Here is a 57671-nt window from a genome sequence, read left to right as displayed (position 1 = left end):
ATGCCCGTGCTGATATTCGGAAAAGCAATGGATTTGAGTTTGAACTTTTCAGCAAGGCGCAGACTATTGTAGTAACAACTCTGCAGCAGTGCTTCTTCCTGAAAACCTCCTCCACGCCACACAGGTCCTACGGTATGAATTACAAATTTTGCCAACAGGTTGTAACCACTGGTAATTTTGGCTTCGCCAGTGGCACAACCATCCAGGTTTTTGCATTCTTCGAGTAAACCAATGCCAGCTTTGCGATGTATGGCGCCATCGACACCACCACCTCCTAAAAGCGTGGAATTGGCTGCATTGACTATGGCATCGACTTGTAGTGAAGTGATATCTCCTTTTAATAGTTGTAACTGATACATATTTATTAATTTACCGCAACTCAGCTCCCAATTCCACTCTCATTTTATCGGCCATTTTCTGCATTATGCGCTCGATTTCGGTATCGGTAAGTGTTTTCTGCTCATCTTGCAGATAGAAACTAACACCGTATGACTTTTTGCCTTGCGGAATATTTTTTCCCTGGTAAAAGTCGAACAGGTTAATTCTTTTGAGGAGTTTCTTTTCGGTTTGCAGGGCAAGGTCTTTAATCTGTGAGAAACTTGTTTGCTCATCAATGAGGAGGGCCAAATCTCGCCGCACCTCAGGGAACCGGGGCATCTCTTTAAAATGAACGGGCTTACCGGACAGTTTCAGTAAGATATCCCACCGGAGCTCAGCAAAATGTACTTCCTGGTCAATATCGAGCTGGCGGGCAAGCAAGGGCGAAACAGTACCCACTTCAAGCAATGTTTTGTTATTCACTGTATACTGCAAACCACCCTGGAACAGATCTTCTTTTTCTTCGAGCGGGCTAACCTTGCAGGCAGTGGTCTGGCCAATCATTTTTTCTATTATCTTTTCGCAATAGGCTTTCAGGCTGTAGAAACTTGCTTTCTGATCTGGGGCAAACCACGAAGGCTCTGCCTTGTTTCCGGTCAGAAAAATAGCCAATCTCTGCTCTTCTGAATATTTTTTGAGGGCATTGGAATCCTCTGTTTTGCCTGAGAGGGAATAGCAACGTCCAAATTCGAAAAAGCGCAAATTGCCGTTTTGCCTGTTGATGTTGTAGTTGATAGCTTCAAGGCCGTTAAACAACAAAGTCTGGCGCATCGCATCGAGGTCTGAACTCAAGGGATTTAGAATTTTTACACCAAGCCCGGCCGGATAGGTTTTCTGGTTGGCATAGTAAGCACTTCGCGTGAGGGAATTCGACATAATCTCGTTGAAACCATTGGCGGCCATAAAATCAGAAATCCTATTGACCATTAATTCATTATCCGGCTTTACCGAAGGCGATAAACTGGCTGAAATTTTATCGGGGAACTCCACATTGTTGTAGCCATAAATGCGCAAAATTTCTTCAATTACATCGGCCTCGCGGGTTACATCTACACGATAGGGTGGCAGGGATAAGTCAAGTGCATCGTCTTTCTCGGCCAACACCTGAATGTCGAGACTTTCCAGTATCTTTTTAATCAGCCCATGGTCGAGCTTCTTACCAATAAGCCGGTCGATATGGCTGTAATGCACCCTCAGTTGAATGGGCTTAATGGGAGTTGGATATATATCGGTAATTTCTGAAGCTATGATGCCACCGGCAATTTCTGCAATCAGAAGGGCTGCCCGTCGAAGCGCTTCGGTGGTAATTTCAGGGTCTACTCCCCTCTCGAAACGAAAAGACGAATCGGTATTCAGTAGGTGTCGGCGGGCAGTTTTTCGAACGGATATCGGATCGAAGTTGGCACTTTCGAGAAAAATATTTCGAGTTGCCTCGTTCACTCCGGAATGCAAACCACCAAAAACTCCTGCCATGCAAGCGGGTTTTTCGGCATCACAAATCATCAGGTCGCTGGCAGAAAGTTTTCGTTCGGTGCCATCGAGGGTAACAAAAAGTTCTCCTTCGCGGGCTTTTCGCACAACAATGGTTTTACCAGCCAGCGAATCCGCATCGAAGGCATGCAGGGGCTGGCCCATTTCATGCAGCACATAGTTGGTAATATCGACAATGTTGTTGATGGGGTTGATACCGATAGCCTTCAGGCGATGCTGCATCCACGAAGGAGATGGGGCAATTTTCACCTGCCGGATAGTAATACCAGCATACCGACGGCAAGCTTGAGTATCTTCTACTCGAACTATTATCTGACCCTTGTTATCGCCCGGCTTAAACCCATTTGTCTCCGGTTTTTTCAATACCACCGGCTTAGTCAGCGACAAGCTGGCTGCCAGGTCACGGGCTACTCCCATATGCGAAGCGGCATCGATGCGGTTGGGTGTAAGACCTATTTCAAAAACTGTATCGCTCTTGATATTGAAAAATTCAGCTGCAGGAGTACCTGGTTTAGCGGAGCTTTCAAGAACCATAATACCTTCGTGTCCTTTTCCAAGTCCTAATTCATCTTCGGCGCAAATCATTCCTTCCGATTCCTCACCCCTGATTTTACTCTTGCTAATGGTAAAACTCTTATCGCCCATAAAAATCTCAGTACCCACAGTGGCCACTATCACTTTTTGTCCGGCAGCCACATTGGGAGCCCCACACACTACGTCGAGCAAAGTGCCCTGGCCCACATTTACTTTGGTAAGACTAAGTTTATCAGCATTCGGATGCTTGCTGCATTGCATCACTTCGCCTACCACAAAACCTTTTAACCCGCCTTTTACTTCTTCATATTCTTCAAGGCCTTCCACTTCAAGACCAATGCTGGTAAGGAGTTTCGAAAGTTCTTCAGGATCCAGGTCAGTGTGCAGGTAATCTTTTAACCAATTATAGGAAATCTTCATATCGCCAATTTCTAAGGAGTATTTTAATCAGGAAGCAACAAAAATAATGTTTTTTACTTTCCTGCTGCACTTTCAGGCACGAAAGAAAAGCAGCCTGACCAGAGAAGGATTAAAAGAATGCCTGATAGGTAACAGCCAGTAGGATTACTTTACCAGTTCAGTATAAATATTGAGCAAATCCTAAGCAATGAGCTCGGAAGTACTCTGGAATCAAAGCGAAAAAAATTATCTTTGCAAGAAAAAAGATGGTTGCGGGAAGCAGAAGATTAATTCTGGTCACAAACGACGATGATATTACCGCCAGGGGCATTGCCGCGCTGGTAGAAGCATTAATGGATTTAGGAGATATCATTGTAGTAGCACCCGAAGAACCCCAGTCGGGAATGTCTCATGCCATCACTGTCAAGCATCCGCTTCGCATACGCACCATTAAAAAATCAGAAGAATATAGTATGTATGCCGTAAACGGCACTCCGGTAGACTGCGTAAAGCTTGCCATAAACCAGATTCTCACCCGTAAGCCTGACCTGTTGGTTTCGGGCATCAACCATGGAAGTAACTCATCGACCAGTATCTTGTATTCGGGTACCATGGGTGCAGCCCTGGAAGGCAGCATCAACCATATACCCTCGATAGGGTTTTCGCATGCCAATTACAGCCGCGATTCTGACCTCGAAGCCGCCAGGCAATATGCAAGGCAAATTACCGAAATGGTGCTGGAGAACGGACTTCCCCGAAGTGTTTGTTTAAATGTGAACATTCCGGAAGGAGGTTACGATGACATATTGGGCATAAAAATCTGCCGTCAAACCATGGGGTATTGGAAAGAAGAATTCGACAGGCGTTTGGACCCGGTTGGAAAAGAGTATTTCTGGCTCACAGGCGAATACCATAACCACGAACCTGAAGCCACCGATACCGATGAGTGGGCTCTGAAAAACAGGTATGTTTCCATTGTGCCTGTGCATAGCGACCTGACCAGTTACGAAACAATTAAACTCATGAATCAATGGGATTTTTAGACCGATTGCGCCGTTACGATTATTTCTGGCTGGGCATTGCACTTGGCCTCTTAATTCCCCTCTTACTTTATCCAATTTTACGACCGCTCGACCCCAAAAACCTTGGATTTATAGCTGTTGACCAAAAGCAGATTGTTTTAAAAATGCTTCCCATGCTGTTAAGCAGATGTATTTTCCCCAATGCCCTGATATTTTTCCTTTTTATTTGGAACGACATGAATTTACTGGCCAAAGGGGTGCTTTATTCCACCTTGTTTTTAACCGGGGCCCTTATACTAATTCAATTTATATTTTAATGACTTTTAAGGCTCCTACTCGACAAAATGAGGAAATTATCCTGCTTGAAGCGCATGAGGGTCTGGAACTTTCAATAATTCCTACAAATACATACGGATGAAATATTACATTATAGCCGGTGAAGCATCGGGCGACCTGCATGCCAGTAATCTGATAAAGAGTATCAGTCAATTCGACAACGAGGCCGAGTTCCGTGGCTTTGGTGGCGATAAAATGATGGAATCAGGTGCAGACATCGTAGTGCATTACAGCAAAATGGCTTACATGGGTGCCATTGAGGTATTGATGAACCTCAGACATATAAAAAATAACTTTTCCCTTTGTTACAGCGACCTTTTAAGCTGGAAGCCCGATGCAGTGATTTTGGTTGATTATGCAGGATTTAACCTTCGGGTGGCCCGTTTTGCCAAAGAGCATGGAATTACCACTCTTTTTTACATCTCACCCAAGGTATGGGCCTGGAAAAAATCGCGTATTAAAAAGATTAAAGCCTGGGTGGATCAATTGTACCTCATTCTGCCCTTCGAAACCGAATATTTTGCTAAAAGAGGTTATAAGCAGACTTTTTACGTAGGGAATCCCCTAAGCGATTCCATTGGTAATTTCAGAGCCGAAAATATGGTAAACGAATCGGAATTCAGAGACCGGTATAACTTAAACGATAAGCCCATCGTGGCAATTCTTGCCGGGAGCCGTAAGCAGGAAGTAAAACTATGCCTGCCCGATATGTTGGCTGCAGCCGATTGCTTTCCGGATTATAAATTTATTGTGGCAGGGGCACCCTCACTCAGCGAGGACTTTTATGCACCGTTTCTAAAAGACCATCAGGCCACCCTGGTCATGAACCAAACCTACCAGTTACTCTCTATTGCCGAAGCCGCTGTGGTAACCTCCGGAACAGCGACCCTCGAAACAGCCCTTTTCAAAGTGCCACAAGTAGTTGTTTATCGCTTCAACCATTTGTCGTATGCCATTTTTAGTCCCTTTGTAAAGCTTCAGGTAAAATATTTTTCGCTGGTGAACCTGATCATGGACAAACCTATTGTAAAGGAATTTCTTCAATACAACTTAAGAAAAAAAATCAAATCAGAACTTGCACAAATTCTTTACGATGAGGACTACCGCGAACAAATGCTCAAAGAATACAACAGCCTTGCCGAACAGGTTGGCGGACCAGGCACCTCGGAGCGAACAGCAAGGCATATGGTTCACTTTTTAAAGGGTGGCAAATGAGAATTGTTGTTTCAGTATTGCTGTGTTGCTGGCAAAGTTACCTGATTGCCCAAACCATTCAAGTCAGCCTTTTTAACAGTAAAAATGTAACTACCTATACCCTATCGGTACGTCAGGGAAACTACCTGCTCAGTTGCGAAGACGAAAAACTGGCTGAATACAAACGCAACAGCATATTTTTTATCAACCTTGTGGGCGATAAAATTGAGCTGCGCGACCAATATGCACAAATAGGGCTTTTTAAAAAAATACGATTGAGCAGCCAGGATGCCGATGGTGTAATGCTTTTACGCGGAGTAAACCCTGCCACCGAGGCTCGCGAATACAATGATGATTTGATTTTTGAAATTTCCGGAAACAAGTTAAAAGTGGTAAACCACATCAACCTCGAAAAGTATATAGCGGCAGTAATTGAAGCAGAAAGCGGTATCAATGCCGGCCTGGAATATTACAAAGCCCAGGGAGTTTTGGTGCGCACATACACCATTAAAAACATTAATAAACATGCCGAAGAGGGATTTAACCTCTGCGACGAAGTCCATTGCCAGGCCTACCACGGTAGAAGCGCCAGAAACCCAGATATTTACCGCGCTACAAGCCTTACCGAAGGGCAGGTTTTGATCGACCGGGATTCGGTGCTGGCCATGACACCCTTTCATTCGAGTTGTGGGGGACAAACCAGTGCTGCTGGTATCTATTGGCAAAGCGACCTGCCCTACCTTCAAAGTGTACAAGACCCCTTTTGCCAGAATCACCGAAATGCCAGTTGGCAAAAGCAAGTTTCGAAGAGTGAATGGCATAGTTTTCTGCAATCGAAAGGAATTACAAACCCGGCAGAATATGGTAACTATACCTTTACCAATCGACAGAAATACTTTAATCGCAATCCTGATATTACCATGCGGCAAATAAGAGATCAATTTAAGCTTCGCTCTACCTATTTTTCTTTACAAACTGCCGGAGAAACCGTCACTTTTAATGGAAGGGGATTTGGCCATGGCATTGGTATGTGCCAGATCGGAGCCATGGAAATGGCACAGGTAGGTTATACCTATCTTGATATCATTCATTTTTATTTTCGTCAGGTAAGCATCAGCAATTACCGCGAAATGGAATTGAACCGTTACTGAACAAACATATCTGGTAATAATAATCTGCTATCTTCCGGAATTAATATTCCCCGGATGTCAATTATTGCCATCTTCAAGCCCTTTACTGGTGAAATTGTGAAGCATATTGCACTGTTTAACTCTTAGTAAATAGCATACTGATACTACTTAGAAGAGGTAAATACATTGATATGCATCTGGGAAAAGCATAATTAAGGTTGTGAGAAGCCTTTATTTTGAAAATCTTAGAATAAACCTTCCTTGTATATTTTTGTTTAGTCTCACGTAAAGTCTGTTGGTCGGAAAAAATACTAATAAACAAAAACATGAACGCTTACATGCTTATTTTGCTTGTATCCCTGGGAAGTATACCTGCAAGTGCCATCATTCTCAAGCTTATTTTTGGTAAATCCATTATGTTTACGATCAGTTTTTACTCGGTATTGTTTACCATATTTGGTACAACCCTCTATTTTATGCTTGGCTTAATGGGTACAAAACACCTTCTTTGGGGCACGCCACTGACCTTTTTGATTGGAACACTCACGTATATCTTTTTAAACAGAACCATTAAGAAACCGTTGGCAAAGTTTATTTCGCAAATCCAGCAGCTATCGGATGGTAAACTTTCTCTAAACAGTGACAGGAAGAAATACCAATATGAGCTGGGTGTATTGAATCAATCCATAATACAGCTCGCAGCGGCCCTCAACCAGGTAGTTTCGAGTATTAAAGACAACAGTGATGAATTACTTTCTTCAGGTCAGCAGCTTCAGTATTCATCAGAAACCCTTTCGCAAGGAGCCAGCGAACAGGCGGCCTCTGTCGAAGAAACCAGTTCAACCATGGAGCAGTTTGCTTCCAATATCGAAAACAACAGCGAGAATGCGAAAAAAGCCGATAAAATAAGCCAGCAGATATCGCTGAAAATAGAACAGGTAAGCAAAGCATCGAACGAAAGTTACCAATCGATTCGGGAGATATCCCAAAAAATTGGAATAATCAACGACATAGCCTTTCAAACCAACATACTAGCTTTAAACGCAGCAGTAGAAGCAGCACGTGCCGGCGAGTATGGTAAAGGTTTTGCAGTAGTGGCCGCTGAAGTGCGCAAACTTGCCGAACGCAGCAAGACAGCTGCTGACGAAATTGTTTCACTTGCTTCATCGAGTGTAAAACTTACCGAAGAGTCGGGGAAATTACTTAATGAACTGGTACCCGAAATTAACCAATCGGGTTCGTTAGTGCAGGAAATTGCCGCCTCGAGCCTGGAACAAAGCAATGGCGTAAACCAGGTGAACCTCTCTATCCAGCAACTCAACAGCGTTACCCAACAAAACGCACATGCAGCCGAAAAACTTTCAGGCAATGCGCAATCACTTGCTAATCTGGCCAACGAGCTCAACGATATCATAGCCTTTTTCGAATTGTCTAAAAGCAAAGATGTCAATACCATGCCAACAAGCAGCCTGCTGAAAACTTCCATTGGTGCCCATCCATCTTATTAATTCAAATAAAAAACGAAGAGTCCATTCGAAATGCCTTTTCCAGATTCAATCGAAAACTCTAAAGAAGTTCGATACATTCTTGTATCAGGATATACGGCTATTACTTTCATGCTAAGCTTTACTTTGGTAATTCAAAACACTAACTTTGAGTAACCAAACTCCCATAGCATGAACAAAACCGGTCTGGTAATCCTATTGAGTCTGTTGGCCATCAGGGTATGTACAGCTCAGGACAACCTCGAACTCTACTCTGCCCGGGCCTTGTGGCACGAGATCAATAAAACCGAATACCGCAGTATCAAAGAGAAACAATTAAATGGCATTGCGCTGGGTCAGAAAGAAGGCTTGTGGCTGAACCAGTACGAAGAATACCTGAAGAACTATTTCCAGAATCTATCGGCAGAAGAAAAACAGCTGTATTTCGAACAAAAAGCAAATTGGTACGCCGAGGCCGGCCTGCCAGAACAATTAGCCTTTTCGCCCGAAACAAAAACTTACCGCGACCCAAACCTGCTTATTAAACACATGGTGTATTCAGGAATATATGGAGGAATTTATGGCGGCTTGCTGGTAGGAATACTGGATGTGGAAAACGAAAGTTGGAGAAGCGGTCTGCCCCTTTTACTGGCCGGCGGTAGCATACTGGTTCCTTTGGTAGCTCCAGGGTATAAAGACATCAACAACCAATCGCTGTGGTTGAAATCGCATGGCAAATCGGTAGGTCTTGGTCATGGCTTCCTTTTGGGAGCTGCGCTCTTTGGCAACGATGCCTTTGGCAGTGGAGAAAACCCTGCACCCAACGCAGCGACTTTAGAAAAGATTACAAAAAGCCTTGGACTGCTTGCCAGCGTGAGCTTAGGCCAGATTGGCTTTACTCTGGGTAAAAACAAAGGCTGGACAGAAGGACAGGTATCGTTGTATCAGTACTTTGGCTACATCGCTCCTTTAACTACTGCAGCCATTGTTTTTTCAACCGGAGCCGAAAATGCCCGCACCTATGGCATTACCATGCTGGCTTCGGCTCCCCTGGGCTATTATACCGCCGATAAATTGGGGCAAAAAATCGATTACACGCGGGGCGACATTGTTTCGGTAACCAATGCCACTTCTTTGGGTTTTTTATACGGTGCAAGCATATTGTTGTTGTTGGAACCCGAGAGCAATGCAGCCATTTTAATACCAACAACAACCAGTATACTTGGTTCGGGCATGGCCCTTCTCAACCACCGCAATTACCACATTACCCGCCAGCAGGGACGCAGGCTTATCTGGGCCTCGGCAGGAAGCTTCCTGGTTGGATTGGGCACGGTGGTCATTATTGAGCCAGAAGAAGAAAGTATGAATGTGCTGATACCAACTGTTTTTGCCACCATTGGCTATTCGGTATTGAACCGGTATTACAAAAACCATCCGGGTACCGACCTGGGCCACAAATACCCGTTTTTCGAAAACAGCCGGTTTGCCCTTCACCCCGAAAGCTTGTTGTGGACCCGGCAAAACCAAAACTTAAACTATCTTCCTCCCCTGGTTAGTTTTTCGACGGTTTTTTAAAAGTTCTAAGCGGTCTGATATAATATCGGGGGTTAAAGAAAAAGGCCAGATTGATAAAGTGGCACTCCTTTGAACTATTTAATAGTATAATTGGCCAAACAAAAAGGTTTATTTTGGTTAGGGATCGATTATTGACAAAGCGAAACATAGTGCTATGTGAAATTCACAAGCGTTGTGAATTGCTTTACTCCGCTCCCACTCAGCCACCCACCTGCCGGTTGTGAGCTCCCTAGGGTCGGTTCATTTTGATATTTAACGGTCGATGGTACAGCACGCGCAAGGTCAAGCCCTTGGGGGTTTGCGTTGTGAATTGCTTTCATTTTGATATTTAACGATCTTTGACACAGCATACCCTTAGAATTGTATATTATAAGGGGGGTTGTGAATTGCTTTCATTTTGATATTTAACGATCTTTGACACAGCCAAATCTATTGTTTGCACGTGCATTAATAGTTGTGAATTGCTTTCATTTTGATATTTAACGATCTTTGACACAGCGATATTAATGGGTTTCTTTTACGCTCTTCCGTTGTGAATTGCTTTCATTTTGATATTTAACGATCTTTGACACAGCACTCACACTTTCTTTTAATGTATGTTGTTCGTTGTGAATTGCTTTCATTTTGATATTTAACGATCTTTGACACAGCCGGATCGTTTCTGTTATTGATAGCATTTTCGTTGTGAATTGCTTTCATTTTGATATTTAACGATCTTTGACACAGCAATTATGAATAAGGTAACAGCATGGCTGCAGTTGTGAATTGCTTTCATTTTGATATTTAACGATCTTTGACACAGCAATTATGAATAAGGTAACAGCATGGCTGCAGTTGTGAATTGCTTTCATTTTGATATTTAACGATCTTTGACACAGCAACCTTTTAGAAAACCGAAACTTACCAGACGTTGTGAATTGCTTTCATTTTGATATTTAACGATCTTTGACACAGCGCATATACCGAGCGACATTTTTTTCATGTGGTTGTGAATTGCTTTCATTTTGATATTTAACGATCTTTGACACAGCAATCCAAATATCGCTCATTCCGGCCTTGGTGTTGTGAATTGCTTTCATTTTGATATTTAACGATCTTTGACACAGCTATTTTATAGTAATTATGAAAGTCGTCAAGGTTGTGAATTGCTTTCATTTTGATATTTAACGATCTTTGACACAGCCCAGGGTAGCTTTAGCATTACAACAATACAGTTGTGAATTGCTTTCATTTTGATATTTAACGATCTTTGACACAGCTTGATGATATTTCAAATGCATTCATAACGTGTTGTGAATTGCTTTCATTTTGATATTTAACGATCTTTGACACAGCTGCCATTGAAAAATACTGTTTGTGGATTGTGTTGTGAATTGCTTTCATTTTGATATTTAACGATCTTTGACACAGCTTGTTTTGGCTTGGTGGCAAGGAATTAGCTGTTGTGAATTGCTTTCATTTTGATATTTAACGATCTTTGACACAGCTGTATAACCACCCATGGCCTCGCGGCCATCGTTGTGAATTGCTTTCATTTTGATATTTAACGATCTTTGACACAGCTCTGCAATTGTTTTATTGTTCGAGTTCATTGTTGTGAATTGCTTTCATTTTGATATTTAACGATCTTTGACACAGCGTCTATCAGGTTTTAAATAATAAAAAGCCGGTTGTGAATTGCTTTCATTTTGATATTTAACGATCTTTGACACAGCAGAGCACTTGAAGACGCTCACAATCTATTAGTTGTGAATTGCTTTCATTTTGATATTTAACGATCTTTGACACAGCTGAAATTGCAGCTAAAGAGATTGGCTATTGGTTGTGAATTGCTTTCATTTTGATATTTAACGATCTTTGACACAGCATCAACGAATTTGTCCATCAAGACATTATAGTTGTGAATTGCTTTCATTTTGATATTTAACGATCTTTGACACAGCCAAAGAGAGCATCCAGACCGATTGATTTCAGTTGTGAATTGCTTTCATTTTGATATTTAACGATCTTTGACACAGCCGTCGAGAAAAAAATCAGAACATCCATCGAGTTGTGAATTGCTTTCATTTTGATATTTAACGATCTTTGACACAGCGTAATTGACGGCAGGCATATAAGCACACCGGTTGTGAATTGCTTTCATTTTGATATTTAACGATCTTTGACACAGCAGACCCCTATTTAACAAGCAAGCTGTGAGAGATTTAAGGCTGAATTTACAATTGAAAAAAGCTGTGTTATCAAAACCGCCTCCTGCCATACAGGGGCGGTTTTTGTTTTATAAGGTGTAGAGTAAGTAATAAAATTGAGGCATACAATCAGTTCACAAAAAAATTAAAAAAGCTCGAGCTGCTGGGGGGTATCGGGGCGCTTAGCCAATGATGGCCCGCGAAACATTTCCATCATGCCAAATTGCCGGTCGGTAAGGGTAAACACAATAATTTCGCCATGGGGAGGTAAAAAAAGCTTCACCCTTTTCATGTGCACTTCGGCGTTTTCGCTGCTGTTGCAATGGCGTATGTAAATGCTGAACTGCAGCATAGTAAACCCATCTTTAAGCAAGCGCTTCCGAAACAAGGAGGCTTCGCGCCGGTCCTTTTTTGTATCAGTTGGCAAATCGAAAAACACAAATACCCACATAACTCTATATTGGTTTAAACGGGATAAAGATTTTTGGTCCATCGAAATTTATTTTTGACCTTGAGCTACGAGGGTTTCAAAACCCTCGTAGCTCAAGGTGAAACCCTCTTGGGTCAAGACAACTCAGGGTAAACAATTTTTCTCACAACCCCCTCGAAACATTGCATTAACGAGGCGGTGGTTCGCTGCGCCCCCACCATCAGCGGACTGTTCTGCCCGTCGATAAAAATATCGACGGCCGGAAGTGTCAGCAATTTCCTTTTCAGGGCAGGTGTAAGCTCTTCGATGTTTTCTTCTTCTGCCAGTACCTCCAGCACCAGCCTGTCGGCAAAGGGCCGGTAGGGCTCCATCACGTCGTCGGCCAGGCAATAAGGGTTGTACTTATTTTTGTGGTGTATGCCTGCAAAACCCACCATGCCACTGCCCACCAGCGAGCGGGCAATCACAGCCCGTAAAATAGCATAGCTATAATTAAGCAGGTTATTGGGGGGATCGCCAAAACGGTGCCGGCGGAATTTTTCGATGTGCACAAAAAGCTTGTCCCAATAAAAGGCAGCCGCGCGGGCTTCGTAGTTGTCGGGGTCGCCACTTTTCACCTGCGCGGCCCAATACTGCATATTTTCGGTTTCTATGCCAACAACCCCGAGCAGGGCAGCCTGGTTTTGTATTTTGGCCGTTACGGTTTGCTGCCAAAGGTTTTTGCGCAAGGGTTCGCTGGCCTCGAGCTGCTTTTTTACCTTTTCGGTAAAGGCATGGTGGTCGGTCATGGGCAGCATAAGCCCTTCGGGCATGTGTTGGGCGTTGGTGCTTAAAATAGCAGCGCTGCATTCGATAAGTGCCATGAGCAGGGCATGGCTCAGGGTAATCTGTGGATGGTCGAGCACCAGCATGCCAATATCTTCAATGGGTATGGTTTTCTTCTCGCCCCCATCGGCGGGTTCAAACATTAGCTGGTTATCTTTTTTCGAGAGGTAACAAGGATTACTGAAACAAAGTGTACGTTTTATCATAGCAGCTAATTTTTAGACCCCTGTGAGGAGTTAATCGAAGTAAAGCCCGGTATTAAACTCATATTTTTGTTGATGGCAAAAAATAAAATTTTCTCTGCCCTCGAAAAGTTCCAATACCTTTTCTCTCTTTACCAGTGTTTGGCCTGTGCCAACAAGAGCATTGAAAGAAGAATATTTCCAATTTTTAAAGTTTTTTTCGACCTGATGGTGCGAGGGGTTGAGGTGGATGTAAACAATGGCGGTGCGCAAATGCTCCTCGTCGGTTATCAATACCCGCTTAAACCGGTTTTTAAAGAGGCTACCCGAGCGATGGTTTTGCTTGTTGTAAGCCTGGGCGTAGCAGTTAAACAGGTGCGAAAATTTTTTCGAGAAGTTTGCAACACTTACGAGGGTTTCAGAACCCTCGTAAGTGTTGCTGGGTAGGGTTTCAGAACCTTTGCCTGCAAGACCTGCGAGGGTTTCAAAACCCTCGTAGGTCTTATTCGGGATCTGGGTTTCTCTACCCTCGCGGTTGATATCCGGAGCCTCAAATCCTCCACAGGTCTTGTCGCCACCAAGCGGCTTGATAAGAAAATGAAAATGGGTGGGCATCAGGCACCAGGCCAGCGTTTCGGCAAAAGGCGACACGTATTTCCGGTATTTTTCCATGAAATACCTGTAGTTCTCGTGGTTTTTAAACAAAAACTCGCCGCCTACCGATTTGTTAAAAACATGGTAGTAACGGCCGGGAACGATGGGTTCTTGTTTGGTTGCCATTTCAATTCAAACTTTTCTGAACTAATACTCGCCAACGGATACAATTTGGCCAATATGGTTGACTCGAACTTTAACGATTTTATCCAAACCTTTAGAGCTTCGGAAATCTGACCAAGTAATCCCTTTTAAAGTTGATGAGAAATCTGCAACTGTTGTTTCCAAATGGTGTCTGAAGACATAGTTTTTGACAGAGAATTTCTGTACCCTAAACAAATTTGGGCTAATCAAATTATAATTTTCGGGGTTAAGCAAGTCAATCTCATTGGGGTTAAAGCCTGTTTGCTGGTTGGGGAAAACAAAATACTCGTTTTGTTTCATTGTAAACAAAAACTGCCAGCCTCTATCTTTATTATACTCTTTGTTAATTGCTGGTAAACCCTGTGTAGCCCTGGTAGTAGCCTCGAAAAACGAAATTACATTTTCCTGCAGAATGCCATTCTCATCGCGGTAAACAGCTACATGATGGTTGTTGCCTGTGTTAACAAAATCTACCGGTTGTTTTCTGCCCTTTTCATCAAGCACCAGGTTACCGTCTTTGTCTTTTTTATCGTGCAATGCCTGGGCGTTACTCACTCCTGTTATGGTTACACGTTTTATCGCAATGCCTTTTTCTTTATTGAGCCATATCGGATTTTCGTCGAGGTTTGTAAAAGCCTTTTTACTGTCGCCGTTAAACTCCTTCAACCTGGCTACTAAAACTGCCTTTACCTTTGAATCGATCACTTTATCGATTTTTAAATCGGGCGATATTTCTTTTCTAATGGTATAAACTATTTCAGTGCCGACAGTTTTAACCTTTTCAGGAACCTTCTGTGTCTGGAGTTTATCAATCCATAGTGGTTTTTTATCGAGGCTGTTTTTCCCTGTAAACGCTTTCTTTGGATCATTGTCAAACTCGCGAAGTCTTGCCAGTAAAGCTTCACGATAGCATTTTTTGGCAACTTTGGAAATTTGTTCTTCATTGAAGGCAGCGCCAACTTTTAGCTCCTGGGTACTGTATTGGTTTATACTTCCATAAACAGTTTCGAGATGAAGCTGGCCCCTGGGCGTAAGCTGAGTCTTTTTATTTACCCCGTTTTGCCCCTTTGTAATGTTAATATTGTTTGTAACAACTTTGTTTTTCGCTTTAATCGAGATTAAAGTATTCTCCAAATGCTTTTTAGCTTCAGCCCTGAATTCGTGCAATGGAATTGGAGGTTTAAATTTTATTTTCCCGTTTTCATCACGATAGAGTTCTTTTTGCTCGATCCCATATATGCTACCCGCCTTATCGCTTCGGGCATTAAGGTTATTCAGATATTGAATATGGCTTAATTTTGTAAAAGCAATGGTGAGGGCATCCATAGCATGGTGGCGGTGATCATTTCGCTTTGTCCAGTCCTTTATTCGCCGGATTTTATGTCCCTCCCGGTTTTCGATTATTTCTGCTAAACCAAGTTTATTGTATTTATCCCAATTCAATTCCTGCATTACATCTATCAGCTGCCAATCTTCCCTTAAGCGGTCTGTTATCGAACCTGTTGTGGATATAACATTTCTAACGAGTTCTTCAAGAATTGATTTTGCCATTTTTGCAATGTATTGGGTATCGCGTAAATCTCTTGCGATAAATCCTTCTGGGATATCTGCGCCTTTCATTTTAAGTTTGTTGCATTTGGCCTTAGATATTTTTTGTGCAGAAAACAATTCTTCTATTGTCTCTAAATAAATATCAACACCTACCTGGCCATACTTAGCTTGAACATAATCGTAGGCCGTTTCATTTCCTTTTTCGATGTTAATACTTCTAGCTTCAAGCGTTTTATTCGAAAATGAATCATCGAATAAGCGCGATTGTGGTATGATATGTTCTATATCAAATTCTTTGCTGAACAATTTCTCTCGGGGAATGTATGTATTTGAATAGAGGGTTTTAAATCCACGAGGTTCTAATTCGATGTAAAGTTTATACCTGATTATATCGTTTCTGCTAATATGGGTAAACCCAAATTCGCGAGTAAGTAATTGTTTTATTTCTTCGTGCTCGGCAGTTGTTTTGTTTATTGCTTTGGTTAAATCTTCGCGTTCTTTTGAGCTTTTTTTAAGCTCCCGTGCCAACTCAATTCTTATTTCGTCGGGTTTCCCAAAATTCTCCACCACCGAGTTTACCACATTGACCATCTGATTAAGAATTTTTTCCACAACAGGATTACGCAAACTGTTTTTTGGTAAAATTTCAAGTTTGTTGCTTAGTTCTTTTTTTTCTATTTCCTCTTTTGTCAACGAACTTTTCGAATGCCGGTAACCTGCATAATTACAGGCAAGGCTGTATTCATTGCCCTCTTTCAGATAAGGCAGTATCTTACGCATTGCCTTCGTACATAAACTACCGTAATCGTCCTGAAAAGAAATATTCGCCATAATTATAGCTGCTTCCTTATTAAAACCGGTAAGTTCCTGTACTTTACTAATTAGATTTTCATTACCCATTTTCGAGTTATCTCCTTCGAAAGAATACAATAAATGCCATAATTTATAAATAGGCTGTTGCTCAAAAGCCTTCCCTTCAAGGTCTGAATTGAAAGTTAAAAAATTGGTTTTATACCCAAGTCCTTCAAAAACACCACTTACCAGCTCAATAGTTTCTGAAGTTTCCATTGATGAAAAATCATATTCACCATGTCCTGTGTTTTCAATAATTATTTGATATGCCTTAAAAAAGGAAAATTGAGTTTTGTTTCCTTCAATAACCGGATAATTAAAATCTAATTCTTTATTGTTCTTGAATAGTATTTTTAGAGCCGCATCTTTTGTAAGTTTCTCTTTAATGGATAATTCAGCAAATAATATTTCTTTCTCCTCCTGATTTAACCTCCTTTTTTCGCCCCCTCTTTTTTGTTTTACTTCTATATTGTTTAAAATCTGCCAGATTTTAAATTCCTGAAAAAGAGGCGACGATTTCGGGCAAACCCTTAACCCGATAGTTTTAGTTTTTCGCTTTCCTTCTGTTTCAATCAGTATTTGTTTGTTTTCCAATTCACAAAAACTAATTAAGCTTTTCTGACTTTTTAATCGTCTTTGAAAGAAAATAACCACATCACGAATCTCTGATTTTAACTCATCGGTTAGTTCTTTATGGAACTTTGCCTGAGTTTCCCAAACTATGTTGAACTCATCAAGATAATCCTGCCGGTAGAAAACTTTGTTCTTCAAACTAAAATTGGGGTCATTACCAAGTTGGCTCATCAGATACTGACCCACCGTTTGTTTACGAAAGAATAATTCCTTACTTCGGTCGCTAATTGCCCCTAAATAACCACTGGAATTTGTAATAGTGCCGTTTAGATCGCAAATTACTAAAGCAAGTTCTTCTGCTGATAGTTGTTCACTTAACGCATCGACACGCCAGATATAACTTTGCAATCTTTTATCAACACCTTTGTTTTCAGCTGTATAAATACCATACTTTCCAAGGAAAATTTTTGAAGTATTAAGTTTTCCTTTTCCTGATATTTGTGATTTGAATTCGTCTGTCAGAATGTTTGGAAAATATTGCTTCTGAAAATTCCATATTCGGTCAAACTCATTTTGCAAATCGGATCGGTAAAAGTCAGGTATATATTTTTTCCCTTCTTTTAATAATTCGAACACAAACTGTCCGGGAGTCTGATCTTGATCGTATAATTTTTTCGCAATCTCCATCCCATCGATAAGCTCGCCTTCATCCTGGGTTTTTGCCTTTCTACTGCTTTTATATCCTCGTTTTTTATTTATCATCAGCAAAACCTTGGCAAATTCTTCAAGAGATATTCTTTCAGTTGTTGCCAGAGCGCGCAATTTATATGTTTCAAAAGTAGTTTTGTTTCCTGTTTCTGAAAGTGTGGTGCTGTCTGATAGTACCTTATTATCGATTAGTATTTTAATGAGATTTTCCCGTCGTAGTTTAAAGCGTTGCAAATTTCTTCTTGCACTTCTTTTTAGTGTTCTATCGGCATTTGTAGTAATGCTCTTTCCTTTTTCAAAATTGGTTAATTCATCCACGGTTAAAGGATTTACCCTTACGCCTAGTTTTAAAATTGAAGATTTTTCAGCTTCAGATTCCGCTTCATTTACTAAAGCCCACCCAATGCTATTTGTCCCCAAATCAAGTCCAAGAATTTTTTTCATAATGCTTGTTTATAACGGTTTATTTTGTATTTTTCCAATTCAAAATGAAGCAATTCACAATAAGGATTATTCCGTTGTGAAAACATTTGGTAAGCCTCTCAGCCATAAATCGGGAGGCATTTTTTTTGTTCTATTTTATCCGAACAAACCATGTAACCCGGCATTTAATCTGAATCAGGTGTCGCTTTTTCTGCTTCCTTTAAAGCCCTAACAAAATAGTTTATTAATTGCATTTTTCAAAACGGCTTCAGATGGGCAATTTTCTGTTTGGGCACAAAAAAAAACCGCTCCCCTTTCGGAGAGCGGCTTTCTTATTGAAACAAAACTTAAGAGCTTATTCGAGTACGATAAATTTGTTGGTGCTTACACTGTTGTTGGCCGTTACGCGCACAAAGTAGGTTCCTTTGGGGAGCATAAATTGTTCGAGACCAAAGCTGTGGGTACCATTGTCGAGCATTCCCTGATGCACATTGCCTACGTTGCGGCCAAGGGCATCGTACAAGGCTACGTTTACCTGACTGGCTTCGGTAAGGTTAAGTTCAACCACCGAGTTGCTGGATAAAGGGTTGGGGAATACTGATACGGCAAAGTTGGCCGGTGCCACATTCATTTCCTCTTCTGCTTCGGCCGATTTGAGCGGAGCAGTGTATGCTACATAGTCTGTCGACAATACATACACGGCATAACCACGTGCCGGGGCTTCGACCCAAACGCGGCTGTCGCTGTAAACGGTAGTTGTCGCACCTGTGTGTGCATTTTTCAGCACTTTGTTGGTCCAATTGGCCATACCCGATACGGTGGTGGTTACCCATACACCCATGGTAGAGCTGCTGTTGTTAATCACCACAATGGCTCCCTGCTTGGTTGCATTACCTCCACGACGGGCTACATACACATTTGAAGTAGCCGATGAGGGATAAGGGTTTCCGGTCTCCGTTAGTACCGATAAACCACCACCCAGATAGGTCTTGCGTACAAAAAGCAACTTGTTGATGTCGTCTTTAAGGGTAGTAGGTATGGTTACCTTTACATTCGGGTCGTGATTATCGATTAGTGTTACACCATAATAATGAGGATAGAAGATACAAGGGCGGCCTTCGTGAGTCAAAATATAGGCATAGCCCATTTTCCAGTCTTTGGTAACCCATTTGTCGTGTTCTTTTCCAGTATCGTGGTTGTCGAGCCAGGTTACCACCTGGGTACCGTTAAGGCCATTGCCTGAGTTATTGCGCACCATGCCGGCGTGGTTGAGCCAGCTCATGTTCCAACCCGAGTTGCCGTTACACATTTCGGTAAGAGTGCCTTTAAGTGGAAAATCGAAACCATCGGCATCGGCGCCCGCTGCTGCTACAGCGTTAACCCATTCTTTAATGCGTGAATCTGGACCCCAGTATTCGCCTACGATAAAACGCTGTTGGGCATTGAGTTTTGGAAGGAATTTAATCCAGTTGGCGATAAAATCTACCTGGAATCCACGAACAAAGTCGAGACGGAATCCATCAATTTTTATTGTATTGGCCATCCAATAACCCCAGTCGTTCAGGCGGGTTTGTACGGTAGTGCTGTAGGTATTAAAATCGTTACCAAAACCTTTGGTGTTGGGAATAATAGCAGAGTTGCCACCGTTCCAGTCCCATCCGGTTAAAAAGTCGTTGTTGTCGACCGGGTGGAAATCGGTATAAGTCCAGGAGTAGTTTTTCTCGCCGGTACCGGTGTGGTTCGGATAGGTAAGTTTGGTGTTGGTGCGAGCCTGCAAGGTAGTGTTGGCAAGGTTGGTGCCGTTGTACCAGATCTCAACAGGGTAGTAACCGTTTACCTGGTCGGCCCATTCCCAGTTTCCATTAGGCTGACGACGGGCAGTAAGCTTAATTACAATGTTTTTAGTGCTTGTGAGGGTAATCTTGTATTCATCTATGTCGCTGGACGATCCGGCAAAACCGCGCTTGGTGCTTCCTGAAGTTCCAAAAGCATTGGTTTGTCCGTTACCATTGTTGGGTTCAGCTTCCCAAGTGTAGGTTGAATTCCAACCCGATCCGGTATAATCAATCTGGCAATCGTAGGCTCTTTCTGTATAGCTGGCACCCCAGTTAAGGTAGTATCCTTTTATTTTAATGTAGTAATCGCCAGCAGCAGCATTTGGTATCACCCATTTAATTTCGTTGGTAGGGTATGGAACATACTGTACACCATTGCGGTAAGCCTGGTCGAACACGTATTTTTTTACAGCTGGGTTGGCTTCCTCGTTGCTGTCGTCGGAATACACGTGATTGAGCACGGCATCGGCATATACGTTCATGTAGGGTTTACCGTTGGCAGTGCTGTGCATGGTGGTAATCATGTTTACCAGCTCAGCGCGCGAACCAAAGCGGGTTTCTGTGGTACCTTTCTGGTAGTAGTTGCCAAGGTCGTAGTGGTCATAAATACCATAACCCATGTCTACAATACCCCAGTTACCTTTCGAGGGTGCGGGAATCCAGATACCGGTGATACCGGCATTTTTTAATTCGCTGGCTTTGGCAGTTAAGTTATCCCACCAGGTACCGTTTTTGTTAGCTTCATCTACCGGAAGATTCCAATAAAAAGCCTGCATCATGGCATCGTTTTGAGCGTGTGCCATTCCGAAGAGTGCAAACAGCAACAGTGAAGCGGCTGTAAGTCTCATTGTTTTGTAGAAATTCTTCATTTAGTTTTCAATTAGTTAGTTAAAATTTGGTTGGATTAAACATGAAAAGGCCTTTCAAAAAATCCGGTGGAAATATCGAATGAAATCAAACGATAAACGACTGATTTTTAAAATTAGGGCAAATAGCCTGCTGGGGTTGTGGGGTGATTTTGTAATTTAGGACTATGCTGCAAGCTGTTTAATAGACACTTAACTATCTATCGAGCTTAAAGTAATCCCGGGGTGAGGTATTGGTAAATTTTTTAAAAGCAAGGTTAAAAGTCGATTTTGAATTAAATCCTACATCAAAAGCAATGGCCAGGTAGGTATAATTTTTGTTTTCATCGGCATTTACCTGTTTGATAAATTCGTTTACGCGGTACTCGTTAATATAGTCTCTGAAATTTTTCTGATACCGGTCGTTGATAAGCCGCGAAAGGATATGCGCTCTGGTTTCCATGAGTTCTGACAACTCAGCAATATTCAGTTCGGGGTTCAGGTAAGGTTTTTTTGTGTTCATTACTTCTTCTAAAAGCAGAATGATCTGCTCATCTTCTTCCGAAACCAACTGAACCGGTTTATCTTTGAGTATATCGGGATATTTCCAGAGGTAATAGAACAAGGCCAGAATAATAAGGGAAAGACACATCAACACAATTTCGAAGTTGGCCAATCCAGCGAGTTTTACTTCAAATAAAAGCAAAAAATAATCGAGGGCCAGAATTAATACCGCAGCTGTGCTAATAAAGTACACGGTATTGACCAGCCGCTGCTCAAATTCGAAACGTGTATTCTTTATCCCTTTTAACAGCAAAAAACGCCAGGCCATCGCATGATAGAATACCACCACCACAAAACCAGACCAGATAACGATGGAACTACCCCATGTAAGGTAGGGATTAATTTCTGAGGCAAGAAAAGCAAGGGGTTTGAAATTCATTAATCTTAGCACCGATAAGAGCACAACAATACCAAAGGGTATAAAATGCCCCCAAAGCCTTACCGGAAAAAGTTGAGAACGCAGCGCCTTGAGCGACACAAACAACAATGGGCCCCAGGCAAAAAGCATAAGGTGGGCCAACATACCCAGGTACGAACGCCAGATAAGATTAATCTGGTTGTATAATACACCTCCGAGCAAAACAAATATCACCGGCAGGCATAGTAATAAAAATGCCGTGAATTTTTGTGGGTTTCGCTTTTTAATACGGTAAGCAATGTACAACAAGGCTAATCCGTAAAAAGCTGCGGCAAACAGAAAAAACACCAGGTACTCGAAACGTTGAATGCCGCCAAGATCTTGCCAGTTTTGAATCCTTACCAATACCAACCCGCCCTGTTCAATGGAATATACCCGGTTAGGCAGGTATTCATTTTTTTCGTTGGTTTCTATTTTAAGCCAACTACCGCGCGAAAATTTGTATTCGAACCAATTTGTATCAAGTTGAAGGCTTACAGCATATTTCCCATCAAGTTGCCGGTGAAGAACATAATTCGCATCCTTCACATTCCAGTCATTGAAACTTCCGCAGATATAAAGGGTATCCTCAACAGGAGTAGTGCGTGGCAAAGCCTCAATCAAAATACTTACTTTGTTTTGGGCAAAAACCAAAGAGGGTACCATTAATACAAAAACACCAAGCCACATCCTTAATTGCATAGCTCAACAGATTAGCGTATAAGTCGTTCACCCTGGTATGCCGAAGAAAAAATTACTCCGATACCTCAGTCCTGATAAACCAATTCTTTGCGTTGACATTCCGAAACAATTGGTAAGACCGGATAAAAATAAGAAAAAATAATACCTGCACACGAAGCATTTCACATGTAAATAATTATTTTAGTTTTCTTATATCGATTAAAAAGCTATCTGAAACAGGGTTAGCTCCAGCACATCGGTGTTTCTATCGAGTAAATGAGAATAGCGAATTCCCATCAGCAAGGGTACTGGCAAACGCAGGAAGTGAAACTCGAAATTCAGGTCGAAACCTACCGAGTGATTCCTATTTTTTGAATACTCTGAGTGATAAATTCCCCTGTCGTAAAAAACATCGGCAAAAATTCGTTTCAGGTCTGAGGTATAATCCAAAACATTAAAGTTTAGGATGAACTTTTGTACATTTAACTTTGTTAAACAAAAAAATGAAAACAATGGTGGCTATTCTGCTTATACTGGCGGCATTCTTATTTATGGAATTTGTAGCCTGGTTTACGCACAAATACGTAATGCACGGTTTTTTGTGGGTGTTGCATAAAGATCATCATTCACCTAAAAAACATACCATGCAACTCAACGACCTGTTTGCCTTTATTTTTGCTGTGCCCAGCTTTTTGTTCATTTACCTGGGTGCCTTGCATGGTTTGTTTGTAATTTTCTGGCTGGGAATTGGCATTGCCGCGTACGGACTCGCCTATTTTCTTTATCACGATGTGCTCTACCATAAACGAATTTCTCTTTTTGGTGACCCCACCAACTGGTATTTCAAAGCCATCGTAAAAGCACATTTCGACCATCACCGTGGTAAGAAGAACTATGGCTTTTTATTTATGGTTCCCTTTCGGTATATAAAAGAAGGTTATGCCCAACGCAAGGCTGGCTAGTTCAATGAGAATAACCAAACTGCAATTCTGGATTATCACTCTGTTATTTTTACTCCTCCCCTTTTCGGTTCATTGGAAACTGATAGTGTTTGGTGAGGTAACCCGGGGCGAGGTTGCAGGCTACCTGCAAGGTAATGTTTTTCTTAAAAGACCGCAGCAAGAGGCAGATTTTGCTGCTGTGGTGTGTTTTAATGCCCAAAACCAAAATATTGAGTTTGAAGCGCCCGAAAACATCCATTATGCTTTAGGAGAAAAACTAAAAGTCCTGTACAACCCATCCGATCCAGAACAACATGTGCTATTTAATTTTGCCGGCTTGTTTCTTTCGAATCGTATGATCATACCCGGAGTCATGCTGATCATGTGGCTGGCATTTGCACTCTCACTCAACCAAGCAAAAACTACTGAAGGCAAAAAAACTTTCAGAAAAGGAAGACGAGAGCAATTCCTTACGGGTGTTCAAGATAAGATACGCATTTAATCAGCCGGCAGAGCCCGACCCGTAGAGGCCAGCGTATCGACAATCAATACGGGATGCCCCTTGTAGTAGATGTTCCCGGAATTATAAATCTGCACAGACAATTGATTGCTTACATTGACCTTCATATCGATTATGGAGTAATTTAGCACTTTGGCACTCTGGCACTCGAGCTCCGACATATCAAACAAACCAGTATTGAAATTCATTAGAAAAGCCTTTTGGGTTTTTCCACGGAAGGTATACCTGCCCCCCGAAGACTTGTGAATGTAAAAATAAACCTCGGTGTTACTGAACAGAAGGTCAGCTTCTGCAACTTTAGTCCCAATCGATAGTTTAAAATTATCGCGAATTGAATCAGATGAGTATAGATAACACGACTCATCGATGTGAAGTGACTGCAGGTCGGAGAAGTGAATTTGCAGATGTGGTCTGGTCCGGTCGCTGCGCCAAAAGCAACCTGTGTAGTGATAGCAGGTGAGTGTATCGTTTAAAAGTTCAAAATCTACCCCTTTGACAACCTGTTCGGGACCGGAAGCTACTATATAAAAAGCAGTATCCTGCACCAGCTCGATATCGAAAACACCCTTTACCACAATCATATTCAGTTTGCTGAATGAGGTTGTTTGTTGGGTGTGACTTCCTGCCGGTTTAAAGCAGTTATCGTTTTCGCAGGCCGCCATGGCTAATGCGGCTAACATGAATAAGAATATTTTCTGCATTTTTTTCATCCGCTTCAAAATTAATTTGAAATGGACAGCTTGATTATTTTTTTCTAAAGTATTATTGCGTTTATGCATTTTGCCTATCATATACATTATTTTCCTTTTGTATTAAAACGATAACCTATACCCCACTCGATAAAATCCGCTATAGTTGAATGTGCCTTCAGGGTTAAGTTAAACAACAACTGGTCGGTGAGGGCATAGCGCATACCAAGCCTGCTATATACATAGCCATTTCGCACATAATCGGCATGAATGTAATGCCCTGCATTCAAAAGCATAAACAAACGCCCATAGCGCACCCTGAAGCCAACATGAAGTCCATACTGGTAATTTATTGAATTATCGCGAGGTGTAACCCCATCGAAAAACTCCTGGTGTTGTGCAAGGGAGCCATCGTAAAAAAAATCGGCGCCGGCACCAGCAGCATACCGTGGCGACCATGCATAATAATAATCGCCTATCAGCGATGCCACCGGGTAGGTCTCCGGCTTCATATTGTCGTCGCGCTTGTAGCCGACATTAGCCAACAGTTCAAAAAAGTTTTTGCGATACCCTTCAGGCAAATAAAGGCGGGTAACAGGCCTTTCCGGACTAATGCTATAGAGCCAGGCAGCCGAAAGGGTCACGCTGTTCATGCCCATATTGGGCGACCGGGTTTTTCCATTGGAGCAATGTGTCAGTTCAAGACCAGCTTTGATTTCATTATTTTTTCCGAGTTTATAACGGCCTGTAAAATCGAGCCCTATGTATACATTGAAAGGTGAACTTACCACCATGTTCAAAGGATTTTCATAGGGTTCGTAAGTTTCGGTAAAATAGCCCACACCTATATCGACCTGGTAATTCAAAGAGAATTTGCCCTTAGGTTGAAAGAAAGGTACATCGACATAACCAAAAAGGGCGTGGAGATTACCTAATATTTCAGGATTACCAAGTTGAAGGAAACTGTAGGCCACTCCATAGCGTGGGTAACGATAGATTTGTTCCCACATATGCCTGCCGGTTGATTGGGTAGAAAGGCTTATCTCGAAACCCTGAATGTTATTTCCCAGCACATACTCCACACTGGAGTGATGTGGGTATACAGCCCCATATTGGTATTTAAGCTCCAGCCTGCAACCATTAAAAACACTGTCTGCCTGCGCCGAAACATTAATTCCTTCCATTGCGAATAACAAACAAAACAACAAAATCCGGGAACTGAATAAAACCAATGGCTGCATGAAAATAATGTGCTTAATAATTCTGTTTCGTGAGGCGTGCAAAAATAATGTATTTTTACGGCCGTTAAAATAAATTGTTATGTTGGCACTCTTACAAAAAGAAATAGCAGGCTTTTTCAGTTCACTTACCGGCTATGTAGCGATTGTGGTTTTTTTACTGGTTAGCGGATTGTTTCTTTGGGTTTTTCCGGGCAACCTGAACATACCCGATTCCGGAATCGCCAGCATGGGTCCACTTTTTGACATTGCACCATGGATTTTTCTTTTTTTGGTACCTGCTATTACTATGCGTAGCATTGCTGAAGAAAAAAAGGCCGGCACAATGGACCTTTTATTAACCCGCCCGCTCACTATTTTACAAATAGTTCTGATGAAATACGCTGCTGCAGTCGTGTTAATTTTGCTTTCACTGCTGCCAGTGCTGGTATATTATCTTTCGGTTGCAGCCCTTGGCGATCCTCGTGGTAACATCGACCATGGTGCCTTTTGGGGATCTTTTATTGGTCTCTTGCTGCTGGCATCCTGCTATGCCTCCATCGGTATTCTGGCCTCTGCCCTTACCGAAAATACCATTGTGGCCTTTCTTCTGGCTGTTTTTCTGTCTTTCATACTCTATGCCGGTTTTGGTTACCTGGCCATGCTATTCCCACTGGGTGGCGCAGGAAGTCTTATTCAAAGCCTGGGAATCGATGCCCATTACCAATCCATTAGCCGGGGTGTAATCGACAGCCGCGACATGTTGTATTTCTTCTCGGTGATTGCTGTTTTTATTCTGATTGCCGACACAAAACTCACTTATCAATACCGATAATCTCAAGTAACAGCGTATGAAAAAGAAGATCAGGACGAGTGCTATTATCAGAATTCTTTTTGCATTGGCCGTTATTTTTCTGCTCAATATAGTGGGAAGTGGCTTGCATTTCAGGATAGACCTCACCAAAGAAAAGCGCTATTCCCTCTCCGATCAAACAAAAACTATTCTTAAAAACCTCGATCAGATGGTTTTTATCAGGGTTTACCTCGAGGGTGAAATGAATATTCAGCTCACAGCTTTTCAGAAAAGCATACGCGACCAGCTGGACGAATTCAGGGTTTATGCAGGTGCGAATTTGCAATACGAATTCAGTAACCCCTTGGACGAAACCAGTCCGGAAAAGCGCAACGCAGTAATAGAAGAACTCTACCACATAGGGTTGCGACCTGTAAACATCCATCATCGGAAAAAAGACGGCAGCCTTACCGAAAAACTTATTATTCCCGGGGCTACAGTGAATTACAACGGCATGGAGATTCCACTTAATCTCTTGCTCAACGACCCCACACGCTCTGGCGACGAAAACCTGAACAACTCGGTCGAAGCGCTTGAATATACCCTTATCAGCACCATAAAAACCATTACTTCCGAAGAAATTGAAAGAATTGCCTTTCTCGAGGGCCATGGCGAGTGGTCGGACGAACTACTCACCGACCTGATGCAGGAGCTGGCCAAATCTTACCAGGTTGACCGTGGTACTCTAAATGCCCAGCCAGGTATTCTCGACCCCTATTCCTGTGTAGTCATTGCCGGGCCTGCTGGAAGGTTTTCTGAATCCGACAAATACGTGCTCGACCAATATATTATGAAAGGGGGAAGGGTATTGTGGCTATTGGATGCGGTAAATGTGAACTTCGACAGCCTGGCTGTTGGATATACTCTGGGATTACCCAACCAGCTTAACCTCGAAGACATGCTTTTTCGCTATGGAGTGCGGATAAACCCCATGCTGGTGCGCGATATCCAGTGCAGCATGCTACCTGTTAACCTGGCACTTGCCGGCAATAAACCCGATTTTCAGCTTGCTCCTTGGGTCTATTACCCTGTGGTGAGTCCTGCAGGCACCCATCCGGTTGTGAAAAACATTAACCCGGTGTGGTTGCGCTTTGCCTCTGCCATCGATACCTTGCAAGGGCGCTCTGAAATAAAAAAAACACCTCTGCTGCAAAGTTCTGCCATGAGCGGTTTGCTGCAAACACCAGCCATCATCACACTTCACGAGGTAAACACAGCACTTAAGCCTGCCGATTTGGCGAATCCTAACCAGATTCTTGCCGTTTTACTCGAGGGCGAATTCGAATCGGTGTTTAAAAACCGGATGCTCGATGAGTATTTTGCAACACCACCCGCACAAAGTCTTCAAAAAAGTAGGCCAACTAAAATGATTGTAGTAGCCGATGCCGACATGGTGCGTAACGAACTGGTGCAAACAGAAAAAGGCTATTCCGCTTTACCCCTTGGATACGATAGGGCTACCAAACAAACCTTTGGCAACAAAGAATTTCTGGTTAACAGTGTGCAATACCTCACCGACGACTCGAACCTGCTGGAACTGCGTGGCAGAGAATTTAAATTGCGCCTGCTCAATAAATCGAAAATGGCCAGCGAACGCCTCAAATGGCAACTCATCAACCTACTTATACCTGTGTTGCTTGTAATTGCGGGTGGATTAGCCTACAATGCATTTCGTAACTACTATTACACACGCCCCTGATGCCAATTTCAGTCAAAAAATATATACCCTGGTTATTGTTGACTTTGCTTGCTGCTGCGGCCCTGGGTTTGAAGCAAAAAAGCAGCACCTTAAAGCGCAATGATTCAATACAATTTGAGAAATCCAACAAAACTATAGACCTTATTGAAATAGAAGGTCAGGGTAGAAAGGTAAAGCTTTTTCTGTCTAACCAAATCTGGATGGCAGAATTGGAAACAGAAGCCCAACAAACTAAGGTAAACCAACTGCTCGAAGCCCTCGAAAACCTTCAGTTGCAATCGGCATTGGCTGGCACATATAATGATAGCCTTTCAAAAGAAATGAGGATGCTGAAGTTGTACGCGAATGGCAAAAAAGTCTATCAATTAAAGTTCGGCACGCTCAACCAGAAGAATATCATAGAAACACCACAGGGTAAGCTTTATTACGCTCAGGTAAAAGGGTGGCCCGACCTGCTCTTACCCATACTGGCAAGCAGCAGCGCAGAAGATTGGTACAACCGTTTGCTCATCAGTTTTAAGCCGGAGCTTATCCAACGCATCAGGATTGAATATCCGGGCAAAGCAGAAGCTGGATTTTCAATAGAAACAGATAGCATGAAGCTTTTATCCTCCGCAGGAACCTTGATACCGGAACCAATTGACAGCCAGAACTTGCAGGATTATCTTCACTTTTTTACCGGTCTCCAGTATTCACCGCTCGACACCAGCCTCTTCATTCCCAATCCCTCCGAAGAATTATTCCGGCTTGTAATCGAAGACCGCCATTCGAAGGCAGTTTACCTGAATGGTTTTTCGCTCACCGTCCAGCAAACTGGCCAGACTTCAACGACATTTTTTGCTGCGGTTGTGAACAACCGATTGCTGGTAAAACTCAATTTTGCCGATTACGACCCCCTGCTGGTAGAACGCGACTATTTTCTAAAAAAGTAAACTTGCAGTCATAGTTTCAACAAGAAATTTTGTAATATTGAAAGCTTGTAATTTTAGTATCAAGTACATATTTTTTGAATCATAAAAAACTGACTATAAATGAAATTCGTTGTTTCAAGCGTTGATTTATTGCACCACCTGCAAAATGTGAGCAGGGTAATAAGCAGTAAAAACACATTACCCATTTTAGACAATGTTCAGTTCAGGCTCGAGGGAAAAAAACTCGAACTTACAGCCTCTGACCTGGAGTCGACTTTTATTACGAGTATGGAAATTGAAAATGCCTCCGAACCCGGAAGCATTGCTATTCCTGCCAAATTATTGCTCGACACCCTCAAGGAGTTCCCCGACCAGCCTCTTACCTTCAGCATCAATCCCGATACCCTGAAAGTAGTGATGAGCTCGGAAAACGGACAATATGATTTACCCGGGCAAAATAGCGACGACTTCCCCCAGCTACCTGTCATAAAAGGCACCAACAAGGCCAGTTTTCAGATGGGAGCAGCTATGTTGCTCAATGGCATCAACAGCACCCTGTTTGCCACTGCCGACGACGAACTGCGGCCAGTTATGAATGGTATCTTTTTCGAACTTTCTTCGCAAGAAATCACCTTTGTAGCTTCCGATGCCCATAAACTGGTAAGGTACAAACGCTCAGATGTGCAATCGGACAGCGATGCTTCCTTTATTCTTCCGAAAAAACCAGCCTCGCTGCTTAAAAACATTCTTCCAAAAGAAGATGGCCGTGTGATGGTGGAATTCGACAACAAAAACGCCTCATTTACATTATCAAACTACAAATTGGTTTGTCGTTTGGCCGAAGGCAATTATCCTAGTTACAACTCCGTTATTCCAACCGATAACCCTAATAAAGTAATTATCGACCGGTTAAAGCTTTTCAACGCCCTTAAAAGAGTTTCTGTATTCTCCAATCAGGCCAGTAACCTTGTTAAACTCCAACTCAGTGGCAACCAGGTAACAGTGTCGGCACAGGATATTGATTTTTCTATTTCGGCATTCGAACGCATTCCTTGTCAGTACGAAGGCGATGAACTTGAAATAGGGTTTAAATCAGTTTTTTTAATTGAAATATTACAAAACCTGGGCTCGGCCGATGTGGTCATCGAACTATCTGATCCTTCCAGGGCAGGAATACTTTTACCACTCGAAAAAGAAAGCGACAACGAAGACGTGCTTATGTTGCTGATGCCGATGATGATAAATAATTGACGAAATTGTTCCTTTCAATACAAAGAGAGTTCCCTTACCGGAACTCTCTTTCATTTTCTTAGCACATGAAACTAAACCTGAAGAACCCTATTGTTTTTTTCGATCTGGAGACTACCGGCATCAACGTAGCCAGCGACCGTATTGTGGAGCTTTCGTACCTGAAAGTATTCCCTGATGGCCGGGAAGAATCGAAAACTTACCTGGTAAACCCCACCATTCCCATTCCAAAAGAAGCCAGCGATATCCACGGCATAAAAGACGAAGATGTAAAAGACAAACCTCCTTTCGCCGAAATAGCTAAAAGCATTGCCAAAGTAATGGAAGGCAGTGACCTGGCTGGCTACAATTCGAATAAATTCGACATTCCGCTGCTGGCCGAAGAGATGATTCGCGCCGATGTGGATGTGGATTTCAAAAAACGAAAATTCATCGATGTGCAGGTGATCTTTCTGAAAAAAGAGCCCCGCACCTTGAGCGCTGCCTATCGGTTCTTTTGTGAAAAAGAGCTGGAAGGTGCCCACAGTGCCGAAGCCGATACACGCGCTACCTACGAAATATTAAAAGCCCAGCTCGACCGTTACCCTGACCTCGAAAACGATATGGATAAACTGTCGGAGTTCTCGAGCCACACTAACAATGCCGATTTTGCAGGCAGAATAATCTTCAACGATAAGGGCGAAGAATGCTTTAATTTTGGAAAATACAAAGGCATGCGGGTAGTGGATGTTTTCGAAAAAGATCCGGGATATTATGGATGGATGATTGGTAACGATTTCCCTTTGTACACAAAAAATATTTTAACCAAAATAAAACTTAGAAGCGCATTCACAGGGAATAAGTAATCAGCATCATTCCTAACTTTAATAGTTATACACCTAAAATTGCCAGGCTCATGAAAATAATCTGTATCGGCCGGAATTATTCAGAACATGCCAAAGAACTCAACAACCCACTACCGAAAGAACCTGTGTTTTTTATGAAACCAGACAGTGCGCTTCTGATGAACAACAAACCGTTTTTTGTTCCGGAATTTTCGAATGAGGTGCACTACGAAGTAGAACTGGTGGTGAAGATTCACAGGCTTGGAAAACACATCGAAAAAGAGTTTGCTTCGAGGTATTACAATGAAATTGGCCTGGGTATCGACTTTACAGCCCGCGACATTCAGAAACAATGCAAAGAACAGGGTTTGCCCTGGGAAAAAGCCAAAGCCTTTGACAACTCAGCGGTACTAGGAGGTTTCAAAAAAATGGAAAAATTCCCCAACCGCGATTCTATCCATTTCGAATTGTACAAGAATAATCAGTTAGTGCAAAACGGAAAATCGGACGAGATGATCTTTAGCATCGACGACATCATTGCGCATGTATCCCAATACCTCACCCTAAAGATTGGCGACCTTATCTATACCGGCACACCTGCAGGAGTGGGCCCGGTGCAAATTGGCGACAGGCTTACTGGCAAACTCGAAGGAGAAACTATGTTCGACTTCGAAGTAAAATAGAAACTATGATTTGATTTTCGGAAGAAAACTATTGGCAATCGGCAGGAGCAGTATAGGGAAGTACAAAAAAGAATTCGGAACCTTTGCCAGGCTCAGACAACAATCCCATTTTTCCGCACATCAGGTTGATAATTCCTTTTGAAATGGCAAGTCCCAGTCCAGTACCCGTTACTTTGGCCTGGTTGTCGACTTCGCCCTGTCTGAAACGCTCAAACACAGCTTTTTGAAGATGATGCGGTATTCCTGCACCGCTATCCTTCACATAAAATCGTATAAAAGTACCTTTCTCGATGAGTTGAAAGCCAAACTCAATTTTTCCTGTTTTGGTAAATTTCAAAGCATTCGATAGCAGGTTAATCATCACTTGGCGCAACCTCACTTCGTCGGTAAAAAGGCTAAGTTCTCTTTCACGCAATACCATCCTAAGCCGAATGTCATGTTTCTCCAGGCGGTCTTTTTCAACACGAATGGTTTCATGCAATTCGTGCATAAGTTTCACCACATTCACCGGAGTTTTAAATATACTTAGCTGACCGGCTTCAATTTTCGAAATATCAATAATATCGCTGATAAGCGTTAGCAGCTGCTTCGAACAGGAAATGATGTACCCTGCATACTGATCTTTCTTTTCTGCTGCAAGCAAGGGGTTCGAAAGCATGGTAGAAAAACCAATGATGCCATTCAGCGGGGTCCGTATTTCGTGGCTCATGTTGGCAAGGAAAGCCGATTTGAGCCTGTCGCTTTCTTCCGCCTTTTTCTTAGCCAACCGCAAGGCTTCTTCGTATTTCAATCTTTCGGTGATGTCGCGGCAAACGCCATTATAGCCCTGCAACACATCCAGCTCGTTGTAAATGCCGGTAATTTGCACTTCGTACCAGTTTAATTTGCCATACTTCCCCGAGAGCTGAATGGTAAAACGCTGAGGTTCGGCAATATTTGGTCGCAGTGCCAGTACTGTATCGAGATTTTTCTTGAGGGTGTTGCCTGACCACTGAGGGATCAGCATGTCGAAGCCCTTACCAATCAGTTCGTTGTATTTATACTGAAGCGATCGGTCGATGGAGGGAGCCACAAAAGTAAACCGCAACTCCCTATCGAGTATAAAAAAGATATCGGAAATGCTGTTGGCAATAAGCTGATATTGATTGACTGGTTCGGGTTCCTTTTTTCGGGTGGCTACCGTGGCAGGTTTTGTTCTCAACGATACAAGATTTATGTCTTCGAGAAAAGCAACCAGGTATTCAGTTTGTTTTACTGCATACTTACTAAGGTATACATCCACTACCTTCAGATTAATCGGATTAATAAGACTGGTTTTATGGGGCTTCCCGGTTTTCCATACCTCTTCAGCCTCCGAAATGAGTGAAGGGCTGTTTATAAATTGAAGAATTTCCAGCAAGCCTTGTCCAGTAATTCTTACCTTGCCCAAAAAAAGCTTATTCTGGTACACCGCCTTAAACGAATGGTCGAATACCAATACCAATCCTGGATAGCAGGAAAAAGCACTAAAAGTATCAGCTTGGGGTTCATTGGAATTTGCCTTATCCTCCAGCTCACTGGTCCCAAAAGATTCAAGTAATTGTGCTGTTACCAGCCCAATCATATCTTCGTTCAGGCCCATATCAGCAAGCTTGCTGCTGAGCATAGCTAAATCAAATTGCTGTTCTATTTGTGTGTTGACCTGCATTTTATAATGAAATACTTCCTGTAGACAAGGGAATTAAGAACCTGTAAAAATTCACTGCTTTGTATACTTCTTCAGGTCGGGATAAGTTACATTTCAATGCAATTCAATGAAAATAATTCATTTCCTCCACCACATGTTTGAATGCTTTGATCAAAACAGATGAATGGTGGTATTTAAAGGTGCTGAAATCCAGTAAATCAACCTTTTTATCAATTTGTTGCTGTAAAAATGAAAGATCGTGTTCGTCCATTTCCTTTAAAAGCTCGCAAGCCACCTGGTAACGTACCTCATGGATTGCTGAAAGTGCTGGCAATGGGGCAAACATAAGGTTTACAAAAGCGAAGCGACTTTCTAAATTGCCAAGGATGGCAGGCTTTAACTGATTGTTTTCAATTTTTCGAAGGCAATAGATTTCGAGGTAACGAATCAATCCAACAGCGCCAAAAGCATCGAGGTCGTCGGCTACAGTGAGAATCGAATAAATAGTCGGAATAACCGATTCACCCTCTTGAACCAAAGCATAATCCTTCTCATCGTGTCTTACAATGGCATCCAACATTTCATGCTCATAACGATTACTTCTCTGCCATTGATTAGCCAAAAAATCTTTGGTAATTGAAGCACTTTCAAAGCCATGTTTTGCAGACAGGGTTCGGGTAAGTCCTGTATCGTGAAAATAGACAGCTAGCATAAGGGCTTCGATAAAATCATGACTAAAAGTAGCTCCTTTGTGAAGGTAAGCTAAAAGAATTTCTTTCGTAAAATGCCACACACGATCGTGATGTTGCCGGTTGTGCGAGGGAAGCCAAACCAGGCTAAAAATTTGGTCGAGGTAGTTTGTAAAGATTTTTTGGTTTTTACGCTCAATTTGTTCAATCAAACTTTCAGCCGGGTGCATATCGCATTTAATTATTTCGAAAGTAAAAGTGCAATATTTTTAATTACTTTCGCCCTTCTTGCAGGAATTTGCATCAGCAGGCAGTTTCCTTCGGGGCTTTGTATTGAACAAGCTTAATGAAAGATTTAACCCAGGGTAGCGAAAGTAAGGCCATTGTGTTGTTTGCAGTCCCCATGTTGGTGGGCAGCCTGTTTCAGCAAACTTATACCATTTTCGACAGTATTATTGTGGGCCGTCTGCTGGGCGACGAGGCGCTTGCTGCCGTAGGAGCTTCTTTTCCCATTATTTTTACCCTTATCTCTTTTGTAATAGGTATTGCTACAGCCGGAACCATTATCATCTCGCAATATTATGGAGCGAAAGATTTCGATAAAGTGCGTGCTGCCATTGACACCATTTTTGTATTTACTTTCATTGCCTCGATCATAATCACCATAGTTGGCATGAGCTTCGGACGAAAAGTATTCGAAATTACAAAACTCCCGGCCGATGTATTGCCACAGGCAACCATTTACCTGCGTACCTTTTTAGCCGGCACCATTCTGTTGTTTGGTTTTAATGCCATAAGTGCCGTATTGCGAGGTATTGGCGACTCCAAAACACCCTTGTATTTTCAGATTTTTGCAGCGGTACTTAATATCGTGCTCGACATCGTTTTTATTAAATATTTTCACATGGGAATCAGGGGTGCTGCCCTTGCAACCGTATTTGCACATGGTATCACCTTTTTTGGTGCAGCCCTTTACCTGAACAAAACCCATAAGCTGGTTCGTGTAAAACTGCTTACCCTAAACTTCGATCCCGAGATATTCCGCCACAGTGTGCGAATTGGCTTGCCTTCTGGATTTCAACAAACATTTGTAGCGCTAGGCATGTTAGCACTCTACCGTATCGTGAATAACTTTGGTACCCAGGTAGTGGCAGCTTATTCGGTAGCTGGTCGCATCGATGGCCTGGCCATGGTTCCTTCCATGATACTGGGCCAGGCACTCAGCTCCTTTGTGGGCCAAAACCTGGGTGCAGGAAAGACCGAACGCGTCAAACGGGGCCTATTGGCTACACTGGTTTTATCAATTGTCATAAGTCTGTCTGTTACACTGGTGGTAATTCTTTTTAAACGGCAACTCATGGGTTTATTTACCAATACAGAGTCGGTAATCGAGGTAGGTTCGCAGTACCTTGTTGTGGTAAGTAGTTGCTATATCATCTTTTCGGTAATGTTCGCCCTTAACGGCGTGATGCGTGGTGCCGGTGATACGCTGATACCCATGTTTATCACACTTTTCTCGTTGTGGATTATCAGAGTGCCCTTTGCATCAGCATTATCAAAGAATATGGGCGAAATAGGTATTTGGCTGGCTGTACCGCTTGCATGGTCTGTTGGCACCATATTTTCTTACATTTATTACCGCAGTGGAAACTGGAAAAAAAAGGTGATTGTGAAACCACCCATTAACTGATTTTTATATCTAATCTCTTTTTATTACTTTAACTGTTTTAAAGCCAAAAGCAAGGAAAAATACCTTCGAGCCGAAAGAATAAAAGAAACAAAATAGCAACGAAATTAATACTGAGAATATGCTGAAATCGATGACAGGATTTGGAAAGGCAACTTGTGAATTGGGCGACAGGGTAATTGGTATCGAGATAAAATCTTTGAATAGTAAGCAGCTGGATATTTTCACCCGTGTTCCTCAGAGTTACCGGGATAAAGACATTGAAATCAGAAATATGCTCTCGAACCGTCTTGAAAGGGGCAAAGTAGAATTAAATCTCAACGTAGAACTTACTGATGCGAAAAATGCAGCCAGCATTAACCTGCAAGTGGCACGCAAATACTACGAACAGCTCCAACAACTAGCTGTTGAGTTGGGTACCGAAAGTAACGAATCTCTTTTAGCCACCATCATGCGGCTGCCTGAAACCCTGAAAATAGACCGAGACGAATTGAACGAAGAAGACTGGAACAGTATTTTGAAGGCCCTCGAAAAAGCCCTTGATGCAGTGGATGTTTTCAGGCTTCAGGAAGGAAAGGCGTTGAAAAAAGACATGCTTATGCGCCTTGATAGCATAGAAAAAAGACTTCCACTCATTGAGCCTTACGAAAAAGAAAGGGTGCAGGCTATTCGCGAAAAAATGCAGTCCAGCCTCAAAGAATACATCGACCCAGATAAGATCGACACCAACCGTTTCGAACAAGAGCTGATCTATTATTTCGAAAAACTCGACATTTCGGAAGAAAAAGTGCGCTTGCTAAATCATTGTCGCTATTTCCGCGAAGTAATTGAAAGTCCGGAAGGCATAGGTAAAAAATTAGGTTTTATTGCCCAGGAAATGGGTCGCGAAATCAATACCCTGGGCTCAAAAGCCAGTCACCACGAGATACAAAAACTGGTGGTAGAAATGAAGGATGAATTGGAAAAGATAAAGGAACAAGTATTAAACATACTATAAATTTTAAAGGCATGGCAGGTAAATTAGTGATACTCTCCGGCCCTTCGGGAGCAGGAAAATCGACCATCGTCAAAAACCTTCGTGATCAGGCTGATTTCAGACTGGAGTTTTCTGTGTCGGCCACGAGCAGGCCCAAACGTCAGAGCGAAACCGATGGAAAAGATTACTATTTTTTATCCATCGATGAATTTAAAACACGTATCGATGAAAACGACTTTGTGGAATGGGAAGAAGTATACCCGGGACAATATTACGGTACATTGAAATCAGAAATCGATCGTATCAGCAAAGAAGGTAAAAACATCATTTTCGATGTGGATGTGGTAGGTGGAAGCAATATCAAGCAAATGCATGGCACCAAAGCCATTTCCATCTTCATAAAGCCCCCAAGCCTGGAAACCCTTGCAGAAAGGCTCGAACAGCGCAAAACAGAAACCGAGGAGAGCATTCAAAAGCGTTTGAAAAAAGCTAAACTCGAAATGACTTATGCCCGGCGATTCGACCATACCGTGATAAACGAAAATCTGGAGACAGCCATCGAAGAAACCACCACCCTCGTGCGTGAGTTTTTGAATAATTAAGGATGCAGAAACTGAGAAAATTGCTTTCTTCATGAAAATCGGGCTTTTTTTTGGTTCTTTTAATCCCATTCATGTAGGTCATTTGGCCATTGCCAATTACATGGTCGAATTTACCGACATTACCCAGATTTGGTTTGTAGTAAGCCCACACAATCCACTTAAGGAAAAAAAAAGCCTGCTCAGTGATTATGCCCGACTCGACCTGGTTAAAGAAGCCATAGCAGACGACCTTCGGTTCAAAGCAAGCGACATTGAGTTTCGTATGCCGCAACCATCTTACACCATAGATACACTGGCTTATTTGAAGGAAAAACACCCTGATTTGAAGTTTGTAATTATCATGGGCTCCGATGGATTGTCCAGCTTTCATAAATGGAAAAATGCAGATCAACTTATTCAGAATTACCAACGATATATTTACCCACGCCAGCCTTTTCATGAGAACGACCTCAGGGGCCATGAAAATATTCGTCTCGTGGCAGCACCACAAATCGAAATCTCTTCGACATTTATCCGGCAGGCTTTCAAAGAAAAAAAGGACGTTCGCCATTTCATGCCACCGGCGGTTTTCCGCGCCATCGACAGATCGGGGTATTATCGGTAAAACCCTTGCTGAAGAGCAACTATAAAAGCAGCTGACTTTGATGGCTGAAAAATCGTTATTTTTCAATAACTTTAGTACAACTACCAAGTAATCGAACCAATGATACTCACCATCACGCTTAATCCTGCACTTGACAAGATACTAATCCTTAACGATTTTGCCACCCACAGACTACATCGACTAGGACAGGAGGAGATTAGCATTCTAAGCCCTGGTGGAAAAGGTGTAAACATTGCCCTCACCCTAAAAATGCTGGGCAACGAGGTAATTGCATCGGGTTTTGCTGCCGGGTACTCGGGGCATATGTTGTGCGACGAAATCAGGCAAACAGGAATCACCACCAGTTTTATTTTTACCGAAGGGCTCACACGTACCAACATTTCTATTCTTGATCTTCAGCATGAAACACTCACCGAGATAAACGATTTCGGACAAGAAGTTTCGACCGACGACATCGACTTTTTTATAGAGAATTTCGAACAGCTCCTGAAACGGGTGAAAATTGTGGTAATTGCTGGCTCTCTGCCAAAAGGTGCGCAGGTAGAGGTATATAAGCGCCTGATAGCTATCGCTCAAAACCAGGGCAAGAAGGTGTTGGTTCATACCTCTCCCGATTACACCGAGGAGCTATTAACCGTATCGCCCTTTCTGATTTGTCCCGACATGCGAAGTAAACACGAGCTATTTGGGAAACCCATCGACGGCATTGCTAATTTTCTGGAGGCTGGCAGGAAAATACTTACCCAAAGCAGCCAAACAGCGTTTGTTTTATTTATTCATCGCATAGAGAACGTGGTGGCTGTAACAAGAGAAAAATCTTACATAATAAGACCTGAAAACCTTAAAATTGCCAATATGCTGGGTTATGGCGATGCCTACCTGGCCGGTTTTATTCATTCTTACCTTCAGGACCGCTCGCTTACTGAAACCCTGAGGTTTGCCTCAGCAGCCGGATTAACCAATGTAGAAGATTTATACAAAGAAATTCGAGATGTGACGCTAATAAAAAAGAACTTATCAAGAATAAGCCTGGAAGAAGTAGAATAAATAATTCTTAAACTCCTTACCATTGCCCATTTATTATTATTCATTGCTATGAAAAGAGTAAAAGATTATGTACTACGCGATATTTCATCGGTCAACGAGAAATCCACTTTGCGAAGGGTAATCCGTACCATGAGACTTCAGCGGCATAGTGTTCTTCCTGTGGAAAATGCATTAGGCGAATACATTGGCTGCATTACCGAGCAAAAAATTCTTGATGCAGCTATTCCCGATTACATCAAATCCATTTACAACACTTCTTTCATGGCCGACCTCGACCAGATTAGCACTCAGCTGCAAGAAATATTAGACCATAAGGCTACACTCTTTATCGATTCGAAATATCCAACAGTAGCACCAGGCGACTCGATGTCGTATGCAGCCGATCTACTTTACCGTAACAAAGGCTCACTTCTTCCTGTAGTTGAAGGAAAAACCTTAATTGGTCTTATCACAGGGATTGAAATATTGTGTGTGGCACTGGACACTTAATTTGTAGCTATGCTTACCGATTTTATATCATCCGTTCAAGCAAACGAGGCTGTTTTGGCCCTGTCCATTTTTGTGTTGAGTTTCTTCTTCATTACCACCGAAAAGTTTCCTACAGCAATTACTGCCATGATGGGGGCATTTTTACTACTAATTTTCAGAATTCTAAGCCAGGAAGAAGCGGTAAATTACATTGATTTCGACACAATGGGACTACTGTGTGGTATGATGATTACCGTAGCAGTAATGCGCAAATCGGGGATATTTGAATTGATTGCCGTAAAAGGGGTTAAGTTTACTAAAGGCGATCCATGGAGAATTTTGGTGGTATTGTCTATTGTAACAGGCTTTTTATCGGCTTTTTTAGACAATGTTACCACAGTGCTGATTATTGTACCCCTCACCTTTGCCATAGCCAATACCATTAAAATAAACCCCACCCCTATTCTTATCGGAGAAATCATTTTTTCGAATTTAGGAGGTACTGCGACCCTTATCGGCGATCCACCCAATATTATGATTGGTGGTGCCACCCATCTTGGATTTATGGATTTCATATATATCAACACACCTGTAGTAGTTGTTGTATCTGTTTTTACTCTCCTATACTTACGCCTTGTTTATTATAAAAAACTAAAATCAGTAGTAGTCGATACCAGTAAGATAATGGCATTTGACGAAGCAAAAACAATTCGCGACAGACCTTTTTTCATGAAAAGCATTTTTGTGTTTTCAATCATTATACTGGCTTTTGTAACGCACCATTTTCATCATGTAAGCCTTGCCACCATAGCCCTTGGTGGTGGATTTATACTTCTGCTGGTAAACCATCAGGATCCGGAAGAAATTCTGAAAGAAGTAGAATGGCCTACCTTATTCTTTTTTCTAGGTCTGTTTGTACTTGTGGGCGGGCTTGAAAAAACAGGCATCATTGACATTATTGCCGATAAAATGCTCGGTCTCACACAGGGAAATATGGCGCTCACAACCCAATTAATTTTATGGTTATCATCCTTGTCCACAACCATCATTAACAGTATACCTTTTACCGCCACCATGATTTCTGTAATTGAAAGTTTTGGTCAACAATTGCAAACAAACATCGACCCATTCTGGTGGGCTTTATCGCTGGGAGCCTGTTTTGGTGGAAATGGCACCCTTATAGGAGCAGCAGCCAATATTCTTGTTGCTGGCTTAACCCAAAAAACACCCTATCCGCTGCGATTTAAAGAATACATGAAGGTAGGAATACCCGTAATTTTCATTTCTACCATTTGTGCTTCCTTATATCTTTACATTCGCTTTTTTGCATTTAACTAAATTAGAATTGCTATGCATATTCACCTTCACGATCATACTTTTTTGCTTCGGCATGCAACCCACGACGATATTCTCAATCTTCTGGGCTATTTAAATTCGCTGAGCCCAGAGAGCCGTAAGCGCTTTGAACCCCACCCCTTTGAAACAGATAGCCTTTACCAATTAATTGAAAACCCGGAATACATTCTCCTTTTGGCCATCGATGAACATACCCTCTTTATTGAAGCCTATACTATTTTAAAATCGGGCTGGCTCGATTTTGAAGCCGATCGTTTTAAAAGCTATGGCCTTAAGCCCCAGCCAGGTGATTATACTTTTGCCCCCTCTGTGGCCGATTACTGGCAAGGTAAAGGGCTTGGCCGCCTGCTTTTTGAATATACCCTGCTTCAATTACCGGAAGCAAACCCACAAAAGCGAATTTTTCTTTGGGGTGGAGTTCAGGCAAGCAACAGCCATGCAATTCACTTTTACACTAAACTTGGCTTTAAAGAACTCGGACAGTTCGAATACAATGGTACCAACATCGACATGATGCTATGCCTCTGATAAAAATTTCATGTTTCGTCTAAAGCTCAGCATCAGGTAAGCATATTTTTCCTATATTAAGGTTGGGTTTAATTATTGTTTACTTAATACTAATCTTTCCGGAAAAAAGCCGGTTAAAAACACCTACCGATGAAAATATTATTCTCGATTCACTATTTTACCAATCCCGGACAACAGATTTATCTCTGTGGTTCGCCGGAAATTATGGGAAAATGGAATAGTGCCCACGCCCTGCCTATGAACTATCTGCATTATGGATTGTGGCAGGTAGAAATCAATATCGAGGAATCAGCCGGAGATCCCGAATACAAATACCTGTTGAAAGATGAGTTTGGCTTCGAAATGTGGGAAGATGGACCTAACAGGACCGTCAAACGCAGCGAAACAAATAAATCTGTATGTTTTGCCAACGAAACCTGGCGGCTGCCTTCGGTAGAAGAAAAGGTTCTATATACTTCGGCCTTTTCAAAAGTGTTAATGAGGCCCACAGTTGAAGCGAAATCAATCAACCTGGCTTCGGCAAAAAAAACTCTTCAGTTCAAAATCCAGGTTCCGCGAATAGGCAATAAATACAGGGTCTGCGTTTTGGGCAATACACCACAGCTGGGCGATTGGGATATTAAAAATCCTTTTGTTTTGGGTTGCGGCGAGGACTTTCCGCTCTGGACAGGAAGTATTGATGTTTCCGGAATTAAAAAACCCTTGCATTACAAATATGGCATTTACAACATAGAGAAAAAAATGGCCGTAACCCTCGAAGAAGGCCATGACAGGGAATTAAACACCCTCCCACAAAAAGAAAAGGAATACCATTACATTCAATCCGACGAACGTTTCCGCTATCCGCTTGGCAATTGGAAAGCTACCGGCGTAGCTGTACCTGTTTTCTCCTTGCGCACCGACAAGGGTTTTGGATCTGGCGACTTCAGAGACCTTATCGACTTTATCGATTGGGCCAAACAGGCGGATCTTAAGATGATACAATTGTTGCCGGTAAACGAAACCATTGCCACCCACAGTTGGCTCGACTCCTATCCTTACAAATCCATTTCGGTATTTGCGCTGCATCCCATTTACCTCAACCTCGAAAAACTAGGAACCCCCAAGGATAAAAAAATTGTTGCCGAATACAACGAACACCGTGTGCGCCTCAATAAAGAAACCGATGTAAATTACCCCGAGGTGCTGGATTTAAAATCGCGCTATTACAAAATAATATTCGACCAGGTAAAAGACGAATTTTTTACGTCTGCCGAATACAAGGCTTTCTTCAACCAGAACAAAGATTGGCTGGTACCTTATGCCGCCTATGCCTTCCTGCGTGATAAGAATGATACCGCAGACTTCAGAAAATGGAGCGAGCACAGTATCTACAAGAAAAAAGATATTGAAAAGCTTTGCAGCCCTGATTCTCCAGACTGGGACGATATCAGCATTCATTATTTCCTTCAGTTTCATCTCGACAAACAACTCAGCGAAGCAAGCAAATACGCCCATGAAAAAGGGGTGGTGCTCAAGGGAGATATTCCCATAGGTATCAGCCCCAACAGCGTTGAAGCCTGGACCGAACCCCATCTGTTCAATCTCAACGCACAAGCCGGAGCTCCCCCTGACGATTTCTCAGCCAAAGGGCAGAACTGGGGATTTCCGACTTACAACTGGGGAGCTATGCAAAAAGAAGGTTATAGCTGGTGGAGAAAAAGACTCCACAAAATGGAAGAGTATTTTGATGCTTACCGGATCGATCATATTTTAGGTTTTTTCAGAATATGGGAAATTCCTCTGCACGCAGTAGAAGGACTGCTAGGCTATTTCAACCCATCTATACCCATGAGTGCGCAGGAGATAGAGCAGTACGGCATCCATTTCGACTACAACCGCCTGGTAATGCCCTACATCCATGAACATATTCTGTATCAGATTTTTGGCGATTGGGTAAAAGAGGTGAAAAAGAAATTCCTCGATAGCAGCGGCCTTGGAAGCTATACAATGAAAGAAGCCTTTAATACCCAACAAAAGGTGAATCAGTATTTCTTAAAAGATATTGAAGAAGAAGAATTGACTGACAAAGACAGACAAATCCGCAACGGCCTGTTCGATCTTATTGCCAATGTGCTCTTCGTTCAAACGGGCGAAAATGAATGGCATCCGCGCATAGCATTTCATTTTACCTCGTCGTATGCCGACTTGGATGCTTACACCAAAGAAAGGTTAAACCAAATATATACCCATTATTACTACAAAAGACATGACGATTTCTGGTATCACAAGGGAATGGAAAAGTTACCAGCTATTATCTCAGCAAGTAAAATGCTGGTTTGCGGCGAAGACCTTGGTATGGTGCCCGAATGTGTGCCACCCGTAATGAAACAGCTTGGAATACTAAGCCTCGAAATTCAACGGATGTCGAAAAATCCGAAGAAAATATACGCCCATCCGGCCGATGCACCCTATATGTCGGTTTGCACCACCTCTACCCACGACATGCCTACCATTCGCGGATGGTGGGAAGGCAATCGCGAAGCCATACAGCAGTTTTTCAACAGAGAACTGGGCAATTTTGGCGAAGCACCCTATTTTGCCGAACCCTGGTTATGCCAGCAGATGATTACCCAACACCTATACTCGCCTGCCATGTGGACAACCTTTCCGATACAGGACCTGCTGGCTATGGATGGGGATTTGCGATGGAAAGAAACACACCGCGAGCAGATTAATCAGCCCAGCAACGTGCGCCACCATTGGAAATACCGTATGCATCAGAGTATCGACGAGCTGAAATCTTCGGAAAACTTTAACAAATTGTTGCAAACACTCATCGAACAATCGGGACGCAATACGGACTACTAGACAATATTAAATAATGGAGCAAGACTAAGTCATCTTACTGCTGCAAAAAATATTCTTCATGCAGTAAGATGACTTTTTTTCTGGTTAATAACAATATTTGTGTGATTATAAGGGTTTTGTAATTTTAATCTATTCATTCTCTCATAATTTCCAGAACTTGAAAGTAACGGACTGCAATTTTTACAAATGCATTCAAAGAGGCAAATTTATTGTCCTGTTGTCTTTTTTATTCTGCCTTTCATCTACTACCACGCTGCAAAGCCAAACCGATATTAGAGAATATACATTGCAAATAATCGATACTGCCGATTCGCAGTTTGAACAGGCAAAAACTATTTTCAACTGGGTTGCCGGCCAAATACGCTACGATGTAAAAGCTTTATACGAATCTGAAAACCCCGATGACTCTCCCCAACAAACAATAAAAAGCCGAAAGGGCTTGTGTGACGATTATGCAAACCTTTATAGTGCCATGTGTAACTCAGTAGGCATTGAAACATATGTAATAAGCGGTTACACCAAAGGTTTTGACTACAATAAGCAGAAACCTTTTATAAAGTCGAACCATGCCTGGAACGTAAGCTTAACGGACTCGGTTTGGATACACACCGATGCTACCTGGGGTAGCGGGGGGCTGGCAAAGCGCCCTCCGGCATTCAGGAAAGTACTCTATAACATGATTCGATTGCCTTACGCGAACAACAAGGTTTATTTTGTGCCTGATGTCGATTTTTCTTATTTTAATATACCCTTGGATTCGCTTGTAAAAACCCATTACCCCATCGATCCGAAATGGCTTTTTAACCCTGCACCTATAGCCTTTAACCAGTTTGTAGAAGATAGTTTACGAATACCCCTGGCTTATCCCGATTACAATTTGGAAATAGAAAAAATAAGACGTAAAACCGAATTTCAACTAATGATGGAGGATGGAACAAAGGCTACAGAAATAAACCCTTTAAATCACTTCAACAAGGCTTATGCCTATTACCTTAATTCACTGAACTACGATATTGAGAGAGAAATCACTGCCTCTAACAAATGGCAATTTGAAAATTATTCCCGCGATTATGGTATCATGAAGCAGGCGACCGAAAAACACCGGACTATAAGCGACTCCGTTTTCCGTGCCAGAAACACCGAACTTAAAACATTGGAAAGGGACCAGAAGAGACTCACGAACCGCATCAAGTCAAAAACCAGCAAAGCCAAAAAAAGCCAACATTCGGGCGAAAAGGCAATAGTAGGAAAAGCATCGTCGTATACAAAAAAAATGAATACCTATCAGATAAATATTGGCAGGGCAGAAATAAGAAAACTTAAACCATTCGACAGCACAAAAACCAGCAATGTACCCGTCTTTGCAGATACATTGGCAATATTTTCGGCCCACAAAGAAATTAACCTGTTGCAAGCAGATCAAAACCATTTAAGGTTAAAAATGGATTCGCTTTTTTCTATTCTCGATAATTATGCACAGTTGGATGCCCGCATTGACGACAGCATTGCAAAATCCAATAAAGAGTTTAAATTCAATGTGGTAAAACTGACCTACATGGTACTTTCAGGAGACGAACCTCTGATATTCGATTATGTCGATTCGCTTAAAACAATTTATGCCCACATCGAAGATTTTATCGGAGACAAAAAAGCCGCCAAATCGGATTTGCAAAATACAGCACGCGATTATTATGCTCACACTGGCCTCATGGAAAAGAGTTTAAAAGAACAGGCAACGCTTTATTCAAAAATAAATAAGCTAACACCTAAGGACGAGCTAATTATTCAGACTCACAACGCCTGTATCGATACCTTAATAAAGGTTTACAAACAATCCATGGTTTTTACCAGGAAACTGGCCAATCACAACGAGTTGCAAAGCGAAATAAGGCAACAAAACCTTAAAGCCCTTAAAGAACAGAAAAAAAGCATCCAAAGCGAAAACAAATTCTTTGCCGCATGGTACGAGAACCATATAGACCATGAAAAAGAACTACAGGAGAATGAAAAAATTCTGGTAAAAACCATGCTTAGCCATGCTGTAAAGAATCAGAAAACTGTTGAATTGAAGCTTAAAAACCTTTCGGAATAAAGCCTGAAATAAGTTCAACTTTTTTTTTATCTTTAAGAGATAAACTCACTCTTAAATGCCAATTTCTAATTTATGGAGGTGTTTTTTTGCAACGGGCATGTTGCTTATATGCTTTTTGGAAGGCTATAACCAATCTGCATTTGATGATGTAAGCCTCAAACAGATTACAAACCTTCAGGGGCTACCAAGCAACATTACTTGCGCTACAACCCAGGATAGTAGCGGGTTTATCTGGTTTGCCACCGACGATGGCTTAGTACGTTTCGACGGCTATTCGACACGTGTTTTTTATCGTGGAACAGGAGCACACGACATTGGCGACAACTTTATTTACGAGGTATTTGTCGATTCGAAGGGTCGCTTGTGGGTTGGAACCAACAACAGCGGACTTTTTGAATATGACCCTGTGCTCGATCGGTTTATTTCTCACCCAATAGCCATGAAGGGGCCCCTGCAAAAAACACTCACCAGAGTAAGGCAAATTATAGAAGCTCCGGATGGCACACTATGGATCTGCAACCAACTGGAAGGCGTTGTATCCTACAATCCTGAAACCAAAAAAATTCAACATTTTTTTCACCAACCCAACAATAAAAACAGCCTGCCCAACAACAGGATCCTTAACCTGTGTATCGATAAAAATCAGAATATCTGGCTGACAACTGAGGAAGCAGGTATTATGGTAATAAACGCTTCTGGCCAACTAATTGCACACTACACCCATGTGCCTTCAGAACCCGGCAGTCTTCCAGGCAATACAGTTCACACTGTGTTTGAATCTCTCAATGGTATCATCTATGTTGGCACGAACAAGGGATTATGCTATTTCGAACCAGCCAATCAAACCTTTAAAACCTTGATTCCTGATGAAACGTTTGCAATTTATGAGAATAAATCGGGAGAACTTTTGGCAGGCACCTTTGGTGGACTGGTGGTATTAGAAAATCGCAAACAAATTAGTTTCGTTCCTATTTAGTCACCCCTTAAAATGACATTATGTTATTGTATATTAACATGTTATGTTGATAATTTTCCCTAGAAAGGCGATATAATTTGCAAGAAATTTGATAATTTGCTGAAAAGCTTTGCAAAATGGTGGCAAAAACAGAAAGGCATCCTCAATTGAGCATCTTCAGAACCCCGTTGAAACAGTTTATTAATTTGGATCATGAAATCTGCGTTTTGGCAGACAGAATTGATTGGGAATCAGTGACGAATGATTTTAAAGGGTATTACACGGAATTTGGACGACCCTCAGTTCCTTTACGAAGAATGATTGGGCTTGTCCTTCTCAAGTACATCTATAACCTTAGTGATGAGAATATTGTGGATAGATGGGTTGAAAATCCTTATTGGCAATATTTTACCGGAGAAACTAATTTTCAGACTGATAAACCATTCGATCCCAGTGAGTTTGTGCATTTCAGAAAGCGGATAGGTGAAAAAGGAGCCGAAAGATTATTGAAGTTATCCATTGACATATTTGGCAAAGAAGCCAAAGAAAAAGAAGTGCTGATTGATACTACTGTACAGGAAAAAAATATCACCTTTCCGACCGATACCAAGTTGCATAAGAAAATCATAGATAAGTGCAATACAATCGCTAAAACTGCCGACATACCACTTAGGCAAACCTATAAACGCACAGTTAAGCAATTAATGATAGATCAACGTTTTCGAACTCATCCGAAACGCAAAAAGAAAGCCATGGCAGCCGCCAGGAAGATTAAAACCATAGCCGGTCGGCTTGTACGAGATTTGCAAAGAAAAATGACTGATGATCAACTTAATTTTTATGGTCCAAGGCTCGAACTATTTCAACAAATACTACAACAACAAAGAGATACAAAGAACAAGATATACAGCATCCATGAACCTCATGTAAAATGCATAGCAAAAGGAAAGGAAGCAAAACCTTACGAATTCGGAAATAAAAGTAGTATTGTAAAAACCCGTAAGAGTGGGATAATAGTTGGAGCCCTGGCATTTAATGAAAACATTTACGATGGAGATACCCTGGATCCACAATTAGCACAAATTCAACGGGTTGCTGCTTATAGCCCAAAAGTAGCCATTGTTGACAGGGGTTATCGGGGAAGGAAATATGTTGCAGACACACAAATACATACTCCAAAACATTTACCTTCTTCTGCCACAAAATATCAGAAACAACAGGCCAGAAAACGTTTTAGAAGCAGAGCCGGAATAGAACCCGTAATAGGCCACTTGAAACATGATCATCGTATGATCCGCAACTACCTTAAGGGTGAATTAGGTGACAAAGTCAACACAATAATGGCAGGAACTGCTTTTAATCTGAAGAAAATGCTCTTAAGAATTAAAGCAGATCTAAAGAATATTTTATGCCAATATATTGAAACAATTTTTCAAAGAACTTTTGATATTATTTTGATCTCAAAATATCCTTTAGCGTAAAAAGTGACTTTTTAAGGGACGACTAAATAGTCACCCCTTAAAATGACATTATGTTATTGTATATTAACATGTTATGTTGATAATTTTCCCTAGAAAGGCGATATAATTTGCAAGAAATTTGATAATTTGCTGAAAAGCTTTGCAAAATGGTGGCAAAAACAGAAAGGCATCCTCAATTGAGCATCTTCAGAACCCCGTTGAAACAGTTTATTAATTTGGATCATGAAATCTGCGTTTTGGCAGACAGAATTGATTGGGAATCAGTGACGAATGATTTTAAAGGGTATTACACGGAATTTGGACGACCCTCAGTTCCTTTACGAAGAATGATTGGGCTTGTCCTTCTCAAGTACATCTATAACCTTAGTGATGAGAATATTGTGGATAGATGGGTTGAAAATCCTTATTGGCAATATTTTACCGGAGAAACTAATTTTCAGACTGATAAACCATTCGATCCCAGTGAGTTTGTGCATTTCAGAAAGCGGATAGGTGAAAAAGGAGCCGAAAGATTATTGAAGTTATCCATTGACATATTTGGCAAAGAAGCCAAAGAAAAAGAAGTGCTGATTGATACTACTGTACAGGAAAAAAATATCACCTTTCCGACCGATACCAAGTTGCATAAGAAAATCATAGATAAGTGCAATACAATCGCTAAAACTGCCGACATACCACTTAGGCAAACCTATAAACGCACAGTTAAGCAATTAATGATAGATCAACGTTTTCGAACTCATCCGAAACGCAAAAGAAAGCCATGGCAGCCGCCAGGAAGATTAAAACCATAGCCGGTCGGCTTGTACGAGATTTGCAAAGAAAAATGACTGATGATCAACTTAATTTTTATGGTCCAAGGCTCGAACTATTTCAACAAATACTACAACAACAAAGAGATACAAAGAACAAGATATACAGCATCCATGAACCTCATGTAAAATGCATAGCAAAAGGAAAGGAAGCAAAACCTTACGAATTCGGAAATAAAAGTAGTATTGTAAAAACCCGTAAGAGTGGGATAATAGTTGGAGCCCTGGCATTTAATGAAAACATTTACGATGGAGATACCCTGGATCCACAATTAGCACAAATTCAACGGGTTGCTGCTTATAGCCCAAAAGTAGCCATTGTTGACAGGGGTTATCGGGGAAGGAAATATGTTGCAGACACACAAATACATACTCCAAAACATTTACCTTCTTCTGCCACAAAATATCAGAAACAACAGGCCAGAAAACGTTTTAGAAGCAGAGCCGGAATAGAACCCGTAATAGGCCACTTGAAACATGATCATCGTATGATCCGCAACTACCTTAAGGGTGAATTAGGTGACAAAGTCAACACAATAATGGCAGGAACTGCTTTTAATCTGAAGAAAATGCTCTTAAGAATTAAAGCAGATCTAAAGAATATTTTATGCCAATATATTGAAACAATTTTTCAAAGAACTTTTGATATTATTTTGATCTCAAAATATCCTTTAGCGTAAAAAGTGACTTTTTAAGGGACGACTATTTACGGTGGATTTACCGACAACCATACCAGAGATATTTATGAAGATAAGGCTGGGGTAATCTGGATAAGTACCCGTTCGGGAGGTATCAACTATTTTTATCCTCAAATTAAACAAATAAAAACCTTCCGGAGTAGTCGCAATAATCAAAATTACTCTCCACTAAAAGTAATAAGAGGTTTTTCGGAAGATGCCCATGGTAACCTTTGGGTATCTACGGTTTATGGGGGTATAGATATTTATAATCCCCATGAAAATAAATTCTACAACATCAACACAAGTCAATATAAGGGAATTAATCTTAAAAACACATCCATTACAAAACTCTTACACGATAGCGAAAAAAACATGTGGGTAGGTACCTGGGGCTTTGGAATTTTTAAGCTCAACAAAGGGTCAAGCCATTTCGAAAATATATATAAAAACGAAAAAGGGGACTTTATTTTTCAGAGCAACATAATTCTCGACCTTTTCGAAGACTCGCAGGGCAACATCTGGGTAGGAACAGACCTGGGACTCGATATATTCAACCCGAAAAACGGTAAGGTGCGGCGATTTTCGTATTCCGATACCCTAAAAAACACCATTACCCCATATGGGATTCAAAGTGGAAGCATAGTAGAGGATATTGAAGGAAATTTTTGGGTTGGAACTTATGGAGGATTGAATTACATGTTGCGAAAACATGTCAGGCAAAGCATCTTCGACGATGAATTTGAGATTATTCAATATACAATGAATTCAGATTCGGGAATTCAGTTGCCTGATAACCGCATCATCAGCCTGCATTACAACCCAAAGATTTATCCGGATAAAATAATGTGTGGTACCTATGGCGGCGGAATGTTTGTGCTTCATTTTAAAAACAATGCAGCCCAGGAGATAAGGACCTATACCACCGCTAACGGATTGTCGAATAATGTGGTGTATGGCATACTTTCCGACCAATCGGGTAATCTTTGGTTAAGCACACACCATGGTATCACCAAGTTCGAAAGAGAAAGTATAAGCTTCAAAGAATATGGCCCAAACCAGGGTTTGCAGGGTTACCAATTTTATTGGGGTGCATTTTATAAAGACGCTAAGGGTTATATGTATTTTGGTGGTACAGAGGGTTATAGTAAGTTTCACCCTGATAGCATTGAAAATAACACTTACATTCCTCCGGTTGTTTTTACCGATTTCAGAATTTTCAATCAATCAGTTTTTGCAGGCGATACAGTCAATGGAAAGGTGCTGCTTACGAAATCGGTGAATCATATCGAACAAATCAGACTTGGCCCGAAGGAGAATATGTTTAGCATCGAATTCTCAGCCTTGCACTATGCCTATCCCGAAAATAATGCTTATGAATATATGCTCGAGGGTTTCGATCGCAAGTACATAAGGGTGCGCTCTAACCAACGACGTGCAACCTATACCAACCTCGATGCCGGTACCTACACCTTTAAAGTACGAGGTTCTAACTATGACCAGGTCTGGAACCCAATGGAAAAAACCCTGCAGATTAAAATAATTCCACCATTCAGGAAAACAGTAGCATTTAAACTCTTAGTGATTCTTCTTACCATATTAGCAACCGGAGCATGGTTCTTTTTCAGATTGAAGCAAGAAAAAAGCATTAGTTTGATGCTGCAACAAACCGTGCAGGAACGCACCTTTGAACTCAACAAAAGCAATAAACTGTTACAGATACAAACCAAAGAACTGATAGAGGCCAACGAAACCCTTCAGAAACAAAAAACTACCCTCAACGAGATAAATGAGCAATTATTGGCCCGCACCATGCAACTAAACGACATGAATGCCCAGCTCGAAGAACGCCAGCAGAAAGTTGAAGAACAATCGGAAGAATTACGTGCACAAACCGATACCCTAATAGAAACCAATAAGGAACTTGAAAAATCGAACGTGGCGAAAGATAAATTCTTTTCTATTTTATCGCACGATTTGAAAACACCCTTTAACTATATATTGGGTTCGGCTGAAGTGCTTTACAGACGGTTCAACCAACTTGATGAAGCAAAAAGGCTCAAATATGCGCAACGAATTTATCAATCGGCCGAGACTACCTATAATCTGCTCGAGAACCTGCTTACCTGGTCGCGCACTCAAAGCAACCGTATTTTACCCAACCCCATTCATCTGAAGGTTTTTGATATTATCGGGCAGAGCATTCAGGTGCTCGAAGGTAAAATTCAAAGTAAAGAACTTGCTATTGTAACGGACATTAGTCCCGAACTAACAGTGTTTGTCGATAACAACATGGTGCATACCGTGTTTTTGAATGTGCTCTCGAATGCCATCAAATTTTCGCACCGTCAGGGCACTATCCGCATAGAAGCTATGCAAGAGAACGAAAAGGTTAAAATTGTGTTCGAAGACCATGGAACAGGTATACCCGAATCGAAGCTCAAAGGCTTGTTTCAAATAGATAAGTCGGTTTCAACCATTGGCACAGAAGGTGAGCCGGGAACAGGACTTGGATTGATACTCTGTAAAGAATTTGTTGCCATCAGCTGCGGGAAAATCAGCATCGAAAGCAAAGAAAATGCTGGCACAAGGGTTATCATTCTGTTGCCCGGAAAATAAAGTCTCCAACTCCAGCCATCTATTTTAATAAATCCTTCCCTCGCGACGACGGCGGCGGCTTGCAATAAATACCAGTGCGGCAATACCAATAAATACAGCAAGCAACAAAACTTTTGCACCTACAATCAGTTGCAGCTTGGTGTGCAAAAATTCCTGTTCTGCAGGCAATTGCGCCTGTGCCAGCTGCTGTCTGAGCTCGGCGTTGTTAATCTGGCGTATGATAGAACCATTGTCGAGTGGCCAGCCATTTCCGCTGAGGAACGAAGAAAAAGCACCATACCAGTCGTTCTGTGCCGGGGTGACAAGCGCAGCCAGAAAAACCCCTATAAGCATAACCGGGGTCACATACTTGAGCAGGTATTTAAAAACAATCGAAATTTTAATATCGGCACCACGCCTTATTTCGGCCCAGCCATTTTCCATGCCAAAAACCCATGAGAATAGAATTACCTCCATCATGGCAAACACAAAAAGCGATACAGTTCCTGTCCAGTAATCGTATTGGTCAAACACCCCATAATTGAAGAAAAATACCGTTGGAAGCCCTAAAAGAAGTATTAACAAGCCAAAGCTCCAAGCAGATTTCTTTTCGCTCCACTTAAATTCGTCTTCCATAAAACTTACACAGGGTTTGCCCATGGCCAGCGAAGAGGTAATGCCCGCAAAAAAAAGAAGCATGAACCACATTACCCCGGCTGCCACCGATAAAATAGGCCCCCATTGGCTAAACAAATAAGGTATCACTTTAAAGCCAAGGGCCAAACCACCCAAACCAACCAGTTCTTTCACTTTATCGATTCCAAAATATCCAACCGAAATGGGAATGATGATAGCTGCACCAACAACTACCTCAACAAATTCATTCATCCAGCCAGCCGACATGGAGTTAAGGGCAATGTCGTCGCGCTTGTTGATAAAGGAAGAGTAGCATTGTATAGAACCCATACCCACCGAAAGTGTGAAGAAAATCTGCCCCGCTGCTGCAAGCCAGACCTTGGGGTTCCAGATAGAAGTGTAGGAAGGAGTCCAAAGAAAATTCAAACCGGTGGTTCCGCTGTGTATTGCCCCACTGTGTCCAGCTTTGAGAGTAACGGCTTTAATGGCCAAAACTACACCAAAACCTATCAGCAGGGGCATGCCAATTTTTGCCACCTTTTCAATACCCTTTATTCCACGAGAGAGAATGTAAACATTGAGCAACAAGCAAATAATATAAAAAACTATGGCTTCGTAGGGTATAAGGGTGGCTTTGTTTAAGCTGATATAATCGTTAAAAACCATTTCTACCTGCCCTTGCGAAAGACCTTTAAAAGTGCCAATGGCCGAATGAAAGATGTAGGCAAGTGTCCACGACTCCATGAAACAATAATAGGCTGCAATGCCGATGTTACTGAAAATACCAAACACGCCTATGTATTTCCATATACGTTGTCGGCTCAGGCTGTTTAGCATAAAAGGGGTTGAATGATTGCCATATTGTCCGCCATACCTGCCAATTGACCATTCGACAAGCAACAGGGGTATGCCCATTAACAAAAAACAAGCAAGATAGGGTATGATAAAGGCACCACCACCGTTTTGTACTGCCTGAACCGGAAAGCGCAGAAAATTACCAAAGCCTACCGCATTTCCCGCCATAGCCAATACAAGACCAATGCGCGACCAGGTTTGAACACCCTCTGATTTTGTTGTCGATTTCGAAAAGAGTACTTTGATGAAATAATAGATGGTGATGAACGAAACGGCAAATATGGTTACCAACATCAGTATCCTGGCGGAGCTGTTCATGCTGAAAGATTTATATGTTCACTTTAATAGGCTGCTAAAATAAAACTTCTCTCAGATTAAGCCTTCTTCAGGATAATTAAATTTTTCTTTTTCTGATAAATAAACAGGATGCTATAACGAAAACATGGCATTAATACATTCTTTTATGCAGTCTGCTGCCACTAAAGGTAATCAAGCTTTCCATACTTGTCTTTCAGGAAGGGAGCCACTGCCCGGTTAAAAATACCTTGCACATAGGCAATGGCCATGCCATAGTTGGTTACGGGTATATGATGTTCAATGGCCGACTTTAACCGGTTTTGCAGTTGTTTCTGCGTAATCATACAACCACCGCATTGTATCACCAGCCCATAATCTTCAATAGGCCTGGAAAGGGCATCCAATCCGGCTACCACATCGAATTCAATTTTCTTTCCTGTAAAATTGCTAATCCACCTGGGTATCTTCACCCTGCCTATATCGTCGCACGAGACGTGGTGGGTGCAAGATTCCAGCATCAACACACGGTCGTTGTCTTTTAGCTTGTCGATAAATGGGGTTCCCTCGATATACTTGTAAAAATCGCCCTTTTGCCTGGCCAGCAATATGCTGAAACTGGTTAGGGGTATCTCTTTGGGTATGGAAGCATCGGCTTTCAGAAATACCTGACTATCGGTTACAACCAGAGCAGGTCTTATTCCCGTGGTGCGTAAAAATGCATCCACTTCCCTTTCTTTCACTACGATGGCCGTGCAATCGTTATCCAATATATCGCGTATAGCCTGCACCTGGGGTAGAATGAGCCTTCCTTCGGGAGCTTCGATGTCGATTGGAGTAATGAGCAGAACAATATCGCCATAACTTAGTAAATCGCCCAGGAGCGAAGGCTTTCGCCAGGCAGTTGCCGGAGTGTTGGCCTTGAGCGCTTCGAACAACATGCGAATTAATTCCGCATCGGGTTGAAGGGTACTCAGCGAAAGCGGCATATTTCCGGTATACTTCTGAATTTCAGCAGCGGTGCTGGCTTGTAGCTGCTCGAGATCAGATTTGTTATGAACCACAAGATAAGGTATCTTATAATGCAAAAACTTGTCGATGAGGTTTTTCTCCACCGAATCGAACCGGTTTTGACAAATCACCAAGATGGCCATATCGATGTGCTCGAGTGATTTAAGCGTTTTCGATATTCGCATCCTTCCCAGCTCGCCCTGGTCGTCAATGCCTGCTGTATCAACAAGTACCACGGGACCAATTCCCTGTATCTCAATCGATTTTTTTACTGGATCAGTAGTAGTGCCTGCCACCTCAGAAACAATGGCTACATCCTGCCCGGCCAGCAGATTAATCAGCGTACTTTTGCCATTATTTCGTCGCCCATAAATACCAATATGTGGTTTGTTGTCCCTCCCTTTTGTCATCGTATTTTATTCGTCAGAAAAGCCCAGATCCCGAATAGAAAATCCTTCCTTTAAAAGGTTCTCGGGGCTAAGAATATCCTGTAATTGTTTTGAATCGATAAATGCCTGCTCGAGATTAAGATCAAAAATACTCTTTTGTGATAATTTCATTTTTTGAGCTATTTCGGCTGCTTTGTTATAACCCAGGTAAGGCACCAATGCTGTTGTAATTGAAGCACTCCGGTATAAGTCTTCGCTGGCGGACTTGCTTTGTATTGTTAATCCCATAAATAAATTCTGGTTCAGGGTGTTGGCAGTGGCAATTAGTAATTTGAGGCTCTCGATGGCAGCATGGCCTATTGCCGGGAGGTAAGCATTCAGCTCGAGGCAACCCTGCGCAGAAAGTGTGCCGATAAGCACATCGTTGGCATAAACCCGGTGCGAAGCACTGATGGCAAATTCCGGAATCACAGGGTTTACCTTCCCCGGCATGATGGAACTTCCTACTTGTTTCTGAGGAATTAACAACTCTGCAGGCTGATGCAGATCAGAAGCCAGCAAACGGATGTCTGATGCCATCTTTTCGAAATTTACGGCCAAGGCCTTTAAAATACCATGCACTTCTACCACAGAGTCGAGGTTGCTGGTGGCATCGTATAGATTTTCGCTGCGTGTAAGAGGCTGACGACTTATATGCTGGAGGGTATGCACCACCTCCATTACAAAATAGCGCGGAAGGGTAATTCCAGAACCTATGGCGCTGCCGCCAAGATTTACTACCTTAATACGTTCGATGCATCGCGAAATCCGCCACCAGTCGCGCGAAAGAGCTTCGCTGTAAGTGCTGAACAAGCGACCAAAAGACGATGGCACCGCCTCTTGCATTTGAGTATAGGCTTTTCGAAGCTGGTGCTGCCCCTGACGTTCAATCAATTCCACCTGCTGCCTTAATCGGTTTAAAGAATTTTCCAGTTCGGCGAGCAATTTTATCAGTGTAAGTTTTAACGAAGTAGGAATGACATCGTTGGTCGATTGAAAAATATTAGCATGCTCCACTGGATCAATGAGGGAATACTGTCCGGGTTTGGCTCCCAATATCTGTAGTGCCCTATTGGCAATTATTTCGTTAATATTGAGGTTGATGCTTGTCCCTGCCCCACCCTGGATTGCCGGCACTATAAAGTGATTGAAATGCTCTCCTTTTTCAATTTCACTGGCAGCCAGAATCATACTATCTAGTACCTCAGCATTGATTGGTTTAATTGGTGAGTTTTCGAACTTCAGCTTTTGACTTGCTTTGGTGTAAAAATCGCCGGCTGTGATGTAACAAGCCTTTTTTACTGTAGCCAACGCCTGGTACCACTCGGCATGAAACCTGGTTGTATCCGGGAAATTGGTTTTTGCTCTTACAGAATGGATA

45 protein-coding genes, 1 pseudogene and 1 CRISPR repeat array (2 of these 47 only partly in view) are annotated in these 57671 nt (G+C 42.0%); of the genes and pseudogenes, 30 read left to right on the top strand and 16 right to left on the bottom strand.

Annotated elements, in window-relative coordinates:
• Positions 1–359: the 5' portion of an O-acetyl-ADP-ribose deacetylase gene (locus IPM71_12380; GenBank protein QQS50371.1), read on the bottom strand. The gene continues 145 nt to the left of window position 1, outside the view; 359 of the gene's 504 nt are visible here — the first part of the coding sequence; its start codon is at positions 357–359; the stop codon falls past the left edge of the window.
• Between the two features lie 10 nt (positions 360–369).
• The gene (locus IPM71_12375; protein QQS50370.1) at positions 370–2823 is read right to left on the bottom strand and encodes a phenylalanine--tRNA ligase subunit beta; all 2454 of its coding nucleotides are present in this window, start codon (positions 2821–2823) and stop codon (positions 370–372) included.
• 245 nt (positions 2824–3068) lie between these two features.
• On the opposite strand from IPM71_12375, the gene surE reads away from it, so the two are divergent.
• The 6 genes from surE (at position 3069) to IPM71_12345 (ending at position 9543) form a co-directional block, all read left to right on the top strand.
• Positions 3069–3845, top strand: coding sequence for a 5'/3'-nucleotidase SurE (gene surE, locus IPM71_12370; GenBank protein ID QQS50369.1), 777 nt, complete (start codon positions 3069–3071; stop codon positions 3843–3845).
• Positions 3833–4141 (top strand): hypothetical protein, encoded by a 309-nt coding sequence (locus IPM71_12365; GenBank protein ID QQS50368.1) that lies wholly within the window; start codon positions 3833–3835, stop codon positions 4139–4141. The genes surE and IPM71_12365 overlap by 13 nt, the downstream gene beginning before the upstream one ends.
• Positions 4142–4238: 97 nt before the next feature.
• Complete coding sequence (lpxB, locus tag IPM71_12360; protein QQS50367.1) at positions 4239–5375, top strand: lipid-A-disaccharide synthase; 1137 nt, start codon at positions 4239–4241, stop codon at positions 5373–5375.
• Complete coding sequence (locus IPM71_12355) at positions 5372–6505, top strand: SpoIID/LytB domain-containing protein (GenBank protein ID QQS50366.1); 1134 nt, start codon at positions 5372–5374, stop codon at positions 6503–6505. The genes lpxB and IPM71_12355 overlap by 4 nt, the downstream gene beginning before the upstream one ends.
• Positions 6506–6810: 305 nt before the next feature.
• Positions 6811–7992, top strand: coding sequence for a methyl-accepting chemotaxis protein (locus tag IPM71_12350; GenBank protein ID QQS50365.1), 1182 nt, complete (start codon positions 6811–6813; stop codon positions 7990–7992).
• A 168-nt stretch (positions 7993–8160) separates the two neighbouring features.
• Complete coding sequence (locus IPM71_12345) at positions 8161–9543, top strand: hypothetical protein (protein ID QQS50364.1); 1383 nt, start codon at positions 8161–8163, stop codon at positions 9541–9543.
• A 757-nt stretch (positions 9544–10300) separates the two neighbouring features.
• Positions 10301–11258: direct repeats of the CRISPR family, unit length 46 nt; unit sequence GTTGTGAATTGCTTTCATTTTGATATTTAACGATCTTTGACACAGC.
• A gap of 619 nt (positions 11259–11877) precedes the next feature.
• Here IPM71_12345 and cas2 read toward each other — a convergent pair.
• The 7 genes from cas2 to IPM71_12310 form a co-directional block, all read right to left on the bottom strand.
• Positions 11878–12225, bottom strand: a complete 348-nt coding sequence (gene cas2 / locus IPM71_12340) for a CRISPR-associated endonuclease Cas2 (protein QQS50363.1) — start codon at positions 12223–12225, stop codon at positions 11878–11880.
• A gap of 71 nt (positions 12226–12296) precedes the next feature.
• The gene (cas1, locus tag IPM71_12335) at positions 12297–13193 is read right to left on the bottom strand and encodes a type II CRISPR-associated endonuclease Cas1 (GenBank protein QQS50362.1); all 897 of its coding nucleotides are present in this window, start codon (positions 13191–13193) and stop codon (positions 12297–12299) included.
• Between the two features lie 30 nt (positions 13194–13223).
• Positions 13224–13949 (bottom strand): hypothetical protein, encoded by a 726-nt coding sequence (locus IPM71_12330; protein ID QQS50361.1) that lies wholly within the window; start codon positions 13947–13949, stop codon positions 13224–13226.
• Positions 13950–13970: 21 nt separating this feature from the next.
• Positions 13971–18095: a type II CRISPR RNA-guided endonuclease Cas9 gene (cas9, locus tag IPM71_12325; protein QQS50360.1), complete on the bottom strand. Its 4125-nt coding sequence runs from the start codon at positions 18093–18095 to the stop codon at positions 13971–13973.
• A 334-nt stretch (positions 18096–18429) separates the two neighbouring features.
• Positions 18430–20778, bottom strand: coding sequence for a T9SS type A sorting domain-containing protein (locus IPM71_12320; GenBank protein QQS50359.1), 2349 nt, complete (start codon positions 20776–20778; stop codon positions 18430–18432).
• A gap of 193 nt (positions 20779–20971) precedes the next feature.
• Positions 20972–22417, bottom strand: coding sequence for a helix-turn-helix domain-containing protein (locus IPM71_12315; GenBank protein QQS50358.1), 1446 nt, complete (start codon positions 22415–22417; stop codon positions 20972–20974).
• A gap of 198 nt (positions 22418–22615) precedes the next feature.
• Positions 22616–22846, bottom strand: a complete 231-nt coding sequence (locus IPM71_12310; GenBank protein QQS50357.1) for a hypothetical protein — start codon at positions 22844–22846, stop codon at positions 22616–22618.
• Between the two features lie 53 nt (positions 22847–22899).
• Here IPM71_12310 and IPM71_12305 point away from each other — a divergent pair, with 53 nt between their 5' ends.
• Positions 22900–23358, top strand: coding sequence for a sterol desaturase family protein (locus tag IPM71_12305; protein ID QQS50356.1), 459 nt, complete (start codon positions 22900–22902; stop codon positions 23356–23358).
• A gap of 4 nt (positions 23359–23362) precedes the next feature.
• Positions 23363–23839: a hypothetical protein gene (locus IPM71_12300; protein ID QQS50355.1), complete on the top strand. Its 477-nt coding sequence runs from the start codon at positions 23363–23365 to the stop codon at positions 23837–23839.
• On the opposite strand, the gene IPM71_12295 is transcribed toward IPM71_12300, so the two are convergent.
• Together IPM71_12295 and IPM71_12290 are read right to left on the bottom strand one after the other, a co-directional pair.
• Positions 23836–24537 carry a DUF2807 domain-containing protein gene (locus IPM71_12295; protein QQS50354.1) on the bottom strand — a complete coding sequence of 234 codons (702 nt, stop codon included), beginning with the start codon at positions 24535–24537 and terminating at the stop codon, positions 23836–23838. The two genes, IPM71_12300 and IPM71_12295, sit on opposite strands and share 4 nt — an antisense overlap.
• A gap of 116 nt (positions 24538–24653) precedes the next feature.
• Complete coding sequence (locus IPM71_12290; protein ID QQS50353.1) at positions 24654–25730, bottom strand: acyloxyacyl hydrolase; 1077 nt, start codon at positions 25728–25730, stop codon at positions 24654–24656.
• Between the two features lie 136 nt (positions 25731–25866).
• Between IPM71_12290 and gldF the strand changes: the two genes are divergently transcribed.
• The 6 genes from gldF (at position 25867) to IPM71_12260 (ending at position 31981) form a co-directional block, all read left to right on the top strand.
• Positions 25867–26598 carry a gliding motility-associated ABC transporter permease subunit GldF gene (gldF, locus tag IPM71_12285; GenBank protein QQS50352.1) on the top strand — a complete coding sequence of 244 codons (732 nt, stop codon included), beginning with the start codon at positions 25867–25869 and terminating at the stop codon, positions 26596–26598.
• A 16-nt stretch (positions 26599–26614) separates the two neighbouring features.
• Positions 26615–28315: a gliding motility-associated ABC transporter substrate-binding protein GldG gene (gldG, locus tag IPM71_12280; GenBank protein ID QQS50351.1), complete on the top strand. Its 1701-nt coding sequence runs from the start codon at positions 26615–26617 to the stop codon at positions 28313–28315.
• On the top strand, positions 28315–29247 hold the full coding sequence (locus IPM71_12275) for a hypothetical protein (GenBank protein QQS50350.1): 933 nt from the start codon (positions 28315–28317) through the stop codon (positions 29245–29247). Before gldG ends, IPM71_12275 begins: the two co-directional genes overlap by 1 nt.
• Positions 29248–29346: 99 nt before the next feature.
• Positions 29347–30477: a DNA polymerase III subunit beta gene (gene dnaN, locus IPM71_12270; protein QQS50349.1), complete on the top strand. Its 1131-nt coding sequence runs from the start codon at positions 29347–29349 to the stop codon at positions 30475–30477.
• A 65-nt stretch (positions 30478–30542) separates the two neighbouring features.
• Positions 30543–31319: a 3'-5' exonuclease gene (locus IPM71_12265; GenBank protein QQS50348.1), complete on the top strand. Its 777-nt coding sequence runs from the start codon at positions 30543–30545 to the stop codon at positions 31317–31319.
• A 50-nt stretch (positions 31320–31369) separates the two neighbouring features.
• The gene (locus IPM71_12260) at positions 31370–31981 is read left to right on the top strand and encodes a fumarylacetoacetate hydrolase family protein (GenBank protein QQS50347.1); all 612 of its coding nucleotides are present in this window, start codon (positions 31370–31372) and stop codon (positions 31979–31981) included.
• 28 nt (positions 31982–32009) lie between these two features.
• Here IPM71_12260 and IPM71_12255 read toward each other — a convergent pair whose 3' ends face one another.
• Together IPM71_12255 and IPM71_12250 are read right to left on the bottom strand one after the other, a co-directional pair.
• Positions 32010–33626 carry a PAS domain S-box protein gene (locus tag IPM71_12255; GenBank protein ID QQS50346.1) on the bottom strand — a complete coding sequence of 539 codons (1617 nt, stop codon included), beginning with the start codon at positions 33624–33626 and terminating at the stop codon, positions 32010–32012.
• Positions 33627–33771: 145 nt separating this feature from the next.
• Entirely contained in the window at positions 33772–34566 is a 795-nt protein-coding gene (locus tag IPM71_12250; protein ID QQS50345.1) for a hypothetical protein, read from the bottom strand.
• 116 nt (positions 34567–34682) lie between these two features.
• Between IPM71_12250 and IPM71_12245 the strand changes: the two genes are divergently transcribed.
• From IPM71_12245 to IPM71_12170, 16 genes and pseudogenes are all read left to right on the top strand, one after another.
• Positions 34683–36026: an MATE family efflux transporter gene (locus tag IPM71_12245; protein ID QQS50344.1), complete on the top strand. Its 1344-nt coding sequence runs from the start codon at positions 34683–34685 to the stop codon at positions 36024–36026.
• Positions 36027–36144: 118 nt separating this feature from the next.
• Positions 36145–37020, top strand: a complete 876-nt coding sequence (locus IPM71_12240; protein QQS50343.1) for a YicC family protein — start codon at positions 36145–36147, stop codon at positions 37018–37020.
• Between the two features lie 11 nt (positions 37021–37031).
• Positions 37032–37601 carry a guanylate kinase gene (gene gmk / locus IPM71_12235; GenBank protein ID QQS50342.1) on the top strand — a complete coding sequence of 190 codons (570 nt, stop codon included), beginning with the start codon at positions 37032–37034 and terminating at the stop codon, positions 37599–37601.
• Between the two features lie 31 nt (positions 37602–37632).
• A complete protein-coding gene (locus tag IPM71_12230; protein ID QQS50341.1) occupies positions 37633–38205 on the top strand; it encodes a nicotinate-nucleotide adenylyltransferase in 573 nt (190 codons plus the stop codon).
• Positions 38206–38304: 99 nt separating this feature from the next.
• The gene (locus IPM71_12225; GenBank protein QQS50340.1) at positions 38305–39252 is read left to right on the top strand and encodes a 1-phosphofructokinase family hexose kinase; all 948 of its coding nucleotides are present in this window, start codon (positions 38305–38307) and stop codon (positions 39250–39252) included.
• A gap of 48 nt (positions 39253–39300) precedes the next feature.
• Complete coding sequence (locus IPM71_12220; protein QQS50339.1) at positions 39301–39741, top strand: CBS domain-containing protein; 441 nt, start codon at positions 39301–39303, stop codon at positions 39739–39741.
• A 9-nt stretch (positions 39742–39750) separates the two neighbouring features.
• On the top strand, positions 39751–41058 hold the full coding sequence (locus IPM71_12215; protein ID QQS50338.1) for an ArsB/NhaD family transporter: 1308 nt from the start codon (positions 39751–39753) through the stop codon (positions 41056–41058).
• 12 nt (positions 41059–41070) lie between these two features.
• Positions 41071–41604: a GNAT family N-acetyltransferase gene (locus tag IPM71_12210; protein ID QQS50337.1), complete on the top strand. Its 534-nt coding sequence runs from the start codon at positions 41071–41073 to the stop codon at positions 41602–41604.
• A 129-nt stretch (positions 41605–41733) separates the two neighbouring features.
• On the top strand, positions 41734–44454 hold the full coding sequence (locus IPM71_12205) for a 4-alpha-glucanotransferase (protein ID QQS50336.1): 2721 nt from the start codon (positions 41734–41736) through the stop codon (positions 44452–44454).
• A gap of 217 nt (positions 44455–44671) precedes the next feature.
• Positions 44672–46546, top strand: coding sequence for a hypothetical protein (locus IPM71_12200; protein ID QQS50335.1), 1875 nt, complete (start codon positions 44672–44674; stop codon positions 46544–46546).
• Between the two features lie 55 nt (positions 46547–46601).
• Positions 46602–47522, top strand: coding sequence for a hypothetical protein (locus IPM71_12195; protein QQS50334.1), 921 nt, complete (start codon positions 46602–46604; stop codon positions 47520–47522).
• A 116-nt stretch (positions 47523–47638) separates the two neighbouring features.
• Entirely contained in the window at positions 47639–48982 is a 1344-nt protein-coding gene (locus IPM71_12190; GenBank protein ID QQS50333.1) for an IS5 family transposase, read from the top strand.
• 146 nt (positions 48983–49128) lie between these two features.
• Positions 49129–49773 (top strand): transposase, encoded by a 645-nt coding sequence (locus IPM71_12185; GenBank protein ID QQS50332.1) that lies wholly within the window; start codon positions 49129–49131, stop codon positions 49771–49773.
• Positions 49743–50471, top strand: a complete 729-nt coding sequence (locus tag IPM71_12180) for a transposase (GenBank protein ID QQS50331.1) — start codon at positions 49743–49745, stop codon at positions 50469–50471. Before IPM71_12185 ends, IPM71_12180 begins: the two co-directional genes overlap by 31 nt.
• Before the next feature lie 24 nt (positions 50472–50495).
• Positions 50496–50864: pseudogene (locus IPM71_12175) on the top strand (hypothetical protein).
• The gene (locus tag IPM71_12170) at positions 50844–53087 is read left to right on the top strand and encodes a hypothetical protein (GenBank protein ID QQS50330.1); all 2244 of its coding nucleotides are present in this window, start codon (positions 50844–50846) and stop codon (positions 53085–53087) included. Before IPM71_12175 ends, IPM71_12170 begins: the two are co-directional and overlap by 21 nt.
• 24 nt (positions 53088–53111) lie before the next feature.
• Here the strand turns inward: IPM71_12170 and IPM71_12165 are convergent, their stop codons facing one another.
• From IPM71_12165 to IPM71_12155, 3 genes are all read right to left on the bottom strand, one after another.
• Complete coding sequence (locus IPM71_12165) at positions 53112–54851, bottom strand: sodium-dependent transporter (GenBank protein ID QQS52836.1); 1740 nt, start codon at positions 54849–54851, stop codon at positions 53112–53114.
• Positions 54852–55036: 185 nt separating this feature from the next.
• Positions 55037–56272 (bottom strand): [FeFe] hydrogenase H-cluster maturation GTPase HydF, encoded by a 1236-nt coding sequence (gene hydF, locus IPM71_12160; GenBank protein ID QQS50329.1) that lies wholly within the window; start codon positions 56270–56272, stop codon positions 55037–55039.
• Positions 56273–56278: 6 nt separating this feature from the next.
• Positions 56279–57671, bottom strand: the 3' portion of a protein-coding gene (locus tag IPM71_12155) for an aspartate ammonia-lyase (protein ID QQS50328.1). 65 nt of this gene lie beyond the right edge of the window; the window shows 1393 of its 1458 coding nt (coding positions 66–1458); its start codon lies off the right edge, out of view; the stop codon is at positions 56279–56281.

The organism is Bacteroidota bacterium (assembly GCA_016699695.1).
Lineage (GTDB): Bacteria > Bacteroidota > Bacteroidia > Bacteroidales > UBA10428 > UBA10428.
This window is presented reverse-complemented; position numbering and strand designations above follow the sequence as displayed.

What these genes read in the sequence shown, in the direction of transcription:
- IPM71_12375 (QQS50370.1), bottom strand. Translation starts at nt 2,823, where the DNA reads ATGAAGATTTCCTATAATTGGTTAAAAGATTACCTGCACACTGACCTG.
- surE (QQS50369.1), top strand. Translation starts at nt 3,069, where the DNA reads ATGGTTGCGGGAAGCAGAAGATTAATTCTGGTCACAAACGACGATGAT.
- IPM71_12365 (QQS50368.1), top strand. Translation starts at nt 3,833, where the DNA reads ATGGGATTTTTAGACCGATTGCGCCGTTACGATTATTTCTGGCTGGGC.
- lpxB (QQS50367.1), top strand. Translation starts at nt 4,239, where the DNA reads ATGAAATATTACATTATAGCCGGTGAAGCATCGGGCGACCTGCATGCC.
- IPM71_12355 (QQS50366.1), top strand. Translation starts at nt 5,372, where the DNA reads ATGAGAATTGTTGTTTCAGTATTGCTGTGTTGCTGGCAAAGTTACCTG.
- IPM71_12350 (QQS50365.1), top strand. Translation starts at nt 6,811, where the DNA reads ATGAACGCTTACATGCTTATTTTGCTTGTATCCCTGGGAAGTATACCT.
- IPM71_12345 (QQS50364.1), top strand. Translation starts at nt 8,161, where the DNA reads ATGAACAAAACCGGTCTGGTAATCCTATTGAGTCTGTTGGCCATCAGG.
- cas2 (QQS50363.1), bottom strand. Translation starts at nt 12,225, where the DNA reads ATGGACCAAAAATCTTTATCCCGTTTAAACCAATATAGAGTTATGTGG.
- cas1 (QQS50362.1), bottom strand. Translation starts at nt 13,193, where the DNA reads ATGATAAAACGTACACTTTGTTTCAGTAATCCTTGTTACCTCTCGAAA.
- IPM71_12330 (QQS50361.1), bottom strand. Translation starts at nt 13,949, where the DNA reads ATGGCAACCAAACAAGAACCCATCGTTCCCGGCCGTTACTACCATGTT.
- cas9 (QQS50360.1), bottom strand. Translation starts at nt 18,095, where the DNA reads ATGAAAAAAATTCTTGGACTTGATTTGGGGACAAATAGCATTGGGTGG.
- IPM71_12320 (QQS50359.1), bottom strand. Translation starts at nt 20,778, where the DNA reads ATGAAGAATTTCTACAAAACAATGAGACTTACAGCCGCTTCACTGTTG.
- IPM71_12315 (QQS50358.1), bottom strand. Translation starts at nt 22,417, where the DNA reads ATGCAATTAAGGATGTGGCTTGGTGTTTTTGTATTAATGGTACCCTCT.
- IPM71_12305 (QQS50356.1), top strand. Translation starts at nt 22,900, where the DNA reads ATGAAAACAATGGTGGCTATTCTGCTTATACTGGCGGCATTCTTATTT.
- IPM71_12300 (QQS50355.1), top strand. Translation starts at nt 23,363, where the DNA reads ATGAGAATAACCAAACTGCAATTCTGGATTATCACTCTGTTATTTTTA.
- IPM71_12295 (QQS50354.1), bottom strand. Translation starts at nt 24,537, where the DNA reads ATGTTAGCCGCATTAGCCATGGCGGCCTGCGAAAACGATAACTGCTTT.
- IPM71_12290 (QQS50353.1), bottom strand. Translation starts at nt 25,730, where the DNA reads ATGGAAGGAATTAATGTTTCGGCGCAGGCAGACAGTGTTTTTAATGGT.
- gldF (QQS50352.1), top strand. Translation starts at nt 25,867, where the DNA reads ATGTTGGCACTCTTACAAAAAGAAATAGCAGGCTTTTTCAGTTCACTT.
- gldG (QQS50351.1), top strand. Translation starts at nt 26,615, where the DNA reads ATGAAAAAGAAGATCAGGACGAGTGCTATTATCAGAATTCTTTTTGCA.
- IPM71_12275 (QQS50350.1), top strand. Translation starts at nt 28,315, where the DNA reads ATGCCAATTTCAGTCAAAAAATATATACCCTGGTTATTGTTGACTTTG.
- dnaN (QQS50349.1), top strand. Translation starts at nt 29,347, where the DNA reads ATGAAATTCGTTGTTTCAAGCGTTGATTTATTGCACCACCTGCAAAAT.
- IPM71_12265 (QQS50348.1), top strand. Translation starts at nt 30,543, where the DNA reads ATGAAACTAAACCTGAAGAACCCTATTGTTTTTTTCGATCTGGAGACT.
- IPM71_12260 (QQS50347.1), top strand. Translation starts at nt 31,370, where the DNA reads ATGAAAATAATCTGTATCGGCCGGAATTATTCAGAACATGCCAAAGAA.
- IPM71_12255 (QQS50346.1), bottom strand. Translation starts at nt 33,626, where the DNA reads ATGCTCAGCAGCAAGCTTGCTGATATGGGCCTGAACGAAGATATGATT.
- IPM71_12250 (QQS50345.1), bottom strand. Translation starts at nt 34,566, where the DNA reads ATGCACCCGGCTGAAAGTTTGATTGAACAAATTGAGCGTAAAAACCAA.
- IPM71_12245 (QQS50344.1), top strand. Translation starts at nt 34,683, where the DNA reads ATGAAAGATTTAACCCAGGGTAGCGAAAGTAAGGCCATTGTGTTGTTT.
- IPM71_12240 (QQS50343.1), top strand. Translation starts at nt 36,145, where the DNA reads ATGCTGAAATCGATGACAGGATTTGGAAAGGCAACTTGTGAATTGGGC.
- gmk (QQS50342.1), top strand. Translation starts at nt 37,032, where the DNA reads ATGGCAGGTAAATTAGTGATACTCTCCGGCCCTTCGGGAGCAGGAAAA.
- IPM71_12230 (QQS50341.1), top strand. Translation starts at nt 37,633, where the DNA reads ATGAAAATCGGGCTTTTTTTTGGTTCTTTTAATCCCATTCATGTAGGT.
- IPM71_12225 (QQS50340.1), top strand. Translation starts at nt 38,305, where the DNA reads ATGATACTCACCATCACGCTTAATCCTGCACTTGACAAGATACTAATC.
- IPM71_12220 (QQS50339.1), top strand. Translation starts at nt 39,301, where the DNA reads ATGAAAAGAGTAAAAGATTATGTACTACGCGATATTTCATCGGTCAAC.
- IPM71_12215 (QQS50338.1), top strand. Translation starts at nt 39,751, where the DNA reads ATGCTTACCGATTTTATATCATCCGTTCAAGCAAACGAGGCTGTTTTG.
- IPM71_12210 (QQS50337.1), top strand. Translation starts at nt 41,071, where the DNA reads ATGCATATTCACCTTCACGATCATACTTTTTTGCTTCGGCATGCAACC.
- IPM71_12205 (QQS50336.1), top strand. Translation starts at nt 41,734, where the DNA reads ATGAAAATATTATTCTCGATTCACTATTTTACCAATCCCGGACAACAG.
- IPM71_12195 (QQS50334.1), top strand. Translation starts at nt 46,602, where the DNA reads ATGCCAATTTCTAATTTATGGAGGTGTTTTTTTGCAACGGGCATGTTG.
- IPM71_12190 (QQS50333.1), top strand. Translation starts at nt 47,639, where the DNA reads ATGGTGGCAAAAACAGAAAGGCATCCTCAATTGAGCATCTTCAGAACC.
- IPM71_12185 (QQS50332.1), top strand. Translation starts at nt 49,129, where the DNA reads ATGGTGGCAAAAACAGAAAGGCATCCTCAATTGAGCATCTTCAGAACC.
- IPM71_12180 (QQS50331.1), top strand. Translation starts at nt 49,743, where the DNA reads ATGGCAGCCGCCAGGAAGATTAAAACCATAGCCGGTCGGCTTGTACGA.
- IPM71_12170 (QQS50330.1), top strand. Translation starts at nt 50,844, where the DNA reads ATGTGGGTAGGTACCTGGGGCTTTGGAATTTTTAAGCTCAACAAAGGG.
- IPM71_12165 (QQS52836.1), bottom strand. Translation starts at nt 54,851, where the DNA reads ATGTTGGTAACCATATTTGCCGTTTCGTTCATCACCATCTATTATTTC.
- hydF (QQS50329.1), bottom strand. Translation starts at nt 56,272, where the DNA reads ATGACAAAAGGGAGGGACAACAAACCACATATTGGTATTTATGGGCGA.